Consider the following 57,671-nt stretch of genomic DNA (forward strand, 5'->3'; position numbering starts at 1 on the left):
GTGTGAATCCTTCAGACCCGCGCCTTGAACAGCTCCTGATGCTGCCGGCACTGCTCGGCGGTCAGCATGAACACCCCGTGGCCACCGCGCTCGAACTCCAGCCAGGCGAAGTCCACCTCGGGATAGAGCGACTCGACATGCACCTGGCTGTTGCCCACCTCGACGATCATCAGGCCCTTGTCGGTCAAGTGGTCGGCCGCCTCGGCCAGCATGCGCCGCACCAGGTCCAGGCCATCGTTGCCGCAGGCCAGGCCCAGCTCGGGCTCGTGATGGTACTCGGCCGGCATGTCGCCGAAATCCTCGGCGTCGACATACGGCGGGTTGGACAGGATCAGGTCGAAGCGCTGCCCCGGCAGGCCAGCGAAACCATCGCCCTGCACGGTGTACACCCGCTCATCGAGGCCATGGCGCTCGATGTTCTGGTTGGCCACCTCCAGCGCGTCGAAGGACAGGTCGGCCAGCACTACCTCGGCATCCTGGAACACCTCGGCGGCGACAATGCCGATGCAGCCGGAGCCGGTGCACAGGTCGAGGATGCGCGCAGGCTCGCCGGCCAGCCACGGCTCGAAGCGTTTCTCGATCAACTCGCCGATGGGCGAGCGCGGCACCAGCACCCGCTCGTCGACGATGAACGACATGCCGCAGAACCAGGCCTCGCCCAGCAGGTAGGCGGTGGGCACGCGTTCTTCGATACGGCGCTTGAGCAGGTGCTGCAGGCGTACCGTTTCGTCATCCTCGAGCGCGCAGTCCAGGTAGCTGTCGGCTACCTCCCAGGGCAGATGCACCGCGCCGAGCACCAGCAGGCGAGCTTCGTCCCAGGCGTTGTCGGCACCGTGGCCGAAGAACAGTTCATGCTCATGGAAGCGGCTGACCGCCCAGCGGATATGGTCGCGCAGGGTGCGCAGGCGGGATGTGATCACGGGGTACTCCTTTTCAGACAGGACAAAAGTCTAACAGCCCACACCGCACATTTGTTTCCTCTGATAGCCAAACCGATAGCCACAAGCCAGCAACCACGCTGTCTGCGCTGTCAACCATTCACATTGGCGTCAAGGCAAGGGAGAATAGGCGTACAAAAGCCCTACCCAAGGAGCCCTTGATGTCCGTTCCAACCACGATGTTCCGCCTCACTGGCCGCGACTACCCGCCGGCCAAGCTGGGCCAAGCCAGCCTGATCGTCATCGACGCGCAGAAGGAATACCTGAGCGGTCCGCTGGCGCTGTCGGGCATGGACGAGGCCGTGGCGAACATTGCCAGGTTGCTCGATGCCGCCCGCAAGGCCGGTCGCCCGATCATCCACGTGCGCCACCTCGGCACCGTCGGCGGTCGCTTCGACCCCCAGGGGCCGGCCGGCGAGTTCATCCCGGGCCTGGAGCCACTGGCCGGTGAAACCATCATCGACAAGCGCATGCCCAACGCCTTCAAGAACACCAAGCTGCACGAGACGCTGCAGGCCTTCGGCCCGCTGGACCTGATCGTCTGCGGTTTCATGAGCCACTCCAGTGTCAGCACCACCGTGCGCCGCGCCAAGGACTATGGTTATCGCTGCACCCTGGTGGAAGACGCCTCGGCGACCCGCGACCTGGCCCTGAAGGACACCGTGATCCCCGCCGCGCAGATCCACCAGTGCGAGATGGCCGTGATGGCCGACAACTTCGCCTGCGTCGCCCCCACCGCCAGCCTGGTCTGAGCCACGACCGCCCGGCGGACGGGCGGAACCCCGAGGTGACCCGCAGGTCGAAATCCGGATCAGCTCTACCAGATCCTGAGGAATTCGAATGAAGCTCAAAGGCAGTTTCGATGCCAAGCGCCTGCGCCAGCGCGAGCCGAGCAACTGGGGCGCGCGGGTTGCCGCCGCTTTCTCGGTGCTGCTGGCCACCCTGGGCATTTTGCTCGCCATGGCCGGTTTCGCCGGCCTGCTGGGCAATTACGCAGCGCTCGCCGAGCTCAATGCCAACCGCCCGCTGTCGGCGATTCTCGTCGTGGTCGGGTTGTTGCTGTTGTGGATCGGCGTGCGCGTCTGGCGACGCAGCCGCATCCGCCTGCGCCGTGGCCGCGAGCTGAACCTGTCGCCGCACCTGATGAAGAAGCACGACTGACAGATTTACACCGCCCCCCTGTAGGAGCGGCCTTGCCGAGGCGTCGGACCGGCCGGAAAGGGCTGCAAAGCAGCCCCAGGATTTTCGCTTCGATGCATAGCTCGCCGGGGCCGCTTTGCGGCCCTTTCGCGGCACGAGGCCGCTCCTACACAAACCGCGCGCAGCTCAGGGCTTCACGCCGACGCGCAGTCGCGTAAACTACGCCGCCCACGTGGAGGCACCATGCAAGACGACGATTTTTCCCTCTTCCGCAGCCAAGTGCAGGGCGTCAAGCCGATCAAGCACGACCGCGCCGAAGTCGGCAAACCCAAGGCCGACCGCAAGCAGCTGGCCGGCCTGCGCCAGGCGGCGACCATCCGCAGCGACCAGGCGTTGGTGATCGACGGCCTGTCCGACCAGTTCGTCATCGACGTCGGCGCCGAGGATGAACTGATGTGGCGCCGCGACGGCGTCCAGGAAACCCAGATCCGCAAGCTCAAGCTCGGCCAGATTGCCTTCGAGGGCAGCCTCGACCTGCACGGCATGAGCGTCGAGAAGGCCCGCGAGACGCTGTGGGCCTTCATCGCCGAGGCGACCAAGCTCGAAGTGCGCTGCGTGCGCGTCACCCACGGCAAGGCCGCGCGCCTGGACGGCAAGCGCCCGATGATCAAGAGCCACGTCAACACCTGGCTGCGCCAGCACCCGCAAGTGCTCGGCTTTGCCTCGTGCCAGGCCCGCCACGGCGGCACCGGCGCGGTGTACGTGATGCTCAAGCGAACCATGCTCGAAGGGCGCGACGAGTGACATCGCGCTTGCAGCGCCGCCGTCGCCGCCGTACCCTTCGTCTTTGCGAAAAATCCCACAGGTAGATCCATGTCCCTGGAACAGAACTACACCGCGATTCTCAGCCAGATCGGCGAGGACGTCTCCCGCGAGGGCCTGCTCGACACGCCCAAGCGGGCCGCAAAGGCCATGAAGTACCTTTGCCGCGGTTATGAGCAAACCCTGGAAGAAGTCACCAACGGCGCGCTGTTCACCTCCGACAACAGCGAAATGGTGCTAGTCCGGGATATCGAGCTGTACTCGATGTGCGAACACCACATGCTGCCGTTCATCGGCAAGGCCCACGTGGCTTACCTGCCCAAGGGCAAGGTGCTGGGCCTGTCCAAGGTGGCGCGGATCGTCGACATGTACGCCCGTCGCCTGCAGATCCAGGAAAACCTCAGCCGCCAGATCGCCGAGGCCGTGCAGCAGGTAACTGGCGCCGCGGGCGTGGCGGTGGTCATCGAAGCCAAGCACATGTGCATGATGATGCGCGGTGTCGAAAAGCAGAACTCGACCATGCTCACCTCGGTGATGCTCGGCGAGTTCCGCGACAACGCCTCCACCCGCAGCGAGTTCCTCAGCCTGATCAAGTGATCGGCCTGTATCCCGAGCCGACCCCATGGGTCGGCTTTTTCATTTCAGGAGTTGCCCATGATCGTCAAAGCCCTGCGGGTCGGCCTCGGCCAGCTAATCGTGTTCGGCGACTGGATCAGCCGCCCGGCGAAAAAGCAGCGCGATGCCGCGGCCCAGGCCCAGGTCGAGCAGCAGACCAAGGGTCTGGCGCTGTACCAGTTCCATGCCTGCCCGTTCTGCGTGAAGACCCGCCGCACCCTGCACCGCCTGAACGTGCCGGTGGCACTGCGCGATGCCAAGAACGACGCCCAGCACCGCCAGGCGCTGCTCGAAGGCGGCGGCCGGGTGAAAGTGCCGTGCCTGCGGATCGAGGAGGACGGCAAGGTGACCTGGATGTATGAATCCAAGGACATCATTGCCTATCTGGACAAACGCTTCGCGGCGGTCTGACCCGCACGCACGCCCCACACTGTAGGAGCGGCCTTGTGCCGCGAAAGGGCTGCGCAGCAGCCCCCGGTCTCAGCGTCGACGCCTCAATCGCCGGGGCCGCATTGCGGCCCTTTCCGGCCGGTCCGACGCCTCGGCAAGGCCGCTCCTACAAAGGCGGGGCGACAGCGAGTCAATCCACCATCGGCACATGCCGTGGATGGCTGGCCACCCGCGCCAGCCAGGCCTGCACGGCCGGGTAACCCGCCAGGTCGAAACCGCCCTGGTGCGCCACATGGGTATAGGCGTACAACGCCACATCGGCGATCGAATACTGCTCGCCAACCAGGTAGGGCGTCATTTCCAGCTGCTTGTTCATCACCTTGAGCGCCTTGTAGCCGCCCTTGTGCAGCCCCTTGTATTCCTCCAGCCGGTCCTGCGGCAGCCCCAGGTAGAACTGGATGAAACGCGCCACGGCAATGTACGGCTCGTGGCTGTACTGCTCGAAGAACTGCCACTGCAGCACCTGGGTACGCAGGCGTGGTTCGCTGGGCAGGAACTCGCTGCCATCGGCCAGGTAGTTGAGAATCGCGTTGGACTCCCACAGGCAGGTGCCGTCCTCGAGCTTGAGCACCGGCACCTTGCCGTTGGGGTTCATGGCCAGGAACTCGGGCGTTTCGGTTTCGCCCTTGAGAATATCCACCGGGTGCCACTCATACGGGCGGTCGAGCAGGCTCAGCATCAGCTTGACCTTGTAGCAGTTGCCCGACTGGTAATCCCCATACACCTTGTACATCGCCCCTCCCCTTTCACGCAGTTGCGCAGTAATACCCCATAGTTGGCGACTGTACGGCTAAATGCAATGCCTGCTGTATGGCAAGGATCACGCCATTGCACGGTAGCCTGAAAAAACTGCTTACACCTGCACAAGGAATTCCCCATGACCGATGCCACCTCCGCGCGCCTGCGGCCGCTGGCGGACAGCTCCCCGTCGGCGGTCGTCGCCGGCTTCATCGCCATGCTCACCGGCTATACCAGCTCGCTGGTGCTGATGTTCCAGGCCGGCCAGGCCGCCGGCCTGACCAGCGCGCAGATCTCGTCGTGGATCTGGGCCCTGTCGATCGGCATGGCGGTGTGCAGCATCGGCCTGTCGCTGCGCTACCGTACCCCGGTCACCGTGGCCTGGTCGACACCCGGCGCGGCGCTGCTGATCACCAGCCTCGGTGGCGTCAGCTACGGCGAGGCCATCGGTGCCTATATCACCTGCGCCGTGCTGGTGCTGGTGTGCGGCCTGACCGGCAGCTTCGAGCGCCTGGTGCGGCGCATCCCCGCTTCGCTCGCCTCGGCCCTGCTGGCCGGCATCCTGTTCAAGATCGGCAGCGAGATCTTTGTCGCCGCCCAGCACCGCACGGTGTTGGTGCTGGGGATGTTCTTCAGCTACCTGCTGGTCAAGCGCCTGTCACCGCGCTACTGCGTGCTGGCCGCGTTGCTGGTCGGCACGGCATTGTCCGGCGCCCTGGGGCTGCTGGACTTCAGCGGCTTCCAGCTGGAGATCGCCACCCCGGTGTGGACCACGCCGAGCTTCTCGCTGGCGGCGACCATCAGCATCGGCATCCCGCTGTTCGTGGTGGCCATGACTTCGCAGAACATGCCCGGCGTCGCCGTGCTGCGCGCCGACGGCTACCAGGTGCCGGCCTCGCCGCTGATCTCGGCCACCGGGTTCGCCTCGCTGCTGCTGGCGCCGTTCGGCTCCCACGGGATCAACCTGGCGGCGATCAGCGCGGCGATCTGCACCGGGCCGCATGCCCATGAAGACCCGGCCAAGCGCTACACGGCAGCGGTCTGGTGCGGGATCTTCTACGGTATCGCCGGCACCTTCGGCGCGACCCTGGCGGCGCTGTTCGGCGCCCTGCCCAAGGAGCTGGTGCTGTCGATCGCCGCCCTGGCGCTGTTCGGTTCGATCATGAACGGCCTGAGCGTGGCCATGGGCAAGGCACGCGAGCGCGAGGCGGCGCTGATCACCTTCATGGTTACGGCGTCGGGCTTCACCCTGTTCTCGATCGGCTCGGCGTTCTGGGGAATCGTGGCGGGGGTGCTGACCTTGCTGATTCTCAGTCCGCGCAGGGGCTGACAACGCTATCGCGGGGCAAGCCCGCTCCCACGCCCAGACCCCGTGAGCGGGCATGCGTGGGAGCGGGCTTGCCCCGCGATAGGGCCGCCACAGCCAATCACAGCCTGAAGTGCCCCACCATCCCCTTCAGGTCATTGCCCAGCTGCGCCAACTCGACGCTTGAGCGGGCATTGTCCTCCATCGCCAGCGCCGCCTGGTCGGCACTGCCACGGATCTGCGTGACGCTGCGGCTGATCTCCTCGGCGACCGAGCTCTGCTGCTCGGCCGCCGCGGCGATCTGCTGGTTCATCTGCTGGATCAACGACACCGCCGCGGCGATGCTGCCCAGGGCGCTCTCGGTCTTCAGCGTGTCGGCCACCGCCAGGCGCACCAGCTCCGTGCTGCCACGAATCTGCGTCACCGACTGCTGGGCATTGCTGCGCAGGCTGGCGACCAGCCGCTCGATCTCCTCGGTAGACTGCCGAGTACGCCGGGCCAGGGCGCGCACCTCGTCGGCCACCACGGCGAAGCCCCGGCCCTGCTCGCCGGCGCGGGCCGCCTCGATCGCCGCGTTGAGCGCCAGCAGGTTGGTCTGTTCGGCCACGCTCTTGATCACCTCGAGCACGTCACCGATGGTATGGATCTCGGCGCTGAGGCTGTCGATACCGCTGCTGGCGGTCTCGGCTGCCACCGCCAGCTGCTCGATGCGCTGCATGCTCTGGCGCACCACCTGCTGCCCCGACTCGACCTTGTCGTCGGCATCCTGTGCCGCCTGGGCCGCCTGCTCGGCGTTGCGCGCCACGTCATGGACGGTGGCGGTCATCTGCTGCATGGCAGTGGCCACCTGCTCGGTCTCATCCTTCTGGCTACCGACTTCGCGGTTGGTCTGCTCGGTGACCGCCGACAAGGCCTGGGCGCTGCCGGCCAGCTGATCGATGCCCTGCTGCAGGCCACTGACGATGCCGGACAGCCCCTCGGCCATCTGCTGCATGGCCTGCAGCAGCTGACCGACCTCGTCGGCACGCGGCGGCTCGGCCTCGATCCCCAGCTCGCCCGCGGCTATGCGCCGGGCACGGCTGATCACCCGCTTGAGCGGCGCGACCACGGCCCGGGTGATCAACCAGGCCGCCAGCACGCCCACCAGCAGTGCCAGGGCCGTGGCCGCGGCGATGGCCACGGTGTTGCGCGCAAGCTCCGCCTGCATGGCCTGCTCCTGGGCGAGGTAGGCCTGGTCGACCCGCGTGGTGACCTGCTCGGCCCGGGCCTGCAACTGATCCTTGATACCCCGCTCCTGGCCCAGCAGGTCGGTGTACTCGTTGAGCTTCTCGGAGAAACTGGCGATATGCCCGGCCACTTCGCCCAGCACGCTCTGGTAGCCGGCATCGGTCACCGCCGACTTGAGCTGGTCCACCAGGCCGGCGGCCTCCACCGTCTGGGCGATGCGCCCCTCGGCGACAGCCTCGCCGCCCTTGCGGCTCTGCTCCAGGCGCACCCGGGCCTCGTCCATGGCTTGCAGCATCAGCCGCGACACCTGCGCCACCTGTCCGGCCTGCTCAAGGAACTCGCCGCCTTGCTGGCCCTGGGACTGCTTGAGGGTGTAGGTGCCGTCGTCGGCCAGGCCGGCCTGCAGCACATCGAGGTTGTTGGCCACGCTCGATACCGACCAGCTGGCCATGTCCAGCGCCAGCTCCTTGGCCTGCACCGCCTGGACGAACTGGTCGAAGGCCTGCCCGTAGGCACTGAGGTCGGCCTCGGCGGAAGTCAGCGCAGGCGCGGCGCGGGCCCGCTCCACCAGCCCTTGAAGGCCCATGCGCAGGGCATCGGCCTCCTTGATATCCGAACGCAGGGCGAAGGCCTGCTCATGTTGGCGCAGCTTCAACAGGTCGGTATTGAACTGGGCCATCTGCCGCAGCCCCTCGAAGCGCTGGCCGACGTTGGCCAGGGCGTATACGCCGATGGCGGCCACCACCAGAGTGAGCAGCAACACCAGGGCAAAACCCAGGCCCAGCTTGCGCGCCATGCCCAGGTTGGCCAATACACCGTGCTTGGTCGCCGTCATCACCGCCCTCCTCGCTTTTTGGCCCTCCGCCGGCGACAAGAGTGACAATGGCGCCGACCTGGTCACAAGGGCCGCGTGCGCGAATGGTGTCATTTAGCTATGAGCGTGTCGCTTTCAGACCGCCAAAGGTCGCCCTGCATGCCGGAAGAACGCCTGGGCCCGGGAATCCTGCCCATAGGCGACATTGATCCGTAGCCAGTCACTGGCCCGCCCCTGCGGATCGAAAGCGCTGCCCGGGGTGAGCAACACCGCATGCTCCAGCGCCAATCGCTCCAGCTCGGCAAAGTCGCGTCCGGGCACCCGGGCCCAGACGAACATGCCGCCGACCGGCTCACAGAACACCTCCCAGCCACAGGCCTCCAGTTGCCCCAGCGTCCTGGCCCGGTGCTGCCCCAGGCGCAGCCGCAGGCGCTGCACACTCTTGCGGTAGCCGCCATTGGCAAGCATCTGCCCGACCACCTGCTCGGCGAAGCGCGAAGTGCCGATGCCGGCGACCATCTTCAGTTCGGCCAGGCGCGCGATCAACGGTGGGTCGGCCACCAGATAGCCGACCCGCAACGAACTGCTGAGGGTCTTGGAGAAGCTGCCGATGTAGATCACCCGCTGCTCGCTGTCGAGGGTCGCCAGGCGCGTGGCCGGACCGTCCTGGAAATCCGCGTACAGATCGTCCTCGACGATCCGCAGGTCATGCTCGCGGGCCAGTTCCAGCAGGCGGTAGGCGACCCTGGGCGTCAGGCAGCTGCCGGTCGGGTTCTGGTACAGGCTGTTGATGAACAGGCAACGGGGCTGGTACTCGGCCAGCAACTGCTCAAGCACCACCAGGTCCGGGCCAGTGGCAGTGCGCGGCACCTCGAGCATGTGCACACCGTGCACGCGCAGCAAGTTGTACAGGTTGTAGTAGCCGGGGCGCTCCACCAGCACCGTGTCACCCGGTTTCAGCAAGGTCCGCACCAGCAGGTCGAGGGCATGGCTGGCGCCCTGGGTGGTGAGGATCCGCTCCGGCTCGGCGGCAATATCCAGCCGCGCCAGCCCCTTGTGCAGTTGCAGGCGCAGGCTGGCCAGGCCCTGGGGCGGGCAGTAGTCGAACAGCGCCTCGGGCGCGCCGCGGCTGACCTGGCGGATGGCCTGGGCCAGCTCGGCTTCGGCCCGCCAGGCCACCGGTAGCCAGCCGCAGCCGAGCTTGAGCAATTGTTCATGCCCTTCGCGAAACTGCCGCCAACTGCCGTCGATTGCCTCGCCCCAGGGCTCGCCGGGGTCGGGCCGCAAGCCCGGCTTGCGCTCGGCGACGAAGAAGCCCGCGCCATGTCGCGCCTCCAGCCAGCCGTTGGCCGCCAGGCGGTCGTAGGCCTCGATCACGCACGAGGCGCTTACCGACTGCGCCTTGGCCAGCGCGCGGATCGACGGCAGGCGCGCGCCGGGGCGCAGGCGCTGCTGTTCGATCCAGGCCTGCAGGTGCTCGGTCAGCTGCTGGACCAAGGGGGTGGGAAGGTCGCGATCAAGATGAAAATGCATGGCAAGTGTTCGCTGTTTTCAGGCAAACAGTTAAGCATAAATGCCCCGCGAGTGTGCCTTGGCGAGCACCGCTGCCAAGGCCGATGCTGCCAGTCACCGTCACTGCCTTGCGGATCCGTCCCGATGCCCACTCGTAATGCCCCTGCCCTGCTGGCTTTCGCCCTGTGCCTGATCACCCTCGCGGTGAACCTGCAGGCCCCGCTGTACATCGCCTACGCCGACCTGTCCGGGCAAGGCGCGGCGGCGACCGCCGTGGCCTTCTCCGGCTATGTGCTCGGCGTGCTGCCGGTGCTGCTGGCCCTCGGCGGCCTGGCCGACCGGGTAGGTCGGCGCCCGCTGATCCTGGTCGCGCTAGCCCTGTCGATGGTCGCCACGCTGCTCATGCTGCTGGCGCCGAGCCTGCAGATGCTGGGCTTGGCGCGCCTGTTCCTGGGCCTGGGCACAGGCCTTGCCTCGGCCACCGCCACCGCCTACATGAGCGAACTGATGGCGCCGGATGCCAGTGGCCGCGCCGCCACCTGGGTCACCGCCAGCACGTCGCTCGGTTTCGGCCTGGGCGCGGCACTGACCAGCCTGTTCCTGCTAAGCGGGCCGACCCTCACCCCCGGCAGTTTCCACCTGCAGCTGGTGCTGGCCGCCGTCGCCCTGCTGCTGGTCTGGCGCCTGCCCGACCCTCGCCCGGCGCAGCGCAGCGCCATGCTGCGCCTGCCCTGCTACCCCGCCGGCAGCCTGGCCTACGGCCTGGCGATCCTTCTGGCCTGGGCCTGTGTCGGGCTGGTCATCGCCCTGCTGCCGGGAATCCTGCGTCAGCATGGGCTGAGCGCCTGGTCGGGGTTCTCGACCTTTTGCGTGATCAGCTGCGGCTTGCTGTTCCAGCCGCTGGCGCGGCGCCTGGCCAGTGCCCAGGCGACCTTGCTGGGGCTGCTGATCCTGCCGTGCAGCTACGCGCTGCTGGCCTGGGGGGCTGACAGCGGCAATCTGCTGGGTGTGCTGCTGGGCGCCGTGGCTGCGAGCAGCGCCTGCTATGGCTTTATCTACCTGGGCGGATTGGCGGCGGTGAACGAGCAGGCCGGGAGCGAGAAGCCCCGGGCCAGTGCCGGGTTCTTCCTGCTCGCCTACCTGGGGTTCAGCCTGCCGGTGATCTTTACCGGATTGCTCAGCGATCGGCTGGGATCGCGCATGGCGCTGGAAGTGTTCGGCGGCGTCCTGCTGGTGGGCTGTGCCGCCGTGGCATTGGGCCTGTGGAAAACCTCGCGGGCCTCTTCGCGGGTAAACCCGCTCCCACAGGGGTCGAATTAGTCGGTCAGATCGCTAAGGCGCCGCCATCGACAGTCAGGCTGTGCCCCGTCGTGAACGCCGCGCCATCGCTGCACAGGTACAGCACCGCGCTAGCGATCTCCTCGACCTTGCCGATGCGCCCGACCGGATGCATCGCCGCGGCAAACTCGGCCTTGCGCGGATCGGCCTCGTAGGCGCGGCGGAACATGTCGGTATCGATCACCGCCGGGCACACCGCGTTGACCCGAATGCCCTTCTTCGCATACTCGATGGCCGCCGACTTGGTCAGGCCGATCACCGCATGCTTGGATGCCGCATAGATGCTCATCTTCGGTGCCGCCGACAGGCCGGCCACCGAGGCCGTGTTGACGATGGCGCCGCCGCCCTGGGCCAGCAGCAAGGGCAGTTGGTACTTCAGGCACAGCCACACACCCTTGACGTTGACCCCCATGATCGCATCGAACTCCGCCTCGCTGCCCTCCGCCAGCCGCCCCTTCTCGATCTCGATACCGGCGTTGTTGAAGGCGTAGTCGAGGCGGCCATAGGCCTTGATGACCTGCTCGTGCAGCTGGCGCACGTCACTGTCACGGGTGACGTCGCAGGCGACGAACAGCGCCTCGCCGCCAGCCTGGCGGATCAGCGCCACGGTGGCTTCGCCCCCGCTCGCGTCACGGTCGGCCACCACCACCTTGAGCCCTTCGGCGGCGAATGCCTGGGCCGTCGCCCGGCCGATACCCGCCGCGCCACCGGTGACCAGGGCAACCTGGCCGGAGAAAGTCATGCTCATCACTGGCTCCTGCAAAAGGATGGGAAGTCGTGGCTGAGTCTAGTCAGGGCACCGCCGGGCTGGGCAGCATCATCAAGGGCACGGTTGGACTACTATCGTTCGCGGTGATCTTGCGTGACGCGGCCCATTCAACCCGCCGATCATCACCCCCTCACACTCGTTCAGGAGAACTCGCCATGCCCCACACCAACCGCCGCTTCCTGCTGACCCGCCGCCCGGTCGGCGCCGTGCGCCGTGACGACTTCACCTACGAGCAGGTGCCCGCCAGCGAGCCGGGGGAAGGCCAGGTGCTGGTGAAGAACCTCTACCTGTCGCTGGATCCGGCCATGCGCGGCTGGATGAACGAAGGCAAGTCGTATATCCCACCCGTGGGCCTGGGCCAGGTCATGCGCGCCCTCGGCGTCGGCGAGGTGGTCAGCTCCAATCACCCGGACTACAAGCCCGGCGACCATGTCAGCGGTGCCCTTGGCGTACAGGACTACTTCACCGGCGAACCCCAGGGCCTGCACCGGATCGACCCGCGCCTGGCGCCCCTGCCCCGCTACCTGTCCGCCCTGGGCATGACCGGCATGACCGCCTACTTCGCCCTGCTCGATGTCGGCCAACCCAAGGCCGGCGAAACCGTGGTGATCTCCGGCGCCGCCGGCGCGGTCGGCAGCATTGCCGGGCAGATCGCCAAGCTCAAGGGCTGCCGCGTGGTGGGCATCGCCGGGGGCGCGCAGAAGTGCCAGTACCTGCTGGATGAACTGGGCTTCGACGGGGTCATCGACTACAAAACCGAAGACGTACTGGCCGGCCTCAAGCGTGAGTGTCCCAATGGCGTGGATGTGTACTTCGACAACGTCGGCGGCGATATCCTCGATGCCGTGCTGTCGCGCCTGAACTTCAAGGCCCGGGTGGTGATCTGCGGCGCCATCAGCCAGTACAACAACAAGGAAGCGGTCAAGGGCCCGGCCAACTACCTGTCGCTGCTGGTCAACCGTGCGCGCATGGAAGGCTTCGTGGTGATGGACTACGTCAAGGAGTACGGCAAGGCCGCGCAGGAAATGGCCGGCTGGCTGGCCAGCGGCAAGGTGAAGAGCAAGGAGGATGTGGTGGAAGGCCTGGAGACCTTCCCCGAGACGCTGCTCAAGCTGTTCAGCGGGGAGAATTTCGGTAAGTTGGTGCTGAAGGTCTGAGATCAGCAGCCAAGCGCTTTGTGGGAGCGGGCTTGCCCCGCGATGGCGATTGCCTGGGCTGACGCCATCGCGGGGCAAGCCCGCTCCCACAGTCCCTGATTCAACCGCGGATTTCAGCCACCACGGCAGCCAGTGCCTTGGCCGGATCTGCCGCCTGGCTGATCGGACGCCCGATCACCAGGTAATCGGAACCGGCGTCCAGTGCCTGACGCGGCGTCAGAATCCGGCGCTGGTCATCCTGGGCACTGCCCGCTGGGCGAATACCCGGGGTCACCAGCTGCAGCGACGGGTGCGCCGCCTTCAGTGCCGGCGCTTCCAGTGCCGAGCACACCAGGCCGTCCATGCCGGCTTTTTGCGCCAGCGCCGCCAGGCGCAGCACCTGCTCCTGCGGATCGACATCCAGGCCGATGCCGGCCAGGTCCTCGCGCTCCATGCTGGTCAGCACGGTCACGCCGATCAGCAGCGGCTGCGGGCCGCTGCGCTTGTCCAGCTCCTCACGGCAGGCCGACATCATGCGCAGGCCACCGGAGCAGTGCACGTTGACCATCCACACACCCATCTCGGCCGCGGCCTTGACCGCCATGGCGGTGGTGTTGGGGATATCGTGGAACTTGAGGTCGAGGAACACTTCGAAGCCCTTGCCGCACAGGGTTTCGACTATCCCTGAGGCGCTGCTGGTGAACAGTTCCTTGCCCACCTTGACCCGGCACAGGGCGGGGTCGAGCTGGTCGGCCAGCTTCAGGGCGGCGTCACGGGTGGGGAAATCCAGGGCGACGATCAGGGGCGTCTGGCAGGCGGACATGGGCAGGGTCTCTTGGCAAGTCGTAAACGGCGCGCATTGTAAACGAAGTGGCGCGGGGTTTGGGGGCCGCGGGTCATGAGATTTGGCCCGGGCGGGGGCGGCTCCTATAATTGAACCAACGGCTGCGGCAATGGCTCGAATGCCATGTAAGCGGTGCCCTATACGCTTTCAGGAGAATCTCGATGCCTTGGTATGCCTGGTTGATACTGCTTGTTGCTCTCGGGTCGATTGTCGGCGGGTTGATGCTGCTGCGGGATACGGCGAAGAAGTTGCCGCTGACCGAGGAGCAGTTGAAAAAGGTGCATGAGCGCAACGCCGAGGCGGATGCGAAGGATGCGGCAGACCGCTGACAGGCGGTAGAAAGCCGACCGATGCATGATCGGCCGGCTAGCCGAGGTTAATCCACCCTCAGCTTTTCACGGTTGCGTTCCAGCAGCGCATTGCCGATACCCTTGATCTCCAATAGCTCGTCGACCGATTGGAAAGGGCCGTGCGCCTCGCGATAGGCCACGATAGCCTCGGCCTTTGCCTTGCCGATGCCATTGAGCTCGCTCTGCAGGGTCGATGCATCGGCCTGGTTGAGATCAACCTTTTCCGCTGCTACCGATGACGCGGCAGCTCGCGGTTCGACCTGTTCGACAGCGGGCGCCGGCGCCGCTGCTGGCGCAGCGGAAAGAGTGAATGACAGGCAAGTGAAGAGTGGTAGCAACAGATAGGTCAGTACATTGTTTCGCATGATCAAAGACTCCTTGGTCCAGGATTTCAGAGGCAGCGTTCCTTGGCTGCCTCTAAACCCTAGTCGCTCTGGATGTCCGATCAAGATGCCGGTGCCGGGGAGATTATTTCCAGATCATTCCAGCAGTGCGTCGCCCCTGGGTGTCAGGGATCCATGCGTCGCTGCAGATGGATCCAGTCCACGATCTCGCTGTCCGGGGAATAACCGCTGACCATTTCGCGCAACAGTTGACGAACCGCAACGTAATCATCCGCCTGGACGGCGCCTTGCAGTCGAATCAACTGTTCCTTGAGCACGGACCAATCCAGGAAGTCCTCGTCGGCACTCATGATCATCGGATGCCGGGTGGAAACCACATTGTCCCCGATCAGTAATTCTTCATAGAGTTTCTCGCCGGGCCGCAATCCAGTGAACTCGACGGCGATGTCGCCATTGGGATTTCGCTCCGAGCGAACACTGAGGCCAGAAAGGTGAATCATCTTCTCCGCCAGCTCGACGATCTTCACCGGCTTGCCCATGTCCAGCACGAACACATCCACTCCCAGCCCCATGGACCCCGCCTGGATAACCAACTGCGCGGCCTCGGGAATGGTCATGAAATAACGGGTGATCTTCGGATGGGTTACGGTCAGCGGACCACCCGACTTGATCTGCTTGTGGAAAAGTGGAATCACCGAACCCGAGGAACCCAGTACGTTGCCGAATCGGACCATGGTGAATCTTGTCCGATTGACATGGGATAGATTGCTGCTGCGACCAAACAGGACAGGAGCAGACTCACGGCTCAAGGCCTGCAGGATCATTTCCGCCAGACGCTTGGTACTGCCCATGACATTGGTTGGACGCACTGCCTTGTCGGTGGAGATCAATACGAAGTTCGAAACGCCTGCCTGCAACGCAGCCTGTGCCGTGTTGAGCGTTCCGAATACGTTGTTCAACACACCTTCGGCGATATTGTGCTCGACCATGGGTACATGCTTGTAGGCAGCGGCATGGTAGACCGTATCGATATGCCAGGTACGCATGACATCAAGCAACTGGTCAGGATTGCGAATGGAGCCCAGGATCGGCAGCACCCTGACAGGCAGCGACTCACGGGCAACCCGTTGCTCCAGCTCGCTGAGGATGCTGTAGAGATTGAACTCGCTGTGTTCGAACAGCAGCAGATTCTTCGGGCGAAGACTCAGTATCTGACGGCAGAGCTCGGACCCGATCGACCCGCCGGCTCCGGTTACCAGAACGGACTGGCCGACAACACAGCGCTCCAGCAGCTCGTCCTGGGCTGGCACCGGGTCACGTCCAAGCAGATCGGCAATGTCGACCTCCTGGATATCATCGACCTTGACCTGACCACGGGCCAGGTCCATGAAGCCAGGCACACTACGCACATGCAAAGGGAAACCTTCGAGGAAGCCAAGTATCTCACGGCGACGCGCACGGGTCGCCGAAGGAATGGCCAGCAGGATTTCCTCGGCGCCGGTCAGGTCCAGCATTCTCTGGATATGCTTGGGTTTGTAGACTTGCAGCCCGGCGATCACCCGGTCACTGATACTTACATCATCGTCAATGAAAGCCACCGGCCGCATCAACCGGCCCATGCGCAATGCCGCAACCAACTGGTTGCCGGCAGCGCCTGCCCCGTAAACCGCAACCTTCGGCAAACCGTCATCACGATTGGTGAAGGGCACGTGCTTGGCCGCTGCGAACCAGTCGCCGAGGAAATATTGGCGCATCACAAGGCGCAGACCGCCCAGGAACACCAGGCTCAACCACCAGTAGTTGAAGATGATCGAACGCGGCACCACCGCTTGATGGTTGCTGTACCAGTAGACCACCAGGGCAAGGATCAACGACGAAAGGCTGACGGCCTTGGCAATGGCGATCAGCGCATCGTTACCGAAATATCGCATGACCGCACGGTACATGCCGAAGCGGATGAACAACGGAATCGCCACAATCGGGGCGGCGATAAAGAGCCACAGGTGCTCCTTGATCGGATTGGACAGCTCTTCGACCCCCAGGCGAACGAGAAATGCCAGCCACAAGCTCCCCCAGACCAGCACGACGTCAGTTGCCACCTGCAACAGCCTTTTGTATCGCCGAGGCAACCCTAGCAATGCGGACCGAAAACTATCCATAACCCCTTTCAAAATCATTCTCCTCTTACCTGAACCTTAGCCGCACTCGCAACTGTAGTGGCGGGCATGATCAATGCCGCCGGGGCCCTTTGGACACTCATGCTGGCGACTTGTCGACGATTTCCCTTTGCCCCGCCTTGAACTTGACCGCAAGCGCGAGGAGCGGTGCATAAGCCAAGATCACGCCAACCAATGCATCCACATGCCCCAATGCCACGACGGCCGCCCAAGGCAGCAGCCAGAGCAGATTGATGGCCGTCACGGCCAGCGTGACGGGACGGTGCTTGCCAAATTGTCGCGAAGCATACTGGTAGGCATGGCTTCGGTGCGCTTCATAGACCTTGTCGCCACGCAACAGCCGACGAGCCAGGGTAAAGGTGGCATCGACAATGAAAACACCCATCAGGATGATCCACGACCAGAGCAGCACGGGGTCGCCGTTCGCGGCATGCAACGACAGCAGCGCCAACTGGATTCCCAGGAAACCACTGCCTGCGTCGCCCATGAAAATACGCGCCGGCGGGAAATTCCAGAACAGGAAACCAGCCACGGCCAATGCAAGCAAGGCTGGTGCCCACACCATTGATGAAGCGCCGCAAGCGACATAGATGACGCATGCACCCAAACAGACCGTTATCGCCTGAAGGCTAGCCAAGCCATCGATACCGTCCATGAAATTATAGAGATTAAGCATCCACACAATGTAGAAAGCCGCCAGCACGTAGGTAACCAGGCTGATGTCCAGTGTCGCGCCCAGGACCACCAGCTTTGGAGCATTACCTAGCCAGAACAACACCCAGCAGGCTGCGGAAAAATGTCCCAGCAATCGCCACCGGGCTGCAATATGGCCATGGTCGTCGAGAAATCCGATTACCGCCACCAGGCCGCAGCCACCCAGAGAACCGATCAGCAGCCCCGTCGAGATGAGATCGAGGCCGTAGGCAACCGGCAATGCCGCGAGGAACGCCAGCACGATTGCCACACCACCACCGCGTGGCGTGGGAACGGAGTGAGAACTGCGGGCATTGGGAACATCGATGATGCTTCGGGCAATTGCATAACGACGCAACGCCCCTGTCAGCAAGTAAGAAACCAGCAGAACAGCAATGGGAAGGATCCAGTAACTCATCGAATGGGGTTTTCCAGGAAATGTTTTGCAGTGATGCCGAGCGCTTCCTCCAGTGACACCGGCGGCTCCCAACCGAGCATCTGGCGTGTCTTGGAGATATCGACCTGAAGCGAGCCGCAGAGACGTTGTGACAGCGCCCGCTTACCCAGCAGATTGGCCCCGAGGGTCAGTAGCGAGCTCGGAACCGGTATCAACCTGGCCGGTTTGCCCAGGGCGACCGACATCTTCTGCAGCAGCTCCGTGGTGGAAACGTCATGGCCGTCACTCACCAGAAACACTTGGTTGGCTGCCGCCGGGTGCGAGCAACACAACACGATCAGGTCGACGAGGTTGTCCAGGGCCACGAGGCTGCGCTTGTTATGTATGGCACCGAAAGGCAACGGAATCTGTTTGTCGAGCCAACGCATCATGTTGTGGAAGTTGGCCTTCACCCCAGGTCCGTAAACCAGCACAGGCCTGATGACGACGATCTCCATGCCCAGGTCACGTCCCAGCTTCATCAACTGCTCTTCCGCTTCCTGCTTGGACACCCCGTAAGGGTCCGAGGGCGAGGCATCATCATCTGCATGGTAGGGCCGCCCCAAAGGCGTTCCCTCGCCATTGACCTTGATCGAGCTGATAAAGACAAAGCGCTTTACCCCAGCCTGGGCGGCGCGCCGGGCAAAGGCGAGCGTTGCCTCGACATTGACCTTGCGAAATTCCGCCAGCGGGTCGGCGGCGACCTCGTTCATCACATGCACCCTGGAGGCACAATGAATCACTACATCAAATGGCCGCTCAGCCTGAGGCCAGGCAGATTCGCTTGCCAGGTCATCGAACAGGTGTGGCTCAACCCCGGCGGGCAATGGTGTTGATTGCTGGCGCACTGCCGCAACCACCTCTACCGGCATCGTCGCCAATCGCTTCAACACACCTTGACCAACAAATCCGGAACCGCCTGTTAACACTATGCGCATCGTACCATCGCCCCTTGTCCTTTCTACTTGCGGCGTCATTGGCGGTCCATGATCGCCTTGATGAACACCTGCATTTCCCCAACCACCAGATCCTGCGAGAAGTCCCGGCGAGCCCTCTGCAGACCAGAGAGCGCGAGCCTATCACGAAGTACCGAGTCGCCATGAAGCCGGGTGAGAACCTCGCGGATCTGCGCAATGTCGCCTGCTTCATGGAACAGCCCGGTGACGTCTTCCTCGACGGCATCGGTCAATCCGTAGATTCGCGAGACCATGCTGGGCACCCCCACCGCTGCGGCCTCGATCACCGCCAGGCCAAAACCTTCCCGGTAGCTGGGCATGCAAAACACGTCGGCCATTGCCATGTAGTGCTCAGGTGTACGGGTGAAGCCCACACGGTGAAAACGGTCCTGGCAAGATTGCAGGATGGCCGCCAGCGACTCATCGATACCCTCATCGTCAGGTCCGACAACCAGCAGGTGGGCATCGGCATACCCTTCGCCAAGCGATGCAAAGGCTTGGGCGAGATCCAGAATCCCCTTGGCCGTATTGACCCGTCCAAGAAACAGGAAAACCTTGGCGTTTTCGGCGATGTTCATCTCGCTACGCATTTGCGCGGCACGCTGCGGATCCGGCTTGAAGCGCTCGATATCCACGCCACTGATGGAGCCTTTGCCAAGCACCCTGATCTTGTCTCTGGCGACGATCTTTGACTCGATCAGGAAATCTCTTTGCGAATGACTGTCCGTCAGCAGGTGCGTTGCGGCGCCAGCCAGGAGACGGTCAAGGAACATCAGGAAGCGACGCCCCAGCCCACGCCGGGTGAACCAGACCTGCCCGGTAAAGATGTGCACGCGGCACCGTGTCGCCGACAGCCACCCCGCCAACATGGCGACAAGCCCTGACTTGGGCATCAGGGAAAGCACGCAGTCGTAACGACGCTGCATCAGGATTCGCCAAAGCCGGTACAGCGAGATCACGTCACGCTTGAGGGAGATCTTGCGTTCGATGGCATAGGGAATGAAGTCGACATGCTCTCCCAGCAGCGCCTCGACGTCATGGCGCGTACCGGGCACCACCAGTGTCACATCGTAGTTCGCGGAAAGACGCTTGATATGCTCGCGCATGAAGACATGCAAAACGACAGGGACCGTGGCAACCAAACAGATTTTCTTACGCGGCCGCATTTGTGTTTCCAAACGACTCACTACCCTTCAGATTGAATGATAATTACAGACAAGGTCTCGCCGGTCAGTTCACAACTTCTGGCAGCGACCACAGCAGCCCTCGACGTCATGCAACCGCTCCCTGCATGCGGTTCAGCCTAGATTGGCGTCTGGCGTCACGCTCCTGCTGCCCGGCGAACAGATAGAGGGAAACGGCAAAGATCGGCATGACTTGCAGCCCCTTGAAATTAATGATCACGAAGATCAAGAACAGGGCCAACGCAAAAACCTTGATATCACGACTTTTCTCATAGCGCCCGCCGAACAGGACGGGCACGAGATAAAAGCAATTCAGCAACATAAAAACGACGATAGAACCAAAACCGGAAAAATACAAAAGTCGCAGATAGCCGACATCTGTCCCTTTGTAGAACCCCAACTCAGAAGTGTCTTCAGAAAAATAGCGGCCATCACCATACAGGTAGGTGGATAGCTGATCAGGGAATATATACATCTCCGACAACGACTGGACGCTGTCACTGTGCAACTCACCCTTGGTTACGATATTCCTGAAGATTTCAGTGGCTTGGTACAAGGGCCCAGACGTTACATAGAAGCTCAGCACCACCATCGTGACGACCGACAGCAATAGTAGAACCTTCAGTCCCAAGCCACGACGGCTCAGCCCCAGGATGGCGAAAGGAATAATTGCACTACGAGCAACTGCCATCGCGATGGGGAAGATCATGATGACGAGCAAACTCTTCAGGAAGCTTTTCTGTGAAATGAGCAGATAGTAAAACACCGTGATGACCAACGTAAGCGCGCCATCCACATGAAACAAGCCAAAGCCCAGCGCACGCAACCCGTAAATATGCTGGAAGACCTCCGCCGAGCGTGGTGATATAAAGCCCAGCAGCGTGGTGTACACGTCCCTGTCTAGGATCGATATGATCGCCAACGCGCACTGCAGGAAAATCCAGGCCAGCAACGCAGACGGTCGCTTGGTCAAGACGCGGTGAATGACATAACCGAAAAATATATTCAGAAAGATCTTGCTGGACACCACAAAGTGAAAGAACAGATCACCAGGCGCTCCCGCAGATGCCACCAGCGCCCCCCCGAGCAGCCAGCCACCAAAAAGCAACAGGAAGGCAATTGCGAACCCACCATTACTCATCAGCAACCTGAAAAAGCCCAACATATAGAAGGGCATGAGCAATACCGCCATCGGTACCTCGGTGCCATAGACACGCGGAAACCCAATGGTCACCGTCAGTACCAACAGAGCAAGTAGAAAAGAACCTTTTCTCTCCTGCTGCCCAGCGCTGCTCATGTCTACAGCTGTTGTCATTGGGTTGCTCATCCAGCTACCACACTCACTTTGATCTTCCCCACTATCCTTTGAACGGTTTGCCGCAGCCTTCTGCCCTGCACATCACCGCCGCCCGAATGACCATACCTTTGCAATCCGGAAAATCGTCACGGGCCACGTTCATGGCATGCGCCATGATCCACGCTAATGGAAGATGCTTGGAAAGGCGCCGCCGGCGCCGTTCCTGACTTGGTAAAAACGACCTGGCAGATAGCATGAACAAACTCCGCTGCGGCCAACCTAGATATCAATATGCCTGTACCTCTACGGGCACTTCACCAGAGGAGCAGGTGATCCTCCATACTACCGCATATCTGTCTTTGCCAGAGTCGCCAGAGGACAACCACCCGCAACCTGCCTTTACACCAGCAAGCGCCGGCCTGCCCCCTTAGCGCGGGTCGACCTCGATGAGGTCATCGCGGCGGCGAGCAACAGCCTGCGGGGCCAACGGCTCAGTGCCAGCACTCCTCGCCTGCATACCAGCGATCAGCAGGTGACGAGCCAGCGCGATACCCGCGCCTACCACCAGGCCTACAAGCAACCCACCGATCCCGAGCAACCACTTGCTGGGTGAAACCGGGTCAAGCGGATTGACGGCACGCTGGTCGACACTGACCAACTTGAGGTCCTTGGCCTGCAAGCTCACTTGTTCCAAGGCGAACCGCTCAGCCTTGATGCTTGCAATATCCTGCAGGTACAAATCTGCCTGTTTTCGCTGCTCCAACGCCTCAACCTCTCGATTGCGGTCAAGCAACTGCAGCTCCTTGGCAATCTGCGGAATTCGCGTGTCGGCAAAGTCGTCGGAGCGGCGCTGGAGCAATGCCGCGCGCTCAGCCTCAAGGGCATCGGAGCCCAGGAAGTACAGGGGGTCACGACTGGTTACGTCGGCAACCACGACATTCGTTGCGTTGACTCCAGCACTGCCGGCTATCGAAGCCGGGGTCGACGGACGCTTGATGCCAAGCCGCCGAGCGATGAGCAACGCCTCATCCAGCTGCGCGATACGATTGGCGCGCAGGGTTTTCAGCTCGGTTCGGCGTGCGCGCATCTCATCAAGCAGTTGGGCACGTTTTACCGCATCCCGCTCACTCAGCGAGGCGATTTGAACCTCCTTGAGCATCTCGTAGGAAACTCTCGACTTCTCGAGCCGGGTATCCAGTTCCTTGAGCCGGTTGGCCACGACGGTAATGACATCCCTATCGATTCGCTCGCGCTCGACCAGTGTGGCCTGCTCTATCAAGCCGTCGATAATGGCAACCCCGTCGTCGCCGGCACGGTAGGTGAGGTCGAGGGTGAGCGCCTCGGGGCTTCCCTCGCCATTCGACGCACTGCTGCGGCGTACCTGAAAGGCATTGCGACCGAAGAGCTCGAAGCGTTGCTCCACGCTCAAGCCTGGAACCTGGAAAGAATTGAACTGTTCTGGATGGGCCTGGAAGTAGGCAAAGCGGGTGTCGTAAGACTCAAGTGCAGCACCGACCCGCTGCAGCGCCTGTTCAGGCTGAAGCTTGTAGACACCGGACCGATTCAGGGCATCCAGCTCGAACTGGGCGACTGGACGCAGGACGCTGGTGACCCGATAGCTGGGGGTCGCCATGTACCCATAGGCCAATGCAGCCAACGTAGTCACCGCCATCGTGCCGAGGATCAGACGCTTGCCCCGCCACAATGCGACCCCTGCGCTGAAGAGATCCAAACCTGAGGCGCCCACCACTGGAAAACGATTGATAACAGTCACGATCGACCTGCCTTAGAGCTGAAGGAATACTGCGGCAGGACCCATCCCATGGCTTGGCGTAAGGCATATCCGTGCCACTTTGTGGAAATGCAGGCCGTGCCCGCATGCAAGGAAAGGCTCGCATTATGGCAGCGAACGCCATTTATACAAGCAGCAGGCAGCGCCCTTGGCTACCACACAGAGTTGACAGTACAGTGTCACCCTCCCGCGTACCATGCTCGAAAACCTGGCGCCTCGAAGACAGGAAATTTCCTACGCAAGCCAAAGAAAAATCAAACCATCCCACCGCGCTCCGCAAGTTCACCTGAAGACACTGGAGGCTTGACTGGACGCCCAGACCGAAAATGCTGGACCTCCCCCCCTCAGCCTGCACATGGCCTACGGCCTGACTGAAGCATCACCGCCCGAGCGGGCGGCGCTTGTACATCAGGAGCACGCATGAAACACGAGCGGCTTGCGCTCAGCGAACCTTCTCCTCGGGCCCGACCAAGCGGCGAACCTGAACCGCCTGAATAAACTTCCGAGGTCGAAAATAGAAGATATTCTTCAGACCGAACGCCAGGTTCTCTGGCAGTACCTTGCGTGTGGAACGTGCCATCGCCAAGAAAGTCACAAGGAAGTTCGCGTACAAATCCGTGCGCAATTCCGGGTGACTGTCAAAGTAATCCGCAACGTCTCTAAAGTAAATCCTGTAGGCCTTGGTACGCCCCGCCAAGGTGGACAGATAAGAACCATTACCCGGATTGCAGCGATACATGACCAATGGCTTGTTGATGAACACACCGCGCCCGGAAGGAATCATGGTGTCCATCGCAAAGTACCACTCCATCGACTCCTGGGCAGCGGTCACCTTGCGAGCGGAACGGCGGTAGGCATAAGCACTGTGGACGCAAGTCGAACCCCAGCGGGCCAGCTCCGGCAGCGAAAAGAAGGTGTGATAAGGCGCCTCCTCTCCGGGATAGGGCGGTATTGACTGATAACTGCGATCATCAGAAAAGTACACAGCCTTGTGGAAAACGATGTTGACATCAGGGTACTGGACAAAAAGATCGTACTGTTCCTGGAGCTTCCCACTCATCATGATGTCATCGCCATCAAAGTGAAAAACCACATCCCCTGTCGCCAAGGCATGAACGGCATAATAATTATTTGACACACCCACATTTTGCTCACGCAAAACCAACTTCAAGCGTCCCGGGTGCTTTTCAGCACATTCCCTAATAATACGCTGGGTACTATCGGTCGAGCAGTCATCAGAAACAATCACCTCAAGGTCAAAATTGACTTCCTGACCCAGGATACTTTCGAGACACTCTGCAATATAGCGCTCCTGATTGTAGCAGGAGACAACCACGGTTGCGCTCAACATCAAACCACCCTTTTCGTATAAATATAAAAACCAATGACAGAGCAGGCGAAATAAATAATATTCATTGCCAGGTGCGCAATGAATACGCCCTGCAGCCCCCACCCCTGCTTCAATGCCAGGGTACTGAACAGACAGAACAGGACCCCTTGACTTATCTCACCCAGCACATAGATCCGGGTCGCAGCCTTGGCGACCACCACAAAACCTATGACGTAGGAAGTCACCCTGAACAGGTCTCCCAGCAACTGATACTGGATAAAATCACCCAGCTCGGCAAAATCGGCTGACAACAATAGCGGAATGAAGAAGCTGCGCAGTCCGTAGAAGCCAATCGCACCCACACCAAACAGGCATATCGCCAGCACCATGAACTTGCGAACCACCGCCGCTACCTTGAGCCGATCCTGCAAGCCCGAAACGATCGGAATGAAGTACGCCGCGAGAAAGACCACGAAGAACCCCATGTAGGCACTGGACAGCTTGAGCGATGCCTGCCAGAGCCCGGCCGCTTGCAGCCCCGTATTCTCCAGCAACAGATTACGCACAACAATTTCTACAAGCGGTACGCTCACCGCGCCGACAGCAGCCATCAGCGTGAAACCCGAGAGCTTTGCAAATTGCGGCCGGTAGGCGATACGCCAGCGCACATGCCTACGCAGCCTTGAGCGGGCAAAGAAATACAACGCCGGCAGGCTGTATGACAAATAAAATACGATAATCGACAGCGCCGCCCCGACCAGGCCGAACTGACGGATCAGCAACCACGCCAGGGGTAGCGTGAGCAGATTACCCACGATCTGTATGGTCGCGTAAACGCGGGTTTCATGCAGGCCATTGGCAGTGCCATTGACGATATTGGTAAATGCGAAACCGAACTGCGCAACCCCCAGCACCACCATCAGCCAGGCGTATTCTCCCCCCAGCAAATAATGAGACAGCGGGCCGCTGAAGACTATCGTCCCCAGCAGAATCAGCGTGCACAGTCCCAGCGAATAGAGTCGCGCCCCTGCAAGAAACCGAAGCATCTGCTTCGGTTTGTGCCGATACTCGGCGACGTACTTGATGACACCGTTCTGGATCCCGCCGCCGGCCAGCAACGACAGGAACAGAACAGCGCTCATCAAGTTACCGAGCGCACCCAGCCCTTCCACCCCCAGGTAGACCGCGACCAGCTTCAGGAACAGAAAACCCACCAGAATTTTCGACAGATGGGACGCTGTCGTGAATAGCGCGCCGGCGAGCACCCCTATACGCTTGCGAACCGACTCGACTTCATCGCGAGAGGCGCTATTCGACATCGATCGATTTCACAACAGCATCGATGACCTGCTGAACTTCTTCATCAGACATGGCAATCCACAGCGGCAGGCGGAGCAGGCGCTCGCTTTCCCGGGTGGTGTGGTTGTCCACGCCATGGAAGCGCCCCAGGGACTTGCCGGCTGGCGCCGAATGCAGCGGAATATAATGGAACACCGCGCCGATACCCAGCTCGCGCAACCGGCTCAGGACGCTGGTTCGATGCTGAAGATCCCGCACCTTCAGGAAGAACATATGGGCATTGAAACGGCACCCCTCAGGCACAACACCTAGCTCGACAAGCCCTTTGCCCACCAGCGGCTGGAACGCGTCCCAGTAACGCTGCCAAATGGAAAGGCGCGTCTGGTTGATTTCATCGGCCTTCTCGAGCTGGCCGTAGAGATAGGCAGCCTGCAGCTCGCTTGGCAGATAACTGCTACCGACGTCTACCCAGGTGTACTTGTCGATCATCCCGCGGAAGAACTGGCTGCGATTGGTCCCTTTCTCGCGAATGACCTCCGCACGCCCGATGAACTGAGGATCATTGATAAGCAACAACCCACCTTCACCGCCACTGGTGTAGTTTTTTGTCTCATGGAAGCTGAACGCAGCCATGTGCCCGATGGTCCCCAGGGCTTTACCATGGTAAGTCGACATCATTGCCTGGGCTGCATCCTCGACCACATAGAGGTTGTGGCGCTTGGCGATATCCATGATGACGTCCATCTCACAAGCCACACCGGCATAGTGCACAGGAACAATCGCCCGAGTACGCGGTGTGACAGCCGCCTCGATCAAGGTCTCGTCAATGTTCATCGTATCGGGACGCACATCGACGAACACGATGGTCGCACCGCGCAAAACGAAGGCATTCGCCGTACTGACGAACGTATAGCTGGGCATGATGACTTCATCACCCGGCTTGATATCCAGCAGCAGCGCCGCCATTTCCAGCGCTTGCGTGCAGGAAGGTGTCAGCAAGGTCTTGTGACAGGAAAACCGCTCTTCAAACCACTGTTGGCATTTATGGCCATAAGCACCATCCCCGGACATCTTGTCGCTGCGCATGGCGGCCAGTACATGAATGTCCTCGTTCCCGATATGAGGTGGCTTGTTAAATGGAATCATCTTCTAGTCCTTCAAGAGCGGCTTTTTCAGCGACAATACGTAAGTGCCGCACAACTAAACCAAGCTGACAACAACCTGCTTAAACACCGCGAAGATAATTGATCGCGACATCGCCAATGTACTTGCAACAAAGCCCCCTTCAAGGGCGCCTTCACGACTCATGCACAATGAGCCTTCCGCTCCGCGCAGCATTGTATGCTTGATGCCTCATCGCGTTACAGAACATCTCATTAAGCCTACGGACCGACTCCGACCTCCTGCCTGGAAAATTCGATCCCCCAGCATCATCTCCTTTTCGCCTGGCTCGCCTTCAGTTGACCTCACATTCGAAACCTGTCACTCCCGGCAGATTCATGGCAAAGGCTGGCTGAGCCGATTGAACGGAACATTACTTCAACGCCGCATAGGCGGTCACGTCGGATTGTTCAGATTTTTCCCATGCGAAAGAGCTTTTAACCTCGGTGATTCTGCCAATTTCCTGCAATAATTCAAGAGCCAATCACCGATGCACCTCGCCAGCAGGACCTCAAGAAACGCCCTCCGGACACCCTACCTTTCCCTGTGAATACTACTCCAGACAGCGACCCCAGCCCAACGCCGGCGGGCAGCATTCGCCCTTCAGCCACCCCAACAATGGAGGCCACAGGGCTTGCGGGCGTCGAGAAATCAAAGCTACCCTTCCCAGGCAGGTATCGCGCCCGGCACCGAGTCCGTCACATGAGCACAGCGACGCAGCCGCACAGGCGAGCAATCTCAGGGCACCCAACACCCCATCCGCACCGAGAATCACAATGCTTACAATTTTTGCAATGACCGAGAAGGGCCTTGCCTTCACCGAACAGGCCACCTCGAAATTCAAGGATATAATATCGCTAGTTGTCATCGGCCAAGACAGCGCCGTGGCAAATGACTACTCGGAACAGATTGCAGAAACATGCAAAGCCGCCGGCGTCGAGTTCATTTTCAAGAAAGACCACAGCCAGGTAACAAGCGAATATGTCATCGCCATTTCATGGCGCTGGCTGATCAAGCACCCCACCGACAAGCTGATTGTCTTCCATGATTCGCTGCTACCACGCTATCGTGGGTTTGCCCCCTTGGTAAATGCACTGATCAACGGAGAGAAAGAAGTCGGCGTGACGGCACTCTTTGGTGCCAGCGAGTATGACCGCGGCGATATCATCCAACAGGCGTCAACTACACTCCAATACCCCATCACCATAGCAGAAGCAATTACCGCCATTAACGCCTGTTATCTGGAATGCGGGATGGCCGTACTCTCGACACTTGCCAGCGGTAACAAGCCGACGGCAAGTGCACAAGATCACAGCCTGGCCACCTACAGCCTCTGGCGCGACGATGACGACTATCAGATCGATTGGTCACTGCCCGCTTCAACCATCCGCCGCACGATTGATGCACTCAGCACCCCGTACCGCGGCGCGTTCTGCCGAATCAACGGTACTCCCGCGCGCATTCTGGCGGCAGAAGAAGTAGAAGACGTCACGATCGAAAACCGCGACATCGGAAAAGTCATTTTCATCGAGGATGGGCTGCCGGTGATCGTCTGCGGAACAGGCCTGCTGAAAGTACTGAAGTGCCGCGACGACAACACGTCCGAGGACCTGCTCCCCCTCGCCCGATTCCGCTCACGTTTCAGCTGAAACACCGCACCAGGCACCTCCGGAAAAGAGCAGCCCAGATCCATGGCGCTCTTTTCGCCTCCACACACCGGCACTTAGAAAGGTGCTACGAAGAAACCAGTTCCACCTGGCGCTCTTCGTAGCACAACATGCGTACCGCCCGAGCATTCGGGCCACGAAAGACGCTCGTTAATTGTGCAAGGCTCGCCTGCGGATGAACAGGACACGCAGCACCGCCATACCAATCCCGAGCACGCCACCCGCGACCAAGCCGAGAATACCAATGATCTTCCTGTTGGGTCTTACCGGCTCATCCGGCAAATCAACAGCCCCATCCTGCCGGTAGACCTTCACAGCCTCCCCAGCGACCTGCAAGGACTGGTAGAACGCCAACGATTCCTGACGCTCGCGAAGATTGCGCACGAACGGATCATCAGAGGTACGATTGCGCAAATTGTCGATCTCAGCCTCCAACGCCTTGCTACCGCGCATGTAGATGAGCGATCCCTCCATACCTGCGGAGACTTCGCCAGAGAGGTTGTTCGCAATAATTGGCGGCCTTTCCAAGCCGATCGTTCGAGCCACTCTGAGCGCCTCGGTAAGCTGGACAAGCTGATCCTCGCGCAGCTTTCACGCACCTTCCCGCGCGATGTTTATCTCCTGCTCGAGATTCTTCGCCTTGACCTTGGCGTCGGTCATTACATTTTCGACAATTTCATCTTCCCCCAGCCGCCCGGCCATTTCGACGTAGCGAGCCGCCCAATCGACAGCCCGCTTCGGATCCGAGGCCTCGACCTTGATGAAATGCCTGTCCGCCCCTTCCCTGGATACCTGCCCCAAGGAGACCGCCGACAGATAGCGATCATATTGCTCATCCTGGGAGCCGCGGCGACGAGCCTCAGGCAAGGCTGGCAAGTAGGTTTCACGGAAGAACTTGCGTCGCAATGACTCCGACTGCAAGTTGCGCAGGTAAACGTCAAAAACATCCTTGACGGTCAACATGACCAGGCCAGAACCCCCACCCCGCCCATAGTTCAACTGGGCGATATCATTCGAGGTGGGTGGCTGCACAAAAACCTTGACTTCGTATACAGGTTCCGCCAAGTAGGCATATAGCAAGGCGCCTGCTGCTACAAGTCCGGTCACAAGACCAATCAACAGCTTTTGCCCCCACAATGCCTCGGTCAGCTCAAACAGATCAATCTCATCACCACTCAGGCGCTCACGTTCATTGCGCATTTATTCTATTTTTCCTTGGGTCCGTCTGCATTGCATGAGTCACTGCACAGTAGAAATCCAGATTCACCTGGCTGGTGTTTGGCAATCTGGATTATCGATACACTTCCACAACCAGCAGCCTTCTATAGAGAAAGCAAGCCGCAATTAGTTCCGACCACCCGACCAACGCCCCGCAGCCCATCAACATCATAGGACGCGGGCGTGACACTTTGAACGCAATGAACAGCCTAACCTTGGCACCCACCTGGACACGGGCGTAGCTGGAAATGCCCTTCACGCACTCGTCAGGCAACACCGTCCATGGACGATAAACAGCCCAAAGCCTTGCCCTTGCCAATAGTGGTCAGACTGGTAACTCATTGTAAAGAGTAGACCATCAGGAACAGATGGCAGGTAGCATCGCAATATGGCCGAGCGCGCCATGAGAACCCCAAAGGCACTGCTGGCAGGCCTTGAGCGGGGCAATGAGGAGGGTTCACCAAGACATCCATTCTTCCGAATCCTTCAACAGGCAAATTGACAAGCGAGGAATTACCTCACTTCTCAAGCTGCATTCAAATACGGAAAACTCTTAGTAACTTGTAGGAAATATCTTCAAGCTTCAGTACGCACGCCTTTCCGGCCACGTTCGCGAAGCTGGCGCCGCCCTCGCGCCACACCATAGGCACCCAGCATCGGCCCCACGGCCAAACCAATAACCAATGCCACCAACACCAACACTGCCACCGGCACGGACGGCGCCGACCAGCCAAAAAGCACCAAGGATACGGACTGCTGGTTCTCCAGCACAAAGAACAATACGACAGCCGCCAATAGCAGCACGAACAGCACCACCAGGGCGCGCTTTAGATTACGCATCAGGCCGTTCCTCCATTCAAGGGTGCTCATGCTCATCTTCATTGACCCGATCACGCAGCTCCTTGCCGGGCTTGAAATGCGGCACATACTTGCCTTCGAGGCTGACCGACTGGCCGGTCTTCGGATTGCGCCCTACCCGCGGTGCGCGGTAGTGCAGGGAAAAGCTGCCAAAGCCACGGATCTCGATACGATCCCCGGTCGCCAGGCACTGCGACATCTGCTCGAGCATGGTCTTGATGGCCAGCTCGACGTCCTTGGACGAGAGCAGCCCCTGATGGGTGACAATACGTTCGATCAGCTCCGACTTCGTCATATTTTTCCCTTCGTTATCAAGCAGCTAGATCATTGCTTAATCAGTTTGTAGCACGCCCCGGCGGATTTGAACAGGGTGGTTCTTGACTAAACAAAAAAATTCAAGATAAGCCGCAGCACAGGCGATCCCCACCCTACACGAACGCGAGCGCACTGCGGCGCGACTTTGCCGGCGAGCGGTAAAGCCTACTGCTCGTACACCGCTCACGAGCCCAGAAACATCTACAAACCCTGTAGGAACAATCTGCTTCTGCTCGACCAGGCAAATCGCAGGCACAAAAAAGGGCGACCCGAGGGTCGCCCTTTTTACCGATCAAACAGAACTCAGTTCTGCTTGGCCATTGCTTCGCGCAGCAGCGCAGCCATGGTGGTATCGGCAGCCGCTTCCGGAGCGTTTTTCAGGCTCTGGATGGCTTCGCGCTCTTCAGCGTCGTCCTTCGATTTGATGGACAGGCTGATAACGCGGGACTTGCGGTCGACGCTGATGATCTTGGCTTCGATCTCTTCGCCTTCCTTCAGCACGTTACGGGCGTCTTCAACGCGGTCACGGCTGATTTCGGAAGCTTTCAGAGTAGCTTCGATGTCGTCGGCCAGGGTCACGATAGCGCCCTTGGCGTCAACTTCCTTGACGATACCCTTGACGATAGCGCCCTTGTCGTTGACAGCAACGAAGTTGGAGAACGGATCGTCTTCCAGCTGCTTGATGCCCAGGGAGATGCGCTCGCGCTCTGGGTCAACCGACAGGATGACGGTTTCCAGCTCGTCGCCCTTCTTGAAGCGACGCACGGCTTCTTCGCCAGCTTCGTTCCAGGAGATGTCGGACAGGTGAACCAGACCGTCGATGCCGCCGTCCAGGCCGATGAAGATACCGAAGTCGGTGATCGACTTGATGGTACCGGTGATCTTGTCACCCTTGTTGAACTGGCCGGAGAAGTCTTCCCATGGGTTCGATTTGCACTGCTTGATACCCAGGGAGATACGACGACGCTCTTCGTCGATGTCCAGAACCATGACTTCCACTTCGTCGCCAACCTGAACGACTTTCGACGGGTGGATGTTCTTGTTGGTCCAGTCCATTTCGGAAACGTGCACCAGACCTTCAACGCCTTCTTCCAGCTCAGCGAAGCAGCCGTAGTCGGTCAGGTTGGTGACGCGAGCAGTCACGCGGGTGCTCTCTGGGTAACGGGCTTTGATAGCAACCCATGGGTCTTCGCCCAGTTGCTTCAGACCCAGCGAAACGCGGTTGCGCTCGCGATCGTACTTCAGGACCTTGACGTCGATCTCGTCACCAACGTTGACGATCTCCGACGGGTGCTTGATACGCTTCCAGGCCATGTCGGTGATGTGCAGCAGACCATCGACGCCGCCCAGGTCGACGAACGCACCGTAGTCGGTGAGGTTCTTGACGATACCTTTGACCTGCTGGCCTTCCTGCAGCGATTCCAGCAGAGCTTCGCGCTCGGCGCTGTTTTCGGCTTCCAGGACGCTGCGACGGGAAACGACAACGTTGTTGCGCTTCTGGTCCAGCTTGATGACCTTGAATTCCAGCTCTTTGCCTTCGAGGTGGGTGGTGTCGCGCACTGGGCGGACATCAACCAGGGAGCCCGGCAGGAACGCACGGATGCCGTTAACGTCGACAGTGAAGCCGCCTTTAACCTTACCGTTGATAACGCCCTTGACCACTTCTTCAGCAGCGAAAGCAGCTTCCAGAACAATCCAGCACTCGGCGCGCTTGGCTTTCTCACGGGACAGCTTGGTTTCGCCGAAGCCGTCTTCGACCGCGTCCAGCGCAACGTGAACTTCGTCACCGACCTTGATGGTCAGTTCGCCAGTTTCGTTGTAGAACTGCTCGAGCGGGATGACACCCTCGGACTTCAGGCCAGCGTGTACGGTAACCCAGTCGCCGTCGATGTCGACAACGATACCGGTGATGATTGCACCCGGCTGAAGATTGAGGGTTTTCAGGCTTTCTTCAAAGAGTTCTGCAAAGCTTTCGCTCATTTTAATTCCTGTAGATTCGGGCGAAAAAGACGCCCATAGCCACATTCCAGACAATGTGGGTTTCGTTAAGTTAAGAAGCGCTGGCAGGACGTTGACTGGTGCCCCTGCCCGCTCTCCTCTCCATCAGGCCAGGTCGCGCAGGGCGAGCTCGCTTCTGATGCGTTGCAGCACCTGCTCGATGGACAACTCCGTGGAATCCAGCTGAATGGCATCGGCCGCCGGCTTGAGCGGGGCCACTGCGCGCTGGGTGTCACGCTCATCGCGCGCACGGATCTCATCTAGCAGACTTGACAGACTAACATCTTCACCCTTGCCCTTCAACTGCAGGTAACGGCGACGGGCACGCTCCTCGGCACTGGCGGTGAGGAACACCTTGAGCGGCGCGTCGGGGAACACCACGGTACCCATGTCGCGACCGTCGGCGATCAACCCCGGGGCCTCGCGGAAGGCGCGCTGGCGCTGCAGCAGCGCTTCGCGCACGGCCGGCAGCGAGGCGACCATCGAGGCGCCGGCGCCGACGGTCTCGGTACGGATGACGTGGCTGACATCCTCGCCCTCGAGAATGATCTGCTGCAGCTTGCCCGGCTCGGCGGCGATGAACTGCACATCCAGATGGGCGGCCAGGGCCTTGAGCAGCTCTTCGTTGGTCAGGTCGACACCATGGTTGCTGGCGTTGAACGCCAGCAGGCGGTAAAGCGCGCCGGAGTCCAGCAGCTTCCAGCCCAGCTCGCGGGCCAGCAGGCCCGCCACGGTACCCTTGCCCGAGCCGCTCGGCCCGTCGATGGTGATGACCGGTGCTTGGGAATTCACGACTTGCCCTCTTCGGCGACGCGGATGCCGACTTCCTTGCACAGCGCCAGGAAGTTGGGGAACGACGTGGCGACGTTGGCGCAGTCATGAATCACGATCGGCGCGCTGGCGCGCAGCGAGGCGATGCTGAAGGCCATGGCGATGCGGTGATCGCCGTGTCCATGCACTTCGCCGCCGCCGATCTGGCCGCCGTCGATGATGATGCCGTCCGGGGTCGGCTCGCACTTCACGCCCAGGGCGATCAGGCCGTCGGCCATCACCTGGATGCGGTCCGACTCCTTGACCCGCAGCTCTTCGGCGCCACGCAGCACGGTGCGCCCTTCGGCGCAGGCGGCGGCGACGAACAGCACCGGGAATTCGTCGATGGCCAGTGGCACCAGGTGCTCGGGAATATCAATGCCCTTGAGCTTGGCGCCGCGCACGCGCAGGTCGGCTACCGGCTCGCCGCCGACTTCACGCTGGTTCTCCAGGGTGATGTCGCCGCCCATCAGGCGCAGGATGTCGATCACGCCGGTGCGGGTCGGGTTGATGCCGACGTGCTCCAGAACCAGCTCGGAACCTTCGGCGATGGACGCCGCCACCAGGAAGAACGCCGAGGAGGAAATGTCCGCCGGCACTTCGATGCGGGTGGCGGTGAGCTTGCCGCCGGACTGCAGGGAGGCCACCGCACCGTTCGACTCGACCGCGTAGCCGAAGCCGCGCAGCATGCGCTCGGTGTGATCACGGGTCGGCGCCGGCTCGGTGACGGTGGTGGTGCCTTCGGCGTACAGGCCAGCCAGCAGCAGGCAGGACTTGACCTGGGCACTGGCCATCGGCAGAGCGTAGTTCAGCGCCTTGAGCTTGTGCCCGCCACGAATGGTCAGCGGCGGACGCCCTTCAGGGCCCGTCTCGACCACCGCGCCCATTTCGCGCAGCGGATTGGCCACGCGGTTCATCGGGCGCTTGGACAGCGAGGCGTCGCCGGTCATGGTGGTGTCGAACGACTGCGCCGCCAGCAGGCCGGACAGCAGGCGCATCGAGGTGCCGGAGTTGCCGACGTACAGCGGCCCGGGTGGCGGCTTGAGGCCGTGCAGGCCAACGCCATGGATGGTCACGCGGCCGTGGTGCGGGCCTTCGATGACCACACCCATGTCACGGAAGGCCTGCAAGGTGGCCAGGGCGTCCTCGCCCTCGAGGAAACCTTCCACCTCGGTGGTGCCTTCGGCCAGCGAGCCGAGCATGATCGAGCGGTGGGAAATCGACTTGTCGCCAGGTACGCGGATCCGTCCGGACACGCGGCCACCCGGTTGGGCCAGGAAAATCAGATCGTTGGCGTTCATAGCGTCCACATAGGCCCGGCGGGCCAGGATTTTACTGAAATGCTCGCGGGCAACCCGGGCGCGGGTGAACACGCCCAGCAATTGGTGCCCGTCCCCAGCATCGACCGCGTCGCGCAAGGCGTCGAGGTCGCTGCGAAATGTATCGAGAGTGCGCAGGACCGCCTCGCGGTTGGCGAGGAAGATGTCGTGCCACATGATCGGGTCGCTGCCGGCGATTCTCGTGAAATCGCGAAAGCCCCCCGCAGCGTACCGGAAGATCTCCAGGTTTTCATTGCGCTTGGCCAGCGAATCGACCAGGCCGAAGGCCAGCAGGTGCGGCAGGTGACTGGTGGCGGCCAGGACTTCGTCATGGCGCTCCACCGGCATGTGCTCGACATCGGCGTCCAGCGCGCGCCAGAGGCGATCGACCAGGTGCAGCGCTTGCGGATCGGTTTCCGCCAGCGGCGTGAGGATCACCTTGTGGCGACGGAACAACGCGGCATTGGAAGCCTCCACGCCACTTTGCTCGGAACCGGCGATCGGGTGTCCGGGCACGAAGCGCGGCAGGCGCTCGGCGAACGCTTCGCGAGCGGCGCGCACGACATTGCCCTTGGCACTGCCCACGTCAGTGATCACCGCGTCACCCAGGTCGAGCTGGGCGAGGCGGGCCAGGACTTTCTCCATGGCCAGGATCGGCACCGCCAGCTGGATGACGTCGGCGCCGACACAGGCGGCGGCCAGGTCGGCCTCGCAACGATCGACCACGCCCAGCACCACGGCCTGCTTGCGCGACTCGGCATCCAGATCGACGCCGACCACTTCGCGGCACAGGCCGCTTTCACGCAGCCCCTTGGCGAAGGAGCCGCCGATCAGGCCGAGACCGACCACGACCAGGCGACCGACAATCGGTGCGGATTTGTTTGTTACAGCATCAACCACGAGTGCGAACCCTGTTCAGAAATCAAGACAGCCTGTAAGCCCATCGCGGGACAAGCCTGCTCCCACGAGGCCCGCGATGAACCTTGAAACATACGTCAGAGCACCGCCTTCGGATACGACCCCAGCACCTTCAGCGCCACAGCCTCCTGGCTGATCTGCTCCAGCACCGCCTTGATCAGCGGATCGCGGTGATGGCCGACGAAGTCGATGAAGAACACGTAGGTCCACTTGCCGCTGCGCGACGGACGGGTCTCGATGCGCGTCAGGTCGATGCCGTTCTCGTGGAACGGTACCAGCAGTTCATGCAGCGCGCCCGGCTTGTTGCTCATGGAAACGATGATCGAGGTCTTGTCGTCACCGGTCGGCGGCACTTCCTGGCTGCCGATCATGAGGAAGCGCGTGGAGTTGTCCGGGCGGTCCTCGATCTTCTCGGCCAGACGGGTCAGCCCGTACAGGTTGGCCGCCATGTCACCGGCGATCGCCGCCGAATTCCACTCGCCCTTGACCCGCTTGGCCGCCTCGGCGTTGCTGGAGACAGCCACGCGCTCGACGTTCGGGTAATGGGCATCCAGCCACTTGCGGCACTGGGCCAGCGACTGGGCATGGGAGTAGATGCGGGTGATGCTGTCGGTCTTGGTGTTCTCGCCCACCAGCAGGTGGTGGTGGATACGCAGCTCCACCTCGCCGCAGATGACCATGTCGTGCTCGAGGAAGCTGTCCAGCGTATGGCTGACCGCGCCCTCGGTGGAGTTTTCCACCGGCACCACGCCGAAGTTGACGGCACCGGCCGCCACTTCGCGGAACACCTCGTCGATGGCCGCCATCGGACGGCTGACCACGGCGTGACCGAAGTGCTTCATGGCCGCCGCCTGGGTGAAGGTGCCTTCCGGGCCGAGATAGGCGACTTTCAGCGGCTCTTCCAGGGCCAGGCACGAGGACATGATCTCGCGGAACAACCGCGCCATCTCTTCGTTGTCCAGCGGCCCCTTGTTGCGCTCCATGACGCGCTTGAGCACCGCGGCTTCCCGCTCGGGGCGATAGAACACCGGCGCCTCGCCTTCGGCCAGCGACGCGGTCTTGACCTTGGCCACTTCCTGGGCGCAACGGGCGCGCTCGCTGATCAGCTCGAGGATCTTCTCGTCGAGGCTGTCGATGCGCACGCGCAGGGCCTTGAGTTCCTGGTCGGACATCAGCCGTGCTCCTTCTCGAATTCAGCCATGTACTGCACCAGCGCCTCGACGGCCTCCAGGCCCAGGGCGTTGTAGATCGACGCGCGCATGCCGCCGACCGAACGGTGCCCCTTGAGATTGAGCAGGCCACGGGCGTCGGCGCCGGCCAGGAAGGCCTTGTCCAGGCGCTCGTCGGCCAGGCGGAACGGCACGTTCATCCACGAACGGGCGTTGTGGCTGATCGGGTTGGTGTAGAACTCGCTGGCGTCGATGAAGCCGTACAGGCGGTCCTTCTTGGCGCGGTTGCGCTGCTCCATGGCCTCGACGCCACCCTGCTCCTTGAGCCATTCGAACACCAGGCCCGAAAGGTACCAGGAATAGGTGGCCGGGGTGTTGTACATCGAACCGTTGTCGGCCGCGATCTTGTAGTCGAGCATGGTCGGGCAGCTGCTGCGGGCGTGGCCCAGCAGGTCTTCACGGACGATCACCACCACCAGGCCGCTGGGGCCGATGTTCTTCTGCGCGCCGGCGTAGATCATGCCGAACTGCGACACGTCGGTCGGACGCGAGAGGATGTCGGAGGACATGTCGACCACCAGCGGCACGTCGCCGGTCTCGGGCACCCAGTCGAACTGCAGGCCGCCGATGGTCTCGTTGGACGCATAGTGGACGTAGGCCGCGTTCTTGCTCAGCTGCCACTCGTTCCGGCCCGGGATGGCCAGGTAGTCGTAGGGCTTGGCGCTGGCGGCGACGTTGACGTTGCCGAAGCGACGCGCTTCCTCGATGGCCTTCTTCGACCAGATGCCGGTCTCGATGTAGTCGGCGGTGCCGTTCTCCGGCAGCAGGTTCAGCGGAATCTCGGCGAACTGCTGGCTGGCGCCGCCCTGCAGGAACAGCACCTTGTAGTTGGAGGGGACGGACAGCAGGTCGCGCAGGTCCTGCTCGGCCTTTTCGGCGATGGCCACGTAGTCGTCGCTGCGATGGCTCATTTCCATCACCGACAGACCCTTGCCGCGCCAGTCCAGCATTTCGGCCTGGGCACGCTGCAGGACAGCATCGGGAAGCGCGGCGGGGCCGGCGCAGAAGTTAAAGGCTCGTTTGCTCACATCCACTCTCGCTCTGCCAAATAGAACAAATCGTAAATCTTCGATGCCAGCGGAAACCCTGTGGGAGCGGGTTTACCCGCGAACAAGGGCGAAGCCCTTGCCATGCACCGCGGTGTCTTCTTCGCGGGTAAACCCGCTCCCACAGGTTATGCGACCAACCTGCGGATCGGGCCAGGCCCTTATCAGTCAAACGGGGCGACCTTGGTCGCCCCGTTCGGGTTGTTGCTTCGGTTATTCCTGAGGCGCCTCTTCGGCACCGGCGTTGTCCTCGCCCGCCGCATCGAGCGGGGCGCCCTCCTCATCCGTCTCGACCAGATCGTCGAGCTCTTCCTCGGAAGGCTCCTGGACACGCTCCAGGCCTACCAGCGTTTCGTCGGTGGCCAGCTTGATCAGCGTAACACCCTGGGTGTTACGGCTCAGGCTGGACACTTCGCCGACCCGGGTACGCACCAGGGTGCCCTGGTCGGAAATCAGCATGATCTCCTCGCCTTCCTGCACCTGGATGGCGCCGATCAGCAAGCCGTTGCGCCCCTTGGTGCCCATGGCGATCACGCCCTGGCCGCCACGGCCGCGACGCGGGAACTTGGACAGCGGGGTGCGCTTGCCGAAGCCACGCTCGGAGGCGGTGAGGATCTGCGCGCCGGACTCGGGGATCAGCATGGAGATGATCTGCTGACCCTTGCCCAGTTTCATGCCGCGCACGCCACGGGCGGTACGGCCCATTTCGCGGACCACGCTCTCGGCGAAGCGGATCACCTTGCCGGCGTCGGAGAACATCATGACTTCCTTGGCGCCGTCGGTGATGGCCGCGGCGATCAGGGTGTCACCTTCCTTGAGCTTCAGGGCGATCAGGCCGTTGGAGCGCGGACGGGCGAACTGCACCAGCGGGGTCTTCTTCACGGTGCCGGAGGCGGTGGCCATGAAGATGTAGGCGCCGGTCGGTTCGGCGGCCCACTCAGGGGTGTCGCCGTCTTCCTCGTCGATCTCTTCGGCTTCCACCAGCTCGCCTTCGATCACGCTGTCGTCGCTGTCTTCCAGTTCCTCGTCGGGATCTGCGTGCTGCTGCAGCGCCTCCAGGTCGATCTGCAGCATGGCGGTGATGCGCTCACCTTCCTCCAGCGGCAGCAGGTTGACCAGCGGACGACCACGTGCGGCGCGAGAGGCCTCGGGGATTTCGTAGGTCTTCTTCCAGTACACCTTGCCCTTGCTGGAGAACAGCAGCAGGGTAGCGTGGCTGTTGGCGACCAGCAGGTGCTCGATGTAGTCCTCGTCCTTGACGCCGGTGGCCGACTTGCCCTTGCCGCCGCGGCGTTGGGCCTGGTACGCGGACAATGGCTGGGTCTTGGCGTAACCACCGTGGGAGATGGTCACCACGCGCTCTTCTTCCGGGATCATGTCGCCGTAGTTGAGGTCGTGGCTGGCGTTGAGGATCTCGGTGCGGCGGACATCGCCGTACTCGGCGCGGATCGCTTCGAGTTCTTCGCGGATTACTTCCATCAGGCGCTCGGCGCTGCTGAGGATGCGGATCAGCTCGCCGATCTGCTCGAGGATCTCCTGGTACTCGGCCAGCAGCTTCTCGTGCTCCAGGCCGGTCAGGCGGTGCAGGCGCAGCTCGAGGATGGCCTGGGCCTGCTCCGGCGACAGGTAGTACTTGCCTTCACGCAGGCCGTACTGCTCCGGCAGGTCTTCCGGACGGCAGGACTCGGCGCCGGCGCGCTCGACCATGACCTGCACCGCGCTGGATTCCCAAGCGGTGCTGATCAGCGCTTCCTTGGCTTCGGACGGCGTCGGCGAGGCCTTGATCAGGGCGATGACCGGGTCGATGTTGGACAGCGCGACCGCCTGGCCTTCGAGGATGTGGCCACGCTCGCGGGCCTTGCGCAGCTCGAACACGGTGCGGCGGGTGACCACTTCGCGACGGTGGCGAACGAACGCTTCGAGCAGGTCCTTGAGGTTCAGCAGGCGCGGGCGACCGTCGATCAGCGCGACGATGTTGATGCCGAACACGCTCTGCAGCTGGGTCTGCTGGTAGAGGTTGTTGAGCACCACCTCCGGCACCTCGCCGCGACGCAGCTCGATGACGATGCGCATGCCGTCCTTGTCGGACTCGTCGCGCAGCTCGGTGATGCCTTCGATCTTCTTCTCTTTGACCAGCTCGGCGATCTTCTCGATCAGCCGCGCCTTGTTCAGCTGGTACGGCAGCTCGGTGACGACGATCTGCTGGCGGCCACCGACCTTGTCGATGTCCTCGATCTCGGAACGGGCGCGCATATAGATGCGGCCACGGCCGGTGCGGTAGGCCTCGATGATGCCCTGGCGACCGTTGATCTGGCCGGCGGTGGGGAAGTCCGGACCCGGGATGAACTGCATCAGCTCATCGACCGTGATGTCGGAGTTGTCGATCAGCGCCAGGCAGCCATCGATCACTTCGCCGAGGTTGTGCGGCGGGATGTTGGTGGCCATGCCCACGGCGATACCGCTGGAACCGTTGACCAGCAGGTTGGGGATCCTGGTCGGCATGACCGCCGGGATCTGCTCGGTGCCGTCGTAGTTGGGCACCCAGTCGACGGTTTCCTTGTGCAGGTCGGCCAGCAGCTCGTGGGCCAGCTTGGACATACGCACTTCGGTGTATCGCATGGCCGCGGCGTTGTCGCCGTCCACCGAACCGAAGTTGCCCTGGCCATCGACCAGCAGGTAGCGCAGCGAGAAGGGCTGGGCCATGCGCACGATGGTGTCGTACACGGCGATGTCGCCGTGCGGGTGGTACTTACCGATCACGTCACCGACCACACGGGCGGATTTCTTGTACGGCTTGTTCCAGTCGTTGCCCAGTTCGCTCATCGCATACAGAACGCGGCGATGCACGGGCTTCAAGCCGTCACGCGCATCGGGCAGCGCTCGCCCGACAATAACGCTCATCGCGTAGTCGAGGTAAGACTGTCTCAGTTCGTCTTCGATATTGACCGGGAGGATTTCTTTGGCCAGTTCGCCCATGAGAAGCCTGATTCCTTTTTCTGGTGAAACTTCGCCTGATCCCTCGAAGGACGAACGAAGCTCGCCGCCGCAGCGCATATAGGGTGCGACGACTTACGACAAATCAATGAGTTGTGACATGGATCTGCGCAATGAAGGCCGCCGTAAAGAGCAGCCTTGGAAACTGCCGGATGGTATCACAAACACGGGACGCATGGGAGATGTGGCAGGTTGCCTTGCAGTGCCATCCAAACGGGTGAAAAAACGCCTCAATGGAGGCGCTTTCGACACATCAACTGGGCGATTTTCGCCGTATCCGGGCGCTCGACCACACCCTTCTCGGTAATGATCACATCAATCAGGTCCGCCGGCGTGACATCGACCACCGGATTGTAGGCCTCGACATCGGCCGTCACCTGGATGCCCGCCACTTCCAGCAGCTCTTCCTCGCCACGGGTCTCCAGCGGAATGTCCTCGCCGGTGGCCAGGTTCAGGTCGATGCTGGTGCTCGGCGCCACCACCATGAAGCGCAGGCCATGGTGCATGGCGGTCACCGCCATCTGGTAGGTGCCGATCTTCGCCGCCACGTCGCCATTGGCGGCGATGCAGTCGGCACCGACCACCACCCAGGTGATGCCCTTGGTCTTCATCAGGTGGCCCATGGCCGCGTCGGCGACCACGGTCACCGGCACGCCGTCGGCGGCCAGCTCCCAGGCGGTCAGGCGCGAGCCCTGCAGCCAGGGCCGCGACTCGCAGGCGTAGACCTGTTCGACCATGCCCTCCAGGGTCGCGGCGCGGATCACCCCCAGGGCGGTGCCGAAGCCACCGGTGGCCAAGGCGCCGGCGTTGCCGTGGGTGAGCAGGGCCTGTTCGCTGCCCTGATGGCGGCGGATCTGCTCGACGCCGAACTGGGCCATGGTCAGGTTGGCCTCGCGATCGCTTTCGTGGATGGCCACCGCCTCGGCCTCCATCACCGCCAGCACGTCCTCGCCGGGACGCAGGCGCTGCAGGCGTTCGCGCATGCGATTGAGCGCCCAGAACAGGTTGGCCGGGGTCGGACGCGCCTCGCCCAGCAACATGAAGTCTTCCTCGAGGGATTCCTCCCAGCCTTCGCCCTCGGCCAGTCTCCGGCGCAACGCCAGCACCAGGCCGTAGGCGGCGCAGATGCCGATCGCCGGGGCACCGCGCACGGCCATGTCGCTGATCGCCTCGGCCACCTCGGCCGCCTCGGTGCAGGCCAGCCAGCACTGTTCCAGCGGCAGCAGGCGCTGGTCGAGCAGGTACAGCACGCCGTCGCGCCACTCGATGCCCGTCACCGTCTCCGCCGCCATCAGTTGCTCGCGCATCGCCTCTCCCCGTCGCCCTGGCATCAAAAGCCGGCGATTATAGCGACCCTCAGCCGCGGACGCTCGGGTATACTGCGCGTTTAGCCGAACCGACCCAGGTATATGCCGCGCATGCCCACCGCCACTCCCCTCCTCGACCTGCTGCTTGTGCCGGACTGGCTGGTCCCCGTGGAGCCGGCCGGCGTGGTGCTCGAAGGCCATGCGCTGGGCGTTCTGGACGGCCGGATCGCCTGGCTCGGCCCCCGCGAGCGGGCGCCCATGGCCCGGGAGGTACGCGAGCTGCCCGACTGCGTGCTGACGCCCGGACTGGTCAACGCCCACGGCCACGCCGCCATGGTCCTGTTCCGCGGCCTGGCCGACGACCTGCCGCTGATGACCTGGCTGCAGGAACACATCTGGCCGGCCGAGGGCCGCTGGGTGGATGAAGCCTTCGTGCGCGACGGCACCGACCTTGCCATTGCCGAGCAGCTCAAGGGCGGCATCACCTGCTTTGCCGACATGTACTTCTTCCCCCGCGAGGCCTGCGACCGCGTGCACCAGAGCGGCATCCGCGCGCAGATCGCCGTGCCGTTGCTGGACTTCCCGATCCCCGGCGCGCGCACCCCGGACGAGGGCCTGCACCTGGCCATCGAGCTGTTCGGCGACCTGCGGCACCACCCGCGCATCACCGTCGCCCTCGGCCCGCACGCGCCGTACACGGTCAGCGATGCGAACCTGGAGAAGATCCGGGTGATCGCCGACCAGCTCGACGCACCGCTGCACATGCATATCCACGAGACCGCCGGCGAAGTCGAGCAGGCGCTCAAGGACAACGGCGAGCGCCCGCTGGCCCGCCTCGCCCGCCTGGGCCTGCTGGGGCCAAACCTGCAGGCGGTGCACATGACCCAGGTCAGCGACGAGGATCTGGCCCTGCTGGTAGAAAGCAACACCAGCGTGGTCCACTGCCCCGAATCCAACCTCAAGCTGGCCAGCGGCTTCTGTCCGGTGGAGCGCCTGTGGCAGGCCGGAGTGAACGTGGCGGTGGGCACCGACGGCGCCGCCAGCAACAACGACCTCGACCTGCTCGGCGAAACCCGTACCGCCGCGCTGCTGGCCAAGGCCGTCGCCGGCTCGGCCACCGCCCTGGACGCCCACCGGGCGCTGCGCATGGCCACGCTCAACGGCGCCCGGGCGCTGGGTCTGGAGGCGACGACCGGCTCGCTGGAAGTGGGCAAGGCCGCCGACCTGGTCGCCTTCGACCTGTCGGGGCTGGCGCAGCAGCCGGTGCACGACCCGGTCTCGCAACTGATCTACGCCACCGGCCGCGATTGCGTGAAGGACGTCTGGGTCGCCGGCCACGCCCTGGTGCTGGACCGCCGCCTGACGCGAATGGACGAGCAGGCCCTGGCCGCCAATGCCCGCGCCTGGGGAGCCCGCATCGGCGGGCGCAACGAATAACCGGGCGCCAGCCATGGCTGGCGCCCCGTGACACTTTCATAGAAGCTTCAGAGGACTGTTCAGATGAGCAACGTCGACCACGCCGAAATCGCCAAGTTCGAAGCCCTGGCCCACCGCTGGTGGGACCGCGAGAGCGAGTTCAAGCCACTGCACGACATCAACCCGCTGCGGGTCAACTGGATCGACGAGCGCGTCGCCCTCGCCGGCAAGAAGGTGCTGGACGTCGGCTGCGGCGGCGGCATCCTCAGCGAGGCGATGGCCCAGCGCGGCGCCACCGTGACCGGCATCGACATGGGCGAGGCGCCGCTGGCGGTGGCCCAGCTGCACCAGCTGGAGTCCGGCGTGGCGGTGGAATACCGGCAGATCACCGCCGAGGCCCTGGCCGAGGAGATGCCTGAACAGTTCGACGTGGTCACCTGCCTGGAGATGCTCGAGCATGTGCCCGATCCTTCGTCGGTGATCCGCGCCTGCTACCGCATGGTCAAGCCGGGCGGCCAGGTGTTCTTCTCGACCATCAACCGCAACCCCAAGGCCTACCTGCTGGCGATCATCGGCGCCGAGTACATCCTCAAGATGCTGCCGCGCGGCACCCATGACTTCAAGAAGTTCATCCGCCCCTCCGAGCTGGGTGCCTGGAGCCGCGCCGCGGGCCTTGAGGTCAAGGACATCATCGGCCTGACCTACAACCCGCTGACCAAGCACTACAAGCTGAACAACGACGTCGACGTCAACTACATGATCCAGACCCTGCGCGAGGAATGAGCATGCGCCTGCGAGCAGTACTCTTCGACATGGACGGCACCCTGCTGGACACAGCGCCCGACTTCATCGCCATCTGCCAGGCGATGCTCGCCGACCGCGGCCTGCCGGCCATCGACGACGCGCGCATCCGCGAGGTGATCTCCGGCGGCGCCCGCGCCATGGTCGCCGCGACCTTCGCCATGGACCCCGAGGCCGACGGCTTCGAGGCCCTGCGCCTGGAATTCCTCGAGCGCTACCAGCGCGACTGCGCGGTGCACAGCAAGCTGTTCGACGGCATGCCGGAGCTGCTGGCCGACATCGAGAAAGGCAACCTGTTGTGGGGCGTGGTCACCAACAAGCCGGTGCGCTTCGCCGAGCCGATCATGCAGCGCCTGGGCCTGGCCGAGCGCTCGGCCCTGCTGATCTGCCCGGACCACGTGAAGAACAGCAAGCCCGATCCCGAGCCGCTGATCCTGGCGTGCAAGACCCTGGACCTGGACCCGGCCAGCGTGCTGTTCGTCGGCGACGACCTGCGCGACATCGAGTCCGGCCGCGACGCCGGCACCCGCACTGCGGCGGTGCGCTACGGCTATATTCATCCAGAGGACAACCCCAACAACTGGGGCGCCGACGTGGTGGTGGACCACCCGCTGGAACTGCGCAAGGTGATCGACAGCGCGCTGTGCGGCTGCTGAAGAACCAACAGTCATAGACGCCCGTGGGAGCGGGCTTGCCCCGCGAGGCTGCCCGCCCAGGCAATGATGGTGTCCGCCCTGACGCCATCGCGGGGCAAGCCCGCTCCCACGGAGCTATGCCATCAACAGGGAACCCGTTATGTTCGACTACACCGCCCGCCCCGACCTGCTCAAGGGCCGAATCATCCTGGTCACCGGCGCCGGCCGCGGCATCGGCGCCGCCGCCGCCAAGGCCTACGCCGGCCTGGGCGCCACCGTGCTGCTGCTGGGCAAGACCGAGGCCAACCTCAACGAGGTCTACGACCAGATCGAGGCCGCCGGCCATCCGCAACCAGTGGTGATCCCGTTCAACCTGGAAACCGCCCTGCCCCACCAGTACGACGAACTGGCGGTGATGATCGAGGAGCAGTTCGGTCGCCTCGACGGCCTGCTCAACAACGCCTCGATCATCGGCCCGCGCACGCCGCTGGAGCAGCTGTCGGGCGACAACTTCATGCGCGTGATGCACATCAACGTCGACGCCACCTTCATGCTGACCAGCACCCTGCTGCCGCTGCTCAAACTGTCGGAGGACGCCTCGGTGGTGTTCACCTCCAGCAGCGTCGGGCGCAAGGGCCGGGCCTACTGGGGCGCCTATGGCGTGTCGAAGTTCGCCACCGAGGGGCTGATGCAGACCCTGGCCGACGAGCTGGAAGGCGTGGCGCCGGTGCGCTCGAACAGCATCAACCCGGGCGCCACGCGCACGGCGATGCGCGCCCAGGCCTATCCGAGCGAGAATCCGCAGAACAACCCGCTGCCCGAGGACATCATGCCGGTGTACCTGTACCTGATGGGGCCGGACAGCAAGGATGTGAACGGGCAGGCGCTGAACGCGCAGTAAAACCCATCGCGGAGCAAGTCGCATCGGCGAACCGCCGCTCCCACATATGCTGCACGACAACTGTAGGAGCGGCCTTGTGCCGCGATAGGGCTGCGCAGCAGCCCCAGGATTTCAGCGTTGATGCAGTAAAGCTGGGGCTGCTGTGCAGCCCTATCGCGGCACAAGGCCGCTCCTACAGCGAACGTGCAAGTTCATTGAGTGTGCGGTTTGCCGGCGAATAGGCCTGCAAATCCAACGACTATCCTCAGCCCGCCGCCAATGCCGGGCGCAGACGCCCCTGCTGACGCCCTTCGAGCTGCATGCAACGCTCCAGGAACAGGAACATGCAGTCGTAGCTCTTGCAGATCGCCCGACGCAGCTCGGTACGCAGCCCCAGCGTCGGGCTCTCGCCTGCCAGGGTGCAGATGATCTCCAGCGCCTCCCACGGGTGCGCGTCATCGTACTGCGCATGCATCTTCAGCCACTTCATCGCGCGCTTGCGGGTGTCCTCGGGGAAACCCTGGGCGTAGGTGTCCTCGGCGCAGACCACCGCCGACCACTCGCCGGTGGCACCTTCGATGGCGTAATTGGTGGCCGCCATGGCGATGGCCAGCGACTCCGTGGCGCACACCCGCCAGCACCAGTCGTTGAGGCCATTGAGCTCTGGCGGCACCTCCTGGGACTGCAGCTCATGCAGATGGACGCCGTGCGCCTGGCACCAGTGCACCCAGTAGTCGGCATGGTTGAGCTCGACCCGGATGTTGCGCATCAGCCAGCGACGCGCCATGTCTTCGCCGGGGTGTCGGGCGTAGCGGGTCTTGGTCAGGTTGTGGGCCATGTAGAGGGAGAACTGCTCGACCACCGGCCAGCCGCCGATCAGGTACTGGCGGATGGTCGACTGCTTGAGCTGGCCATCGCGCAGTCGCTGGTAGAACTCATGCTCCACCACCCGGCGCTTGCTTTCGCGGCAATCCTCTATCAGTTGTTGGGCCCACTGCGGATAACTGGCCGGATCCATCAATGGTCCGATCCTTACGAACGCGTCGATCACTGTCAGCTCCTTGATTCCCTGTGATTTCCGGGCGTTGTTCAGCGAAAGGTCCCCGGCGCCCGGTGCAGAAGGGGCCTCGCGGCAATCCGTTGGCGCTGCAGGCTGTCGCAGGTGAAGACCTGCGGGCGTTCGATGAGGTATCCCTGGGCGTAGTCCACGCCGATCTCCTGCAAAGCCTGCTCGATCAGCGGCGTCTCGACGAACTCGGCAATGGTCCGCTTGCCCATGACGTGACCGATGTGATTAATCACTTCGACCATCGCCCGGTTGATCGGGTCATCGAGCATGTCTTTGACGAAACTTCCGTCGATCTTCAGGAAGTCTACAGGCAAATGCTTCAAATAGGCGAATGACGACATTCCGGCGCAGAAGTCGTCGAGGGAGAATCTGCAGCCCAGTCCTTTCAATTCATTGATGAATCGGATCGCGCTGCCCAGATTGGCGATGGCGCTGGTTTCGGTAATTTCAAAACAGATCAGCCGTGGCGGGATGTCGAACTCGCTGAACAGCCGTTGCAGGTACTCGAGGAACTTGTCGTCGCCGATGCTCGAGCCCGATAAATTGATGGCGCACATCGCCAAGGGCCCCTCCCGACCTTCGTCCAGGCACTGGCGGATTACCTGGAACACGCTGCGCACCACCCAACGGTCGAGCGCGGTCATCAGGCCATAGCGCTCCGCTGCGGGGATGAAACTGTCGGGCAGGATGGTGCGCCCGCTTTCGTCGTGCAGGCGCAGGAGAATCTCGATATGCCCGGGGCTCTCGTGGGGGTGCAGGGGGGCGATCTCCTGGGCGTAGAGGCAGAAGCGGTTTTCCTCCAGCGCCACGTGCAATCGCTGGATCCAGGCCATCTCGCCAAAGCGCATGGACAATTCGCTGTCGTCGGCGTGATACACCTGGACCCGGTTGCGGCCCTTCTCCTTGGCCATGTAGCAGGCCATGTCCGCCGCACGCAACGACGCCTCCAGGGTGCTGGGCACCTGGGCGATGTGCACCAGGCCGAGGCTGACCGTGGTCACGAAGGGGCGCCCCTTCCACACGAAATGCAGGCTCTGCACGGCCTGGCGTAACTGCTCGGCAATCCGCTCGGCCTGCTCCGGCGGGCAGTTCTCCAGGAGCACGCCGAACTCGTCGCCGCCCAGGCGCGCCAGGGTGTCACCCTCGCGCAGGCCCGACTGCAGTACCGCGCAGATATGCCGCAGCAGCTCGTCGCCGGCGGCATGGCCGCAGGTATCGTTGACCAGCTTGAACTGGTCGAGGTCGAGGAACATCAGCGAATGGCGCCCGGCCTGGCGGGCCAGGCCGTTGAGCGCCTGCTCCAGGCGGTATTCGAACTCGCGGCGGTTGGCCAGCCCGGTCAGGGCGTCGTGAGTGGCCTGCCAGGACAGGTTGGCGATGTACTGGCGCTCCTGGGTCATGTCGTGCAGCACCACCACGATGCCACTGACCTGCCCCTCTGTAAGAATGGGCGAGCCCACCAGGTTGACCGACACCGTACTGCCGTCCAGGCGCTGGATCAGCCGGGCATGCTCGGCGCCGCCCTTGAGGCTGCCGCTGAGCACCTGCTCGACCAGCGTCAGGCTGTCGCCCTCGGCATTCTCGTCCAACAGACTGAACAGCGCCGCCAGCGGCAGGCCCTGGGCCTGGACCGCCTGCCAGTGGGTCAACTGCTCGGCGGCCGGGTTCATGTAGCTGATGCAACCATCGACATCGGCGGTGATCACCGCATCGCCGATCGACTCCAGGGTGATCTGCGCCCGCTCCTTCTCCTCCTGCAGCGCGCTGGCGAACGCCTGGCGCTGAGCCAGCAGCTTGCTTGAACGCCGCCAGGCCATGGCGATCAGGAACAGCGCGGTGGCCAGGTTGGTCAGCATCAGCACCTTGAGCAGCATCCGCGAGCCTTCGCCCAGGGCATCGCTGAAGGCCTTGGCGGCGGGGGTCACGCCGTCATTGATGGCGACGATGCGCGCCTTCCAGTTGGCCACCTGGTGCGGGTCGATCACGCCGCCGGCGAAGCCTTCGCGCATCTGCTGGGCCAGCACGTCGAGCTGACGCAGGTAATCGTCACCGATGTCCCAGTAATCGATGGCGGTTTCCATATAGCTGATATGCCGGAAATTGCGATAGAACCAGATGATCCGGGCGACGTCCTCGGGATGGTTGCCACCCTGCAGCACACCCTGGCGCGCTGCTTCCAGGTCCGGTTCAGGTCGGTCCAGGGCCAGGCGCAGGTTGTGATCGCCCTGGGGTACCAGGATCGCCCGGCGGTAGCGGGCATAGGTCAGCGGATCGCGGTCGTCGGCGTAGAGGTTGAGGTAATAGATGGCGTCCTTCTGTGCCTTGGACCACAGGCTCTCGCCCGCCACGTAGGCGCGCACGGCGGACAATGCATAAAGGCTCAGACTGCCCAGCAGTACCTGGAAAACCACAACGGCGACGAAGGGCCAGATGATACCCAGCAGCCTTGGCGCTTCGAGAGTCCGATTTCCCTTCATGTAATCCCTGTCATGGCGGCAGATAAGGCACGAATCGACCTAGACAAGCACAGCGTAGGCCATTTGCCATGCCTGTGGCGTGGTTTTTGATGACGGGGAAAGGGGCGCAGCACCTGTAGGAGCGGCCTTGTGCCGCGAAAGGGCTGCGCAGCAGCCCCACAAGATCGCCGGGGGCCGCTCTGCGGCCCTTTCGCGGCACGAGGCCGCTCCTACATGGACGTAGGTGGCTCAGGTCTGCTGCAGGTGACCGTAAAGCTTGGCGTACAGGCCGCCCTCGGCGATCAATTGCTGGTGGCCGCCGTCCTCGGCCACATGGCCGCCGTCGAACACCAGCACGCGGTCGGCCTGCTTCACCGCCGACAGGCGGTGGGCGATGATCAGCGTGGTGCGGCCGCTGAGGAAGCGCGCCAGGGCCAGGTGCAGGTTGTACTCGGTGGCGGCGTCCAGCGCCGAGGTGGCCTCGTCGAGGATGACCACCTTGGGCTCGGCCAGCACCATGCGGGCGATCGCCAGGCGCTGGCGCTGGCCGCCGGACAGGCGCACGCCGGAGCGCCCGACGATGCTGTCCAGGCCCTGGGGCAGCGCGGCGATGGTGCCGTCCAACTGGGCGATGCGCAGCGCCTGCCAGCAGGCATCGTCGCTGCAATCGCGGCCCATGGTCAGGTTGGCGCGCACGCTGTCGTTGAACAGCGACGGATGCTGCAGCACCACCGCGACGTTCTCGCGCAGGGTCTCCAGGCCGATCTCCTGCAGGCTGGAGCCGCCGAAGCGGATGGTCCCGGCCTGGGCGCTGTACAAACCCAGCAGCAGTTGCACCAGGGTGCTCTTGCCACCGCCGCTGGCGCCGACGATGGCAACCTTCTCGCCCGGGGCGATGGACAGGTTCAGCTGATCCAGCACCGGCTCGTCGGCGTAGGCGAAGCGCAGGTCGCGCACCTCGATGCCGACCGTCTCGCGCCCGGCGAACGGGTCGCTGCCCGCGGGGTACTGCGGCTCGTCGGCCCGCGCCAGCAGCTCGTTCAAGCGGCTCAGCGCGCCTCCGGCGGCGTAGTAGGCATATTGCAGGTTCAGCAACTGCTCCACCGGGCCGATCATGAACCACAGGTAGCTGAACACCGCCAGCATCTGGCCGATCGACAAGTCGGAGAACAACACGGTGAGCATCGCCGCGGCACGGAAGATGTCGATGCCGAACTGGAACAACAGGCCACTGGCCCGGCCACTGGCATCGCTCTTCCACTGCGAGGCCACCGCGTAGTCGCGCACCTCGCGGGCACGCAGGCCAAGGCGACCGAGGAAATAGCCCTGGCGGTTGCCGGCACGGATTTCCTGGATCGCATCGAGGGTCTCGGTCAGCGCCTGGGTGAAGCGCGCGGTGCTGTCGTTCTCGAGTTTCTTCAGGTGCTTGACGCGCTTGCCCAACTGCACGGTGAAGAAGATCACCAGCGGGTTGAACAGCAGGATCAGCAGCGCCAGCTGCCAGTGCATCCAGATCAGGATGGCGGCGGTGCCGGTCAGCGTCAGCACCGCCACCAGGAAGCGGCTCAGGGTTTCGCCGACGAACTTGTCGAGGGTGTCCAGGTCGGTGACCAGGTGGGTGGTCACCGTACCGCTGCCCAGGCTTTCATATTCCTTGAGCGAAATGCGCTTGAGCCGCTCGATCAGGCGGATACGCAGGCGGTAGACGATGTCCTTGGCCAGGCCGGCGAACAGCTTGGCCTGGACCACGTTGAACGCCAGCGCCGCCAGGCGCAGGCCCAAGGTGGCGCAGAGCATCAGGCCGATATAGCCCGCGGCCACCTGCCAGCCAGCGGGCAGGAAGTTGTTCATCCACTTAAGCGCGGCGTCACCATGGCCCAGCAGCACTTCGTCCACCAGCAGCGGCAGCAGCAACGGGATCGGCACACTGCACAGGGCGGCGAGCACGGCTACCAGGTTGGCAGTCCACAAAGCCTTCTTGTGGTGCAGGGCCAGGCGGCGGATTTCCGCCCAGCTCAGGCGATCAGGCACAGCGGGGGACTTCCCTGGCACAGGGTCTGGCGACCCTGGCAGGTCAAGCACAGGCGGCCTGCTGCAGCCAGCGGCCGAGCAGCGACTGCAGGCTGTCCAGCGACTGGTAGCCGTTGGTCAGCAGGGCCAGCTGACCATTGCGCTCGGCCAGCAGCGTGGGGAAACCGGCAATGCCCAGGTCCTGTACCCAGCCGAAGTCGGCGCTGGTGGCGGCGCGGGTATCGGCATTGGTGAAGCACTGCGAGAACTGCTCGCGGTCGAAACCGGCCTGTTCGGCCAGCTCCACCAGCTGCGGGGCGCGGGTGACATCCAGCCCCTGCTCGTAGAACGAGCGCTGGATCAGCTTGAGCAGCGTCCAGGCCCGCTTGTCGTCCAGCTCACGCGCCGCGACCAATGCGCGGCACGCAGGCTCGGTGTCGTAAACAAAGCCGTCGGGCATCGCGCCGTCGAAGCGGAACGGCTGCCCGGTGGCGTCATGCACCGCCTGCCAGTGCTCGAGGATGTACTTGCGGGTCGAGGCATCCAGGGCGCTGCCGCCGCTGCGCAGGCCACCGGGCACCAGGCGGGTGACGACACCCGCCTCACGCGCCTGGGCGATCAGCGCCTCGGCCACCGGGGCGAAACCCCAGCACCAGGAACACATCGGGTCCATCACATAGAGCAGGCGTGCGGACATGCATCAGGCCTCGGCTTTGCAGTTGTAGCCGATCGGGTGTGGCTGGTTGCGCGCCTTGGCCAGTTCGATCTGCTTCTGGCGGTCGATGGCGCTGCGCCGGGTCTTCTCGCTCAGGCTGTCCCAGCAATGCGGGCAGCTCACGCCTGGCGAATAGTGTTCCGACTCCCGGTCCTTCACGTCGATCGGGTGGCGGCAGGCATGGCACTGGTCGTACTCGCCCTCGCTCAGGTCGTGACGCACGGTGACCCGGTTGTCGAAGACGAAGCAGTCGCCGTCCCAGAGGCTTTCTTCCTGGGCTACTTCCTCGAAGTATTTCAGGATGCCGCCCTTAAGATGATAGACGGCTTCATAGCCCTCACCGAGCATGTAGCTGGAGGCCTTCTCGCAGCGGATGCCACCGGTGCAGAACATGGCGACCTTCTTGTGCTTGCTCGGGTCGAAGTTGGCCTTGATGTAGTCGGGAAACTCGCGGAAGGTCTCGGTCTTCGGGTCGATGGCGCCCTTGAAGGTGCCGATGGCCACTTCGTAGTCGTTGCGGGTGTCGATCAGCAGCACTTCCGGGTCGCTGATCAAGGCGTTCCAGTCTTTCGGATCGACGTAGGTGCCGACCGCCTTGTTCGGGTCCACGCCCGGCACGCCGAGGGTGACGATCTCTTTCTTGAGCTTGACCTTGGTACGGTAGAACGGCTGCTCGTCGCAATACGACTCTTTGTGGTCGACATCCACCAGGCGTGGGTCGCTGCGCAGCCAGGCCAGCAGCGCGTCGATGCCTTCACGGGTGGCCGAGACCGTGCCGTTGATGCCTTCGTTAGCCAGCAGCAGGGTGCCTTTGACGCCGTTGTCGGCCATGGCCTTGAGCAGCGGCTCGCGCAGTTCGACGTAGTCTTCCAGGGTGACGAACTTGTACAGCGCCGCCACGACGATCGGTTGGGTCATGAATCTGAAACTCCTGGTGGTTGCCCTCGTAAGGGGCGGACCGGGTTTGACATAAAAAGCATGGGGGCGCTTTGCGCCCCTTTCGCGGCACAAGGCCGCTCCTACAGGGAACTGCATACTCCTGTAGGAGCGGCCTTGTGCCGCGAAAGGGCTGCAAAGCAGCCCCCGGATTTTGCGAGATTGTACCAGAACGACGGAAAGGATTCAGTGCCCGCCGCCGGCGCACACCGGCGAGGCTGGCGCCGCGCCGACTGCCGCCCATTCCTCGGGCGTGTAGGTGTGGATCGCCAGGGCGTGGATCTCGCCCATCAGCTCACCCATGGTGGCGTAGACCTTCTGGTGGCGCTTGACGCTATTCAGCCCGGCGAACTGCTCGCTGACCAGCACCGCCTTGTAGTGCGTTTCCTGGCCACGGCTGTGCATGTGGCTTTCGTTGCGCACTTCGAGGTGGTCGGTGCCCAGCGGCGCCAGCTGCTGTTCGATGCGTTGCTGCATGTTCATCGCGTCAGGCTCACTTCTTCGCCGGAGCGGCTGCCTTGCCGGCGCTCGGGTCGAGTTCCTTGGTCATGTCGTCGAGCAGCTTGTTGACCACCGGCACCGCCGGTTCCAGGCTCTGCTGGGTCAGCTGGGCCGACTGCTGGGTGACCTTGGGCATCTCGCGCAGGACTTTCTTGCCCAGCGGCGACTCGTAGAACTTGACCAGGTCGTTCAGCTCGGCCTCGGTGAAGGTCGCGGTGTACAGGTCGACCATCTTCGGCTTGAGCTTCTTCCAGCCGATGGCGTTGTCCAGGGCGGCGTTGGCCTTGGCCTGATAGCTGTCGAGCACGGTTTTCTTGGCAGCCGGCGCCTTGGTCTGTTCGAAACGCTGGGCGAACATCTGCTGGACCTGCATGTACACCGGGGTGCCCAGCTTGTCGGCATTGGCCAGGGTCAGGAATTTCTCGGCGGCGGCATTGTGGCTCGCGGTGGCGGCGAGTACCTGGCCGCTGGCGCAGGCCAGGGCAACGGCGGCAAAGAGGACACGAAGACGGGTCATTGCATTTCCTTCAAGAAAGGGAGGCGAGTACCTCAGGGTAGAGCATTCTGCGCCGTGATGGCGAAGTGCTCAAGTGGCACGACGAGCGACTGAACCGCTGTGTCGAATCAGGGCCTAAACTGCGATTTCTGACTACAAAGGAGTGAGCGCAGCATGAGCCGTATCGAGACAGACAGCCTGGGCCCGGTCGAAGTTCCAGAGGACGCCTACTGGGGTGCGCAGACCCAGCGTTCGCTGATCAACTTCGCCATCGGCAAGGAGCGCATGCCGCTGGCGGTGCTGCACGCCCTGGCGCTGGTCAAGAAAGCCGCTGCCCGGGTCAACGACCGCAACGGCGACCTGCCCGCCGACATCGCCCGGCTGATCGAGCAGGCCGCCGACGAAGTGCTTGCCGGCGACCACGACGAGCAGTTCCCGCTGGTGGTGTGGCAGACCGGCAGCGGCACCCAGAGCAACATGAACGTCAACGAGGTGATCGCCGGACGCGCCAACGAACTGGCCGGCAAGGGTCGCGGCGGCAAGCTGCCGGTGCACCCCAACGATCACGTCAACCGCTCACAGAGCTCCAACGACTGCTTCCCCACCGCCATGCACATCGCCGCCGTCCAGGCCGTGCATGAACGACTGCTGCCGGCGATCACCGAGCTGTCGGGGGGGCTGGCCGAACTGTCGGCGCGCCACACGCACCTGGTCAAGACCGGGCGCACGCACATGATGGACGCGACGCCGATCACCTTCGGCCAGGAGGTCTCGGCCTTCGTCGCCCAGCTCGACTACGCCCAGCGCGCCATCCGCGCGACGCTGCCGGCGGTCTGCGAGCTGGCCCAGGGCGGCACCGCCGTGGGTACCGGCCTCAACGCCCCGCACGGTTTCGCCGAAGCCATAGCCGCGGAGCTGGCGGCGCTGTCCGGCCTGCCGTTCGTCACCGCGCCGAACAAGTTCGCCGCCCTCGCCGGACACGAGCCGCTGACCAGCCTGGCCGGCGCGCTGAAGACCCTGGCCGTGGCCCTGATGAAGATCGCCAACGACCTGCGCCTGCTGGGCTCCGGCCCGCGCGCGGGGCTTGCCGAGGTGCGCCTGCCGGCCAACGAGCCGGGCAGCTCGATCATGCCCGGCAAGGTCAACCCGACCCAGTGCGAGGCACTGTCGATGCTGGCCTGCCAGGTGCTGGGCAACGACGCGGCGATCGGCTTTGCCGCAAGCCAGGGCCATCTGCAGCTGAACGTGTTCAAGCCGGTGATCATCCACAACCTGCTGCAGTCGATCGAGCTGCTGGCCGATGGCTGTCGCAACTTCCAGCAGCACTGCGTGGCCGGCATCGAGCCGGATGCCGGGCAGATGGCCGCGCACCTGGAGCGCGGGCTGATGCTGGTGACGGCGCTGAACCCGCACATCGGCTATGACAAGGCGGCGGAAATCGCCAAGAAGGCCTACAGCGAGGGCAAGACCCTGCGCGAAGCGGCGCTGGAGCTGAAGTACCTGACCAATGAGCAGTTCGACCAGTGGGTAAGGCCGGAGAACATGCTGGCGCCTGGCGGGAAAGGCTGACTCATCACCTGTAGGAGCGGCCTTGTGCCGCGAAAGGGCTGCGCAGCAGCCCCAGGATTCGGCATTTAATACAAAGATCGCCGGGGCTGCTGCGCAGCCCTTTCGCGGCACAAGGCCGCTCCTACAGGTACCGCGAGGGTTATTGAGCCTGGCTCTTCGCTCTCCACCCCGCGATCAGCGACGGCCCCAACGCCACCAATGCCGACCCCAGCACCACCGTCACCGCCCCGACATAGCCCAGGCCATTGATCTGCTCGGCATGCACGTAATCCGGCCACAGCCAGGCCGCCAGCGCCACCGCGACGAACGTCACCAGCGGCGTCAGTGCCAGGGTCGCGCTGACCCGCGAGGCCTCCCAATGTGCCAGCGCCTCGGCGAACGCGCCATAGGCCACCAGCGTGTTCAGGCAGCAGGCCAGCAGCAACCAGCCCTGCAACGGGCTGAGCTGCAACACCTCCAGCGGATGCACCCAGGGCGTGAGCAGCAGTGCGCAGCACAGGTAGATCACCATCATCACCTGCTGCGAGTTCCACACCGTCAGCAGTTGCTTCTGGCTCAAGGCATAGAACACCCAGATGCTGGTCGCCAGGATAATGGTCAGCACGCCGGTGGTGTAGGTGCCAAGTGATGTGAGCAGCTCTTCCAGGCGCTGGTTGAAGAACAGCCCGAATCCCGCCAGCAGCACCAGCAGGCCCAGGCCCTGCCCCAGGCTGAAACGCTCCTTGAACACGAACACGCTGGCCACCAGCAACAGCACCGGCCCCAGCTGCACGACCAGTTGCGCGGTGCCGGGGCTGAGCAGGTTGAGGCCGACCAGGTACAGCACATAGTTGCCGACCAGGCCGGCCACCGCGACGGCCACCAGGCCCTTGCCCTTCATTCCAAGACGACTGAACGACGGCAGCCGCCGATTGGCCGCCAGCCAGGCGAACAACAGGCCGCCGGAAACGCTCAGGCGGTACCAGGTGACGGTTACCGGGTCCATCACCTGCAGCACCTGCTTGAGCTTGATCGGCAGGATGCCCCAGAGCAACGCGGTCAACAGCGCCAGCAGAAGGCCCTGGACCCAGCGTCCGGAAGAAATGTGCATGGTGTCCTCGAGTCGAGCCTTGGTGGGGGAAGGTGCAGTCTACGGGCTTGGCGGGGAACGTGTGGCGGGAAAAGATTTCATCAGGTCATTCCCTGGATGCATGCTTAATGCGTGGGCGGGCTTTCGTAGGAGCGGGCTTGCCCCGCGATTGCAGGCTCGGCCCTATCGCGGGGCAAGCCCGCTCCCACGAACTCGCTTACTTCTTGTCCTTGGCGAACGCCGCCTCCAGTGCCTGGTTGATCGTGCGCAGCACCTTCACCCGCGCCCAGCGCTTGTCGTTGGCCTCCACCAGGGTCCACGGCGCGATCTCGGTGCTGGTGCGGTCGACCATGTCGCCCACCGCCTCGGAATAGACGTCCCACTTGTCGCGGTTGCGCCAGTCCTCCTCGGTGATCTTGTAGCGCTTGAACGGGATCTGCTCACGCTCCTCGAAGCGCTCCAGCTGGGTCTGCTGGTCGATGGCCAGCCAGAACTTGACCACCACCACCCCGGCGTTGCTCAACTGCTCCTCGAAGTCATTGATCTCGCCATAGGCGCGCATCCAGTCCGCCGGGCTGCAGAAGCCCTCGACCCGCTCCACCAGCACCCGGCCATACCAGGAGCGGTCGAAGATGGTGAACTTGCCCCGCGCCGGAATGTGTCGCCAGAACCGCCACAGGTATGGCTGGGCACGCTCTTCCTCGGTGGGCGCGGCGATTGGCACAATGCGGTACTGGCGCGGATCCAGCGCCGCCGCCACGCGGCGGATCG

51 protein-coding genes and 1 pseudogene (1 of these 52 only partly in view) are annotated in these 57,671 nt (G+C 63.0%); 15 read left to right on the plus strand and 37 right to left on the minus strand.

Translation table 11 applies throughout. The features are described from left to right. Positions 1–11 precede the first annotated feature (11 nt). The gene (gene prmB, locus LU671_RS17900) at positions 12–920 is read right to left on the minus strand and encodes a 50S ribosomal protein L3 N(5)-glutamine methyltransferase (protein ID WP_198742723.1); all 909 of its coding nucleotides are present in this window, start codon (positions 918–920) and stop codon (positions 12–14) included. 179 nt (positions 921–1,099) lie between these two features. Here prmB and LU671_RS17905 point away from each other — a divergent pair, with 179 nt between their 5' ends. From LU671_RS17905 to LU671_RS17925, 5 genes are all read left to right on the plus strand, one after another. Further along, a complete protein-coding gene (locus LU671_RS17905; protein WP_050704637.1) occupies positions 1,100–1,690 on the plus strand; it encodes a cysteine hydrolase family protein in 591 nt (196 codons plus the stop codon). A gap of 88 nt (positions 1,691–1,778) precedes the next feature. Next, positions 1,779–2,099, plus strand: a complete 321-nt coding sequence (locus tag LU671_RS17910; RefSeq protein ID WP_186656052.1) for a hypothetical protein — start codon at positions 1,779–1,781, stop codon at positions 2,097–2,099. A 222-nt stretch (positions 2,100–2,321) separates the two neighbouring features. Next, positions 2,322–2,882: a Smr/MutS family protein gene (locus LU671_RS17915; protein WP_232856412.1), complete on the plus strand. Its 561-nt coding sequence runs from the start codon at positions 2,322–2,324 to the stop codon at positions 2,880–2,882. Between the two features lie 69 nt (positions 2,883–2,951). Next, positions 2,952–3,497, plus strand: a complete 546-nt coding sequence (gene folE / locus LU671_RS17920; protein ID WP_110736603.1) for a GTP cyclohydrolase I FolE — start codon at positions 2,952–2,954, stop codon at positions 3,495–3,497. A 57-nt stretch (positions 3,498–3,554) separates the two neighbouring features. Then, entirely contained in the window at positions 3,555–3,926 is a 372-nt protein-coding gene (locus LU671_RS17925) for a glutathione S-transferase N-terminal domain-containing protein (protein ID WP_232856413.1), read from the plus strand. A 169-nt stretch (positions 3,927–4,095) separates the two neighbouring features. On the opposite strand, the gene LU671_RS17930 is transcribed toward LU671_RS17925, so the two are convergent. Beyond that, positions 4,096–4,698: a glutathione S-transferase family protein gene (locus LU671_RS17930; RefSeq protein WP_110736600.1), complete on the minus strand. Its 603-nt coding sequence runs from the start codon at positions 4,696–4,698 to the stop codon at positions 4,096–4,098. A 144-nt stretch (positions 4,699–4,842) separates the two neighbouring features. Here LU671_RS17930 and LU671_RS17935 point away from each other — a divergent pair, with 144 nt between their 5' ends. Further along, positions 4,843–6,033, plus strand: a complete 1,191-nt coding sequence (locus LU671_RS17935; RefSeq protein ID WP_232856414.1) for a benzoate/H(+) symporter BenE family transporter — start codon at positions 4,843–4,845, stop codon at positions 6,031–6,033. A 97-nt stretch (positions 6,034–6,130) separates the two neighbouring features. On the opposite strand, the gene LU671_RS29765 is transcribed toward LU671_RS17935, so the two are convergent. The 3 genes and pseudogenes from LU671_RS29765 to LU671_RS17945 all read right to left on the minus strand — a co-directional run bounded on the left by LU671_RS29765 (position 6,131) and on the right by LU671_RS17945 (position 9,583). Further along, positions 6,131–7,003, minus strand: a complete 873-nt coding sequence (locus tag LU671_RS29765) for a methyl-accepting chemotaxis protein (protein ID WP_442964138.1) — start codon at positions 7,001–7,003, stop codon at positions 6,131–6,133. Continuing rightward, positions 6,989–8,164, minus strand: a pseudogene (locus LU671_RS29770) (HAMP domain-containing protein); the annotation flags it as partial. The gene LU671_RS29765 and the pseudogene LU671_RS29770, both read right to left, overlap by 15 nt. Before the next feature lie 21 nt (positions 8,165–8,185). Then, positions 8,186–9,583, minus strand: coding sequence for an aminotransferase-like domain-containing protein (locus tag LU671_RS17945; RefSeq protein WP_232856416.1), 1,398 nt, complete (start codon positions 9,581–9,583; stop codon positions 8,186–8,188). A 123-nt stretch (positions 9,584–9,706) separates the two neighbouring features. Between LU671_RS17945 and LU671_RS17950 the strand changes: the two genes are divergently transcribed. Then, positions 9,707–10,882, plus strand: coding sequence for an MFS transporter (locus LU671_RS17950; RefSeq protein WP_232856417.1), 1,176 nt, complete (start codon positions 9,707–9,709; stop codon positions 10,880–10,882). Positions 10,883–10,886: 4 nt separating this feature from the next. Here LU671_RS17950 and LU671_RS17955 read toward each other — a convergent pair whose 3' ends face one another. Next, the gene (locus LU671_RS17955; protein WP_232856418.1) at positions 10,887–11,648 is read right to left on the minus strand and encodes an SDR family oxidoreductase; all 762 of its coding nucleotides are present in this window, start codon (positions 11,646–11,648) and stop codon (positions 10,887–10,889) included. A gap of 176 nt (positions 11,649–11,824) precedes the next feature. Between LU671_RS17955 and LU671_RS17960 the strand changes: the two genes are divergently transcribed. After that, positions 11,825–12,826, plus strand: a complete 1,002-nt coding sequence (locus tag LU671_RS17960; RefSeq protein ID WP_232856419.1) for an NADP-dependent oxidoreductase — start codon at positions 11,825–11,827, stop codon at positions 12,824–12,826. A gap of 100 nt (positions 12,827–12,926) precedes the next feature. On the opposite strand, the gene pyrF is transcribed toward LU671_RS17960, so the two are convergent. Next, positions 12,927–13,628: an orotidine-5'-phosphate decarboxylase gene (gene pyrF, locus LU671_RS17965; protein WP_232856420.1), complete on the minus strand. Its 702-nt coding sequence runs from the start codon at positions 13,626–13,628 to the stop codon at positions 12,927–12,929. A 182-nt stretch (positions 13,629–13,810) separates the two neighbouring features. Here pyrF and LU671_RS17970 point away from each other — a divergent pair, with 182 nt between their 5' ends. Then, positions 13,811–13,978, plus strand: a complete 168-nt coding sequence (locus tag LU671_RS17970) for a DUF2897 family protein (RefSeq protein ID WP_082337674.1) — start codon at positions 13,811–13,813, stop codon at positions 13,976–13,978. Between the two features lie 47 nt (positions 13,979–14,025). Here the strand turns inward: LU671_RS17970 and LU671_RS17975 are convergent, their stop codons facing one another. The 10 genes from LU671_RS17975 to rffA all read right to left on the minus strand — a co-directional run bounded on the left by LU671_RS17975 (position 14,026) and on the right by rffA (position 26,653). After that, entirely contained in the window at positions 14,026–14,364 is a 339-nt protein-coding gene (locus LU671_RS17975) for a ComEA family DNA-binding protein (protein ID WP_232856421.1), read from the minus strand. A 143-nt stretch (positions 14,365–14,507) separates the two neighbouring features. Continuing rightward, positions 14,508–16,502, minus strand: a complete 1,995-nt coding sequence (locus LU671_RS17980) for a polysaccharide biosynthesis protein (RefSeq protein ID WP_442964139.1) — start codon at positions 16,500–16,502, stop codon at positions 14,508–14,510. Positions 16,503–16,599: 97 nt separating this feature from the next. After that, positions 16,600–17,631, minus strand: a complete 1,032-nt coding sequence (locus tag LU671_RS17985) for an MraY family glycosyltransferase (RefSeq protein WP_232856423.1) — start codon at positions 17,629–17,631, stop codon at positions 16,600–16,602. Beyond that, on the minus strand, positions 17,628–18,626 hold the full coding sequence (locus LU671_RS17990) for a UDP-glucose 4-epimerase family protein (protein ID WP_232856424.1): 999 nt from the start codon (positions 18,624–18,626) through the stop codon (positions 17,628–17,630). Before LU671_RS17990 ends, LU671_RS17985 begins: the two co-directional genes overlap by 4 nt. Further along, positions 18,623–19,771: a glycosyltransferase gene (locus tag LU671_RS17995; RefSeq protein WP_232856425.1), complete on the minus strand. Its 1,149-nt coding sequence runs from the start codon at positions 19,769–19,771 to the stop codon at positions 18,623–18,625. The genes LU671_RS17990 and LU671_RS17995 overlap by 4 nt, the downstream gene beginning before the upstream one ends. A gap of 106 nt (positions 19,772–19,877) precedes the next feature. Next, complete coding sequence (locus tag LU671_RS18000) at positions 19,878–21,116, minus strand: hypothetical protein (protein WP_232856426.1); 1,239 nt, start codon at positions 21,114–21,116, stop codon at positions 19,878–19,880. Positions 21,117–21,513: 397 nt separating this feature from the next. After that, positions 21,514–22,860: a Wzz/FepE/Etk N-terminal domain-containing protein gene (locus tag LU671_RS18005; protein WP_232856427.1), complete on the minus strand. Its 1,347-nt coding sequence runs from the start codon at positions 22,858–22,860 to the stop codon at positions 21,514–21,516. Positions 22,861–23,320: 460 nt separating this feature from the next. Beyond that, positions 23,321–24,229, minus strand: a complete 909-nt coding sequence (locus LU671_RS18010; protein ID WP_232856428.1) for a glycosyltransferase — start codon at positions 24,227–24,229, stop codon at positions 23,321–23,323. After that, entirely contained in the window at positions 24,229–25,527 is a 1,299-nt protein-coding gene (locus LU671_RS18015; protein ID WP_232856429.1) for an O-antigen translocase, read from the minus strand. The genes LU671_RS18010 and LU671_RS18015 overlap by 1 nt, the downstream gene beginning before the upstream one ends. Continuing rightward, on the minus strand, positions 25,517–26,653 hold the full coding sequence (rffA, locus tag LU671_RS18020; RefSeq protein WP_232856430.1) for a dTDP-4-amino-4,6-dideoxygalactose transaminase: 1,137 nt from the start codon (positions 26,651–26,653) through the stop codon (positions 25,517–25,519). The genes LU671_RS18015 and rffA overlap by 11 nt, the downstream gene beginning before the upstream one ends. Before the next feature lie 791 nt (positions 26,654–27,444). On the opposite strand from rffA, the gene LU671_RS18025 reads away from it, so the two are divergent. Beyond that, positions 27,445–28,317 carry a methionyl-tRNA formyltransferase gene (locus LU671_RS18025; protein WP_232856431.1) on the plus strand — a complete coding sequence of 291 codons (873 nt, stop codon included), beginning with the start codon at positions 27,445–27,447 and terminating at the stop codon, positions 28,315–28,317. Between the two features lie 168 nt (positions 28,318–28,485). Here LU671_RS18025 and LU671_RS18030 read toward each other — a convergent pair whose 3' ends face one another. From LU671_RS18030 to mtnA, 11 genes are all read right to left on the minus strand, one after another. Beyond that, the gene (locus tag LU671_RS18030; protein ID WP_232856432.1) at positions 28,486–28,881 is read right to left on the minus strand and encodes a hypothetical protein; all 396 of its coding nucleotides are present in this window, start codon (positions 28,879–28,881) and stop codon (positions 28,486–28,488) included. 45 nt (positions 28,882–28,926) lie between these two features. Next, positions 28,927–29,535: a Wzz/FepE/Etk N-terminal domain-containing protein gene (locus LU671_RS18035; RefSeq protein ID WP_232856433.1), complete on the minus strand. Its 609-nt coding sequence runs from the start codon at positions 29,533–29,535 to the stop codon at positions 28,927–28,929. Between the two features lie 594 nt (positions 29,536–30,129). Then, positions 30,130–30,393 (minus strand): lipopolysaccharide assembly protein LapA domain-containing protein, encoded by a 264-nt coding sequence (locus tag LU671_RS18040; protein WP_232856450.1) that lies wholly within the window; start codon positions 30,391–30,393, stop codon positions 30,130–30,132. 16 nt (positions 30,394–30,409) lie between these two features. Continuing rightward, complete coding sequence (gene ihfB, locus LU671_RS18045; protein WP_203647627.1) at positions 30,410–30,706, minus strand: integration host factor subunit beta; 297 nt, start codon at positions 30,704–30,706, stop codon at positions 30,410–30,412. A gap of 323 nt (positions 30,707–31,029) precedes the next feature. Further along, a complete protein-coding gene (rpsA, locus tag LU671_RS18050) occupies positions 31,030–32,706 on the minus strand; it encodes a 30S ribosomal protein S1 (protein WP_046856619.1) in 1,677 nt (558 codons plus the stop codon). Between the two features lie 123 nt (positions 32,707–32,829). Further along, the gene (cmk, locus tag LU671_RS18055; RefSeq protein ID WP_203647628.1) at positions 32,830–33,516 is read right to left on the minus strand and encodes a (d)CMP kinase; all 687 of its coding nucleotides are present in this window, start codon (positions 33,514–33,516) and stop codon (positions 32,830–32,832) included. After that, on the minus strand, positions 33,513–35,720 hold the full coding sequence (locus tag LU671_RS18060) for a bifunctional prephenate dehydrogenase/3-phosphoshikimate 1-carboxyvinyltransferase (protein ID WP_232856451.1): 2,208 nt from the start codon (positions 35,718–35,720) through the stop codon (positions 33,513–33,515). Before LU671_RS18060 ends, cmk begins: the two co-directional genes overlap by 4 nt. Before the next feature lie 128 nt (positions 35,721–35,848). Beyond that, positions 35,849–36,943: a prephenate dehydratase gene (gene pheA / locus LU671_RS18065; protein WP_028690825.1), complete on the minus strand. Its 1,095-nt coding sequence runs from the start codon at positions 36,941–36,943 to the stop codon at positions 35,849–35,851. Next, positions 36,943–38,028 carry a 3-phosphoserine/phosphohydroxythreonine transaminase gene (gene serC, locus LU671_RS18070; RefSeq protein WP_232856434.1) on the minus strand — a complete coding sequence of 362 codons (1,086 nt, stop codon included), beginning with the start codon at positions 38,026–38,028 and terminating at the stop codon, positions 36,943–36,945. The genes pheA and serC overlap by 1 nt, the downstream gene beginning before the upstream one ends. A 231-nt stretch (positions 38,029–38,259) precedes the next feature. Further along, positions 38,260–41,022, minus strand: a complete 2,763-nt coding sequence (gene gyrA / locus LU671_RS18075) for a DNA gyrase subunit A (RefSeq protein WP_232856435.1) — start codon at positions 41,020–41,022, stop codon at positions 38,260–38,262. A gap of 248 nt (positions 41,023–41,270) precedes the next feature. Next, the gene (mtnA, locus tag LU671_RS18080) at positions 41,271–42,347 is read right to left on the minus strand and encodes an S-methyl-5-thioribose-1-phosphate isomerase (RefSeq protein WP_203647632.1); all 1,077 of its coding nucleotides are present in this window, start codon (positions 42,345–42,347) and stop codon (positions 41,271–41,273) included. 111 nt (positions 42,348–42,458) lie between these two features. Between mtnA and LU671_RS18085 the strand changes: the two genes are divergently transcribed. From LU671_RS18085 to LU671_RS18100, 4 genes are all read left to right on the plus strand, one after another. Beyond that, the gene (locus LU671_RS18085) at positions 42,459–43,784 is read left to right on the plus strand and encodes a TRZ/ATZ family hydrolase (RefSeq protein WP_232856436.1); all 1,326 of its coding nucleotides are present in this window, start codon (positions 42,459–42,461) and stop codon (positions 43,782–43,784) included. 63 nt (positions 43,785–43,847) lie between these two features. Next, on the plus strand, positions 43,848–44,546 hold the full coding sequence (ubiG, locus tag LU671_RS18090) for a bifunctional 2-polyprenyl-6-hydroxyphenol methylase/3-demethylubiquinol 3-O-methyltransferase UbiG (protein ID WP_050704607.1): 699 nt from the start codon (positions 43,848–43,850) through the stop codon (positions 44,544–44,546). Between the two features lie 2 nt (positions 44,547–44,548). Then, positions 44,549–45,220, plus strand: a complete 672-nt coding sequence (gene mupP, locus LU671_RS18095) for an N-acetylmuramic acid 6-phosphate phosphatase MupP (protein WP_102684341.1) — start codon at positions 44,549–44,551, stop codon at positions 45,218–45,220. A gap of 139 nt (positions 45,221–45,359) precedes the next feature. Beyond that, on the plus strand, positions 45,360–46,100 hold the full coding sequence (locus LU671_RS18100; RefSeq protein WP_203647634.1) for a YciK family oxidoreductase: 741 nt from the start codon (positions 45,360–45,362) through the stop codon (positions 46,098–46,100). Between the two features lie 244 nt (positions 46,101–46,344). Here the strand turns inward: LU671_RS18100 and LU671_RS18105 are convergent, their stop codons facing one another. The 7 genes from LU671_RS18105 to LU671_RS18135 form a co-directional block, all read right to left on the minus strand. Beyond that, on the minus strand, positions 46,345–47,130 hold the full coding sequence (locus LU671_RS18105; protein ID WP_203647635.1) for a TenA family transcriptional regulator: 786 nt from the start codon (positions 47,128–47,130) through the stop codon (positions 46,345–46,347). 38 nt (positions 47,131–47,168) lie between these two features. Then, positions 47,169–49,625 carry an EAL domain-containing protein gene (locus tag LU671_RS18110; protein WP_203647636.1) on the minus strand — a complete coding sequence of 819 codons (2,457 nt, stop codon included), beginning with the start codon at positions 49,623–49,625 and terminating at the stop codon, positions 47,169–47,171. A 228-nt stretch (positions 49,626–49,853) separates the two neighbouring features. Next, entirely contained in the window at positions 49,854–51,686 is a 1,833-nt protein-coding gene (locus tag LU671_RS18115; protein ID WP_232856437.1) for an ABC transporter ATP-binding protein, read from the minus strand. Further along, complete coding sequence (locus LU671_RS18120; protein ID WP_232856438.1) at positions 51,679–52,311, minus strand: DsbA family protein; 633 nt, start codon at positions 52,309–52,311, stop codon at positions 51,679–51,681. Before LU671_RS18120 ends, LU671_RS18115 begins: the two co-directional genes overlap by 8 nt. 3 nt (positions 52,312–52,314) lie before the next feature. Further along, the gene (gene trhO, locus LU671_RS18125) at positions 52,315–53,247 is read right to left on the minus strand and encodes an oxygen-dependent tRNA uridine(34) hydroxylase TrhO (protein ID WP_232856439.1); all 933 of its coding nucleotides are present in this window, start codon (positions 53,245–53,247) and stop codon (positions 52,315–52,317) included. A 204-nt stretch (positions 53,248–53,451) separates the two neighbouring features. Then, a complete protein-coding gene (locus tag LU671_RS18130; protein ID WP_203647638.1) occupies positions 53,452–53,748 on the minus strand; it encodes a BolA family protein in 297 nt (98 codons plus the stop codon). A gap of 10 nt (positions 53,749–53,758) precedes the next feature. Further along, a complete protein-coding gene (locus LU671_RS18135) occupies positions 53,759–54,283 on the minus strand; it encodes a DUF2059 domain-containing protein (RefSeq protein ID WP_050704598.1) in 525 nt (174 codons plus the stop codon). A gap of 153 nt (positions 54,284–54,436) precedes the next feature. Here LU671_RS18135 and LU671_RS18140 point away from each other — a divergent pair, with 153 nt between their 5' ends. Then, on the plus strand, positions 54,437–55,831 hold the full coding sequence (locus LU671_RS18140; protein WP_232856440.1) for a class II fumarate hydratase: 1,395 nt from the start codon (positions 54,437–54,439) through the stop codon (positions 55,829–55,831). 139 nt (positions 55,832–55,970) lie between these two features. Here LU671_RS18140 and LU671_RS18145 read toward each other — a convergent pair whose 3' ends face one another. After that, on the minus strand, positions 55,971–56,921 hold the full coding sequence (locus LU671_RS18145) for a DMT family transporter (protein WP_203647639.1): 951 nt from the start codon (positions 56,919–56,921) through the stop codon (positions 55,971–55,973). A gap of 196 nt (positions 56,922–57,117) precedes the next feature. Continuing rightward, on the minus strand, positions 57,118–57,671 hold the final stretch of the coding sequence (pap, locus tag LU671_RS18150; protein WP_232856441.1) for a polyphosphate:AMP phosphotransferase. The gene runs 940 nt beyond the window's last position; only the last 554 of its 1,494 coding nucleotides appear in the window; its start codon lies beyond the right edge, outside the window; the stop codon is at positions 57,118–57,120.

Origin of the sequence: Pseudomonas sp. NMI760_13 (assembly GCF_021283245.1) — a bacterium.
Lineage (GTDB): Bacteria > Pseudomonadota > Gammaproteobacteria > Pseudomonadales > Pseudomonadaceae > Aquipseudomonas > Aquipseudomonas peradeniyensis.

Bases quoted from the DNA above. Each gene is read 5' to 3' on its own strand.
- LU671_RS18040 (WP_232856450.1), bottom strand. From the start codon at position 30,393: ATGCGTAATCTAAAGCGCGCCCTGGTGGTGCTGTTCGTGCTGCTATTG.
- LU671_RS18135 (WP_050704598.1), bottom strand. From the start codon at position 54,283: ATGACCCGTCTTCGTGTCCTCTTTGCCGCCGTTGCCCTGGCCTGCGCC.
- LU671_RS18000 (WP_232856426.1), bottom strand. From the start codon at position 21,116: ATGAGCAACCCAATGACAACAGCTGTAGACATGAGCAGCGCTGGGCAG.
- mtnA (WP_203647632.1), bottom strand. From the start codon at position 42,347: ATGCGCGAGCAACTGATGGCGGCGGAGACGGTGACGGGCATCGAGTGG.
- LU671_RS17915 (WP_232856412.1), top strand. From the start codon at position 2,322: ATGCAAGACGACGATTTTTCCCTCTTCCGCAGCCAAGTGCAGGGCGTC.
- LU671_RS18145 (WP_203647639.1), bottom strand. From the start codon at position 56,921: ATGCACATTTCTTCCGGACGCTGGGTCCAGGGCCTTCTGCTGGCGCTG.
- LU671_RS18120 (WP_232856438.1), bottom strand. From the start codon at position 52,311: ATGTCCGCACGCCTGCTCTATGTGATGGACCCGATGTGTTCCTGGTGC.
- LU671_RS17990 (WP_232856424.1), bottom strand. From the start codon at position 18,626: ATGACGCCGCAAGTAGAAAGGACAAGGGGCGATGGTACGATGCGCATA.
- LU671_RS17980 (WP_442964139.1), bottom strand. From the start codon at position 16,502: ATGGATAGTTTTCGGTCCGCATTGCTAGGGTTGCCTCGGCGATACAAA.
- LU671_RS18140 (WP_232856440.1), top strand. From the start codon at position 54,437: ATGAGCCGTATCGAGACAGACAGCCTGGGCCCGGTCGAAGTTCCAGAG.
- LU671_RS17960 (WP_232856419.1), top strand. From the start codon at position 11,825: ATGCCCCACACCAACCGCCGCTTCCTGCTGACCCGCCGCCCGGTCGGC.
- rpsA (WP_046856619.1), bottom strand. From the start codon at position 32,706: ATGAGCGAAAGCTTTGCAGAACTCTTTGAAGAAAGCCTGAAAACCCTC.
- LU671_RS17910 (WP_186656052.1), top strand. From the start codon at position 1,779: ATGAAGCTCAAAGGCAGTTTCGATGCCAAGCGCCTGCGCCAGCGCGAG.
- mupP (WP_102684341.1), top strand. From the start codon at position 44,549: ATGCGCCTGCGAGCAGTACTCTTCGACATGGACGGCACCCTGCTGGAC.
- LU671_RS17970 (WP_082337674.1), top strand. From the start codon at position 13,811: ATGCCTTGGTATGCCTGGTTGATACTGCTTGTTGCTCTCGGGTCGATT.
- LU671_RS17935 (WP_232856414.1), top strand. From the start codon at position 4,843: ATGACCGATGCCACCTCCGCGCGCCTGCGGCCGCTGGCGGACAGCTCC.
- LU671_RS18015 (WP_232856429.1), bottom strand. From the start codon at position 25,527: ATGTCGAATAGCGCCTCTCGCGATGAAGTCGAGTCGGTTCGCAAGCGT.
- pheA (WP_028690825.1), bottom strand. From the start codon at position 36,943: ATGTCCGACCAGGAACTCAAGGCCCTGCGCGTGCGCATCGACAGCCTC.
- LU671_RS17905 (WP_050704637.1), top strand. From the start codon at position 1,100: ATGTCCGTTCCAACCACGATGTTCCGCCTCACTGGCCGCGACTACCCG.
- LU671_RS17975 (WP_232856421.1), bottom strand. From the start codon at position 14,364: ATGCGAAACAATGTACTGACCTATCTGTTGCTACCACTCTTCACTTGC.
- LU671_RS29765 (WP_442964138.1), bottom strand. From the start codon at position 7,003: ATGCAGCAGATGGCCGAGGGGCTGTCCGGCATCGTCAGTGGCCTGCAG.
- LU671_RS17945 (WP_232856416.1), bottom strand. From the start codon at position 9,583: ATGCATTTTCATCTTGATCGCGACCTTCCCACCCCCTTGGTCCAGCAG.
- pyrF (WP_232856420.1), bottom strand. From the start codon at position 13,628: ATGTCCGCCTGCCAGACGCCCCTGATCGTCGCCCTGGATTTCCCCACC.
- LU671_RS18025 (WP_232856431.1), top strand. From the start codon at position 27,445: ATGCTTACAATTTTTGCAATGACCGAGAAGGGCCTTGCCTTCACCGAA.
- LU671_RS17985 (WP_232856423.1), bottom strand. From the start codon at position 17,631: ATGAGTTACTGGATCCTTCCCATTGCTGTTCTGCTGGTTTCTTACTTG.
- LU671_RS18085 (WP_232856436.1), top strand. From the start codon at position 42,459: ATGCCCACCGCCACTCCCCTCCTCGACCTGCTGCTTGTGCCGGACTGG.
- LU671_RS18100 (WP_203647634.1), top strand. From the start codon at position 45,360: ATGTTCGACTACACCGCCCGCCCCGACCTGCTCAAGGGCCGAATCATC.
- LU671_RS18010 (WP_232856428.1), bottom strand. From the start codon at position 24,229: ATGTTGAGCGCAACCGTGGTTGTCTCCTGCTACAATCAGGAGCGCTAT.
- ihfB (WP_203647627.1), bottom strand. From the start codon at position 30,706: ATGACGAAGTCGGAGCTGATCGAACGTATTGTCACCCATCAGGGGCTG.
- LU671_RS18035 (WP_232856433.1), bottom strand. From the start codon at position 29,535: ATGCGCAATGAACGTGAGCGCCTGAGTGGTGATGAGATTGATCTGTTT.
- folE (WP_110736603.1), top strand. From the start codon at position 2,952: ATGTCCCTGGAACAGAACTACACCGCGATTCTCAGCCAGATCGGCGAG.
- LU671_RS17955 (WP_232856418.1), bottom strand. From the start codon at position 11,648: ATGAGCATGACTTTCTCCGGCCAGGTTGCCCTGGTCACCGGTGGCGCG.
- LU671_RS17995 (WP_232856425.1), bottom strand. From the start codon at position 19,771: ATGCGGCCGCGTAAGAAAATCTGTTTGGTTGCCACGGTCCCTGTCGTT.
- LU671_RS18130 (WP_203647638.1), bottom strand. From the start codon at position 53,748: ATGAACATGCAGCAACGCATCGAACAGCAGCTGGCGCCGCTGGGCACC.
- LU671_RS17950 (WP_232856417.1), top strand. From the start codon at position 9,707: ATGCCCACTCGTAATGCCCCTGCCCTGCTGGCTTTCGCCCTGTGCCTG.
- gyrA (WP_232856435.1), bottom strand. From the start codon at position 41,022: ATGGGCGAACTGGCCAAAGAAATCCTCCCGGTCAATATCGAAGACGAA.
- ubiG (WP_050704607.1), top strand. From the start codon at position 43,848: ATGAGCAACGTCGACCACGCCGAAATCGCCAAGTTCGAAGCCCTGGCC.
- LU671_RS17930 (WP_110736600.1), bottom strand. From the start codon at position 4,698: ATGTACAAGGTGTATGGGGATTACCAGTCGGGCAACTGCTACAAGGTC.
- trhO (WP_232856439.1), bottom strand. From the start codon at position 53,247: ATGACCCAACCGATCGTCGTGGCGGCGCTGTACAAGTTCGTCACCCTG.
- LU671_RS18110 (WP_203647636.1), bottom strand. From the start codon at position 49,625: ATGAAGGGAAATCGGACTCTCGAAGCGCCAAGGCTGCTGGGTATCATC.
- rffA (WP_232856430.1), bottom strand. From the start codon at position 26,653: ATGATTCCATTTAACAAGCCACCTCATATCGGGAACGAGGACATTCAT.
- LU671_RS17925 (WP_232856413.1), top strand. From the start codon at position 3,555: ATGATCGTCAAAGCCCTGCGGGTCGGCCTCGGCCAGCTAATCGTGTTC.